This is a genomic window from Caballeronia sp. AZ7_KS35 (assembly GCF_023631045.1).
Taxonomy (GTDB): domain Bacteria; phylum Pseudomonadota; class Gammaproteobacteria; order Burkholderiales; family Burkholderiaceae; genus Caballeronia; species Caballeronia zhejiangensis.
Genome location: NZ_JALQDV010000010.1, coordinates 1 through 57671, shown reverse-complemented (window position 1 = coordinate 57671; position 57671 = coordinate 1). Strand labels below are relative to the sequence as shown.

The following is a 57671-nucleotide window of genomic DNA, read 5'->3' as shown; positions in this document are numbered from 1 at the left end:
GCGCCTTCTCGGCGAAGAGCGGCCAGTTCGAAGCGGGATCGACGACGACGGGCTGAATCTGCCGGCCCATGACGCCGCCGCTCTTGTTGATATCGGCGATGGTCATGAGTGCCGTGTCTTTCAGCGACGTCTCGGAGATCGCCATCGTGCCCGACAGCGAATGGAGGATGCCGACCTTGATCGGACCGGTATCGGCGGCGTGGGCTTTCGTGATCGGAAGTTGGCCCGCAAGGGCGAGCGCGCCCGACATGGAGCCGAACTTCAGCAGACTGCGTCGTTTCATTTCTGTGTTCCCCTTGCCGATGTGGATGTTTGAGCAATGACGATTGCTCGGAGCGTTCTGCAAGGGGTATGCCAATTGGGGTCTTTTGCCCTAATGGCGGGGGTTTGCGGGGAATCGCAGGGAAGTTTTACTTCGGGGGATGGGGGTTAGCGGGCGAGGTTTTGGTGCATGCACGGGGGATGTGCATCGTTGCGGTGCGGGTTTCGTTCTTTTTCGCCGGCTCGCGATTACGCGTCGGTCTATTGGGACTGCCCTGCACAAGGGCAGTGCCAACAGACCGACGCGATCACAGGCTTCCGCGAAAAAGAAAGCGGAACGCAACCTTACCGATTAACCAACCGCGCCGGCACACTAAGCACAAGCACAGCCCCAAGAACGAGAAAACCCGCGAGCATATACATCCCACTCGAATTAGAAGCAGTGACCTGCTTCAACCACCCCACGAGATAAGGACTCAAAAACCCGGCGAGATTCCCAAGCGAGTTGATCATCGCAATACCCGCAGCCGCCCCGGTGCCGGCAAGAAACGCCGTCGGCAGACTCCAGAACAGCGGCAGCGTCGTGAGAATGCCCATCGTGGCGAGCGTGAGGCCGAGCATCGCGAGCGTCGTGTTGTTGAACCACACCACCGACAGCACCAGCCCGATCGCACCGATCAACGCCGGAATCGCGATATGCCAGCGACGCTCGCCGGAACGATCCGCGCTGCGCGCCGCGTACAGCATGCCGATCACCGCCGCGCCATAAGGAATCGCGGAGAGCAGGCCGACATGCAGCGCATCCTTGATCCCCATCGACTTGATGATCGTCGGCAGCCAGAAGCTCACGCCATACAGTCCCATCACGAACGAGAAGTAGATGATGCTCATCAGCCACACTTTCGGGCTCGACAAGATCTTGCCCAGCGACAGATCTTCCTTCTGGACGTTATCCGCCGCGATGTTGCGTTCGAGCAGTTCGCGTTCTTCCTGCGTGAGCCAAGAAGCCTTCGAGATACGATCGTCGAGCTTCAGGAACACGACGATGCCGACGATGATCGACGGAATGCCTTCGAGCAGCAGCAGCCATTGCCAGCCGTGCCAGCCGTTCTTCATGTGGAACGCATCCATGATCCAGCCGCTGATCGGCCCGCCGATCAGACCCGAAAGCGCGATCGCCGTCATGAACAGCGTCGTGATGCGCCCGCGCCGCTGCGCCGGAAACCAGTACGTCAGATAAAGAATGATGCCGGGGAAGAAGCCCGCTTCCGCCGCGCCGAGCAGAAAGCGCATGACGTAGAACATCGTCGGCGTGGTGATGAACATCGTGAGCGCCGAAATGACGCCCCACGTAATCATGATCCGCGCGATCCACACGCGCGCGCCGACGCGATGCAAGATGATGTTCGACGGAATCTCGAAGATGAAGTAGCCGAAGAAGAAAATGCCCGCGCCGAAGCCGTACACGGCATCCGACAGTTGCAAATCGGCGGCCATCTGCAGCTTGGCGAAGCCGACGTTCACGCGGTCGAGATACGCCACCACATAACAGATCAGCAGAAGCGGCGCGAGACGCCAGACGACCTTTCGGTAAGTGGCCTCCTCGAACGCGGAAGGCGTGCCCGCGCCGGGGCGCGGCATGGGTTTGGCGGTGCTGGCCATGATGCTTGTCTCCAATATTTTTTGTGTGCGCCAGGCGAGCGGACGGGCCCGCTCGCGATTACAGGCGCGTAAGGATTCTAGCCCGTCGGCCGCACCGCAAAACGCCCGTTTCTGCTAGGGAAAGCACCGATGCCCGCACTCGCCGCACGGGGCGCGCGGCGTGCGCGGGCAAGCGTCAGACGCAGCGTCCGCCGTCCACTTCGAGCGCGACGCCGGTGATGAACTCCGCATCGTCGGATGCGAGATAAAGCGCCGCGTTGGCGATGTCCTGAGGCGTCGAAAGCCGGCCGAGCGGTATCGTCGCGAGAAACTTGCGGCGGTTCTCGGGCGTGTCCTCCATGCCCATGAACTCGGAGAGCAGGGCGGTCTCGCCCATCACCGGATTGATGCAGTTCACGCGGATGCGGTCCGCGCCCAGTTCGACCGCGAGCGCCTTGCTCGCGATGATCACCGCCGCCTTGCTGCCGTTGTACCAGACGAGTCCCGGACGCGGCCGCACGCCCGCCGTCGACGCGATATTGATGAACGCGCCGCCGCCCCGTTCGCGAAAGTACGGCACGAACTGCTCGACGCTCCAATAGATGCTCTTCACGTTCACCGCGTAGACGCGGTCGAATTCGGCCTCGGTGACGTCGAGAACGGGCTTGTTACGGTGCGTCGTGCCCGCGTTGTTGACGACGACCTGCACGCTGCCGAAGTCCCCGATCGCGGCATCGAAGAGCGTTTGCCAGTCGGCGCGCTGCGTCACATCGCCTTGAACGGCGATCGCGCGGCCGTGCTTCACCTCCGGCGACGATGCGAGCGCGATCTCGCTCGCGACGCGCTCGGCGGCCGGCCCGTTCAGATCGTTGACGACGACGTTCGCGCCCTCACGCGCGAACGTCTTCGCGATGCCTTCGCCGAATCCCGAGCCGCCGCCCGTCACGATGACGGTTTTGCCTTGCAGTCGCATGCGTGTCTCCTTATCCGTGTTTGATGGCGATGGTCTTGAGCGTCGTGAAGCCGTACAGCGCCTCGAAGCCTTTCTCGCGTCCGTGTCCCGAATGCTTGACGCCGCCGAACGGCAATTCGATGCCGCCGCCCGCGCCGTAGTTGTTGATGAACACCTGTCCGGAACGCACGCGGCGCGCGAGCCGCATCTGACGCGCGCCGTCGCGGGTCCAGATGCCGGCGACGAGCCCGTAGTCGGTGCCGTTGGCGAGTCGGAGCGCGTCGGCTTCGTCGTCGAAGGGCATCGCGGCGAGCACCGGGCCGAACACTTCCTCGCGCGCGAGACGATGCGTCGGCGGGACGTCGCGCAACAGCGTCGGCGCCTGATAGAAGCCCGCTTCGGGCGCATCGCCGACGACTTCGCCGTGCGCGGCCATCGGAATGCCGTCGTGCTGCGCATCGGACAGAAAATCCCACACGCGCTGCTGCTGCTTCGCGCTGATGAGCGGGCCGCAGTCGAGATCGAGCTTGCTCGGACCGACCTTCAGCGCCGCGAACGCCTCCGAGAGACGATCCAGCAAGGGTTCGTACGCCGCGCGCTCGATCAGCACGCGGCTGCCCGCCGAGCACGTCTGTCCGGCGTTCTGCACGATCGCGGCGACGAGCACGGGAAGGGCGGCGTCGAAATCGGCATCGGCGAATACGATTTGCGGCGACTTGCCGCCGAGTTCCAGCGTGACGGGGACGTGATTGTCGGCGGCCATCTTCGTGACTGCCGCGCCCGTCGCGGGCGAGCCGGTGAACGAGATGTGATCGATGCCCGGATGCCGCGCGAGCGCCGCGCCCGCTTCGTGACCGTATCCGGTGACGATATTGAGCGCGCCATCCGGCAGGCCGGCTTCCGCCGCCAGTTCCGCGATGCGCAACAGCGACAGGCACGCGTCCTCCGCCGGCTTCACGACGCACGCGTTGCCCGTGGCGAGCGCCGCGCCGACGCTGCGCCCGAAAATCTGCAGCGGATAGTTCCACGGCACGATATGCCCGGTCACGCCGTGCGGCTCGCGGATCGTGAGCACGGTGTAGCCGTGCTGATAGGGCAGGGTTTCGCCGTGGAGCTTGTCGGCGGCGCCCGCGTAAAACTCGAAATAGCGCGCGATGCCGGTGGCGTCGGCGCGTGCCTGCTTCAGTGGCTTGCCGGTGTCGCGCGCCTCGACCTGCGCGATCTCCTCGTGGCACGCGCCGATCAGCATCGACAGGCGCGCGAGGATGCGCCCGCGTTCCGCCGCGCTCGTCGCGCCCCAGCCGCCGTCGAAGGCCGCGCGGGCGGCGGCGACCGCGCGGTCGATGTCCGCCGCGCTGCCCCGCGCGATCTGCGCGAAGACCTGGCCATCGGACGGATCGACGACCGGAATCGTCTCGTTGCCCGATGCCGCGATCCAGCGGTTATCGATGAAATGCTTCGCGTCTTCCATGCATGTCTCCTGAAATCGGATGTTCTGGAGCCGGAAACCGATTATCGCGCCAACCGGGAACGTGCGTCGGGCGTGCGGGGTCGATTGGCTATAATGGCGAAATCACGCGCAGACAAGCGCGACGGGCCGCAAGACACCGTCCGCCCGTGCGATTCCATCTCCGATCTCAACTTCTCCAGAGAGCGCTCATGAGCTTCAACAACGTACCTCCCGGCAAAGATCTCCCGCACGATTTCAACGTCATCATCGAAATTCCCGCGCAGAGCGATCCGGTCAAATACGAAGCGGACAAGGACATGGGCCTGCTCGTCGTCGACCGTTTCGTCGGCACCGGCATGCGCTATCCGGCGAACTACGGCTTCATTCCGCAGACGCTTTCCGGCGACGGCGACCCGGTCGACGTGCTCGTCATCACGCCGTATCCGCTGCTGGCGGGCTCGGTCGTGCGCGCGCGCGCGGTCGGCATGCTGCAGATGACCGATGAATCGGGCGTGGACGCGAAGCTCGTCGCGGTGGCGCACGACAAGGTCTGCCCGATGACGGCGAACATCAAGTCGATCGACGACGTGCCCGAGTATCTGAAAGACCAGATCAAGCACTTCTTCGAGAACTACAAGGCGCTCGAAAAGGGCAAGTGGGTGAAGGTCGAAGGCTGGGCCGGCATCGACGCCGCGCACAAGGAAATCTCGGAAGGCGTCGCGAACTACAAGAAGTAAGCGCGTTCTCCGACAAAACGCCGCCGCGTGTCACCCACGCGGCGGCGTTTTTTATTCTTCTTCGCTTGCTTCGGTCTGAGGCAACAACGACTCCAGCGTCCTTTCCCCCGCAATCAACGCGCGCTTCTGCTGCGCGGTCAGTTGCTTGACGCGATATTCCGCGCGCAGCGCCTCCGATTTCCCCGCCAGTTCGAACGACGCCAGCACGCGCACCGGCTTTCGCGCCCGCGTGTAGCGCGCGCCCTTGCCGCTCGCGTGCGCGGTGAAGCGCGCCTCGACGTCCGTCGCGATGCCCGTGTAGAGGCTGCCGTCGGCGCATTCGATCAGGTACAGAAACCAGGGCATGGGAGAACGATGAAAGATTTGCCGCGCATTATCGCCGAAAGCACCGCGCCGGGGCGTTTTGTCCGCATCGGCGCGCCGCTGCGACTTGCGCGAGAATAGCCGCTTTCGGGCGCGCTCTGCGATGGTTCGAGCGCGCTCGTCGGTCAATCACAGCGAGGTAGCCTGTTGAATCGCGAGGTCGAAATTCATGTGGTCGATGCGCTCGCCGACATCGCCGCCGACGACTGGAACCGGCTCGCCGGCGAAAACCCGTTCGTGCGTCACGCGTTTCTCTCGGCGTTGCAGGATACGGAGTGCGCCGTCAAGCGCACCGGCTGGCGCGCGCATCATCTGATACTGAAGCGCGGCGGCGAATTTGCCGGCGCGATGCCGCTCTACATCAAGTCGCATTCGCGCGGCGAATACGTGTTCGATCACGCCTGGGCCGATGCCTTCGAGCGCCACGGTCTGCGCTACTACCCGAAGGCGCTGTCGGCGGTGCCGTTTTCGCCGGTCACGGGCCCGCGCCTCATCGCCGCGCATCACGAGGATCGCGTGCTGCTCGCGCGCGGCGCGATCGAATTGACGCGGCGACTCGAACTGTCGTCGCTGCACGTGCTGTTTCCGCACGCGCAGGATGTCGAGGCGCTCACCGACGCGGGCTACATGCTGCGCGAAGGCGTGCAGTTCCACTGGGAGAATCTGCCCGGCGATGGCTACGCGAGCTTCGACGCCTTCCTCGCGACGATGAGCCACGACAAGCGCAAGAAAGTGAAGCAGGATCGCCGGCGCGTGGCGGATGCGGGCGTCACGTACAAGTGGCTGCGCGGTGGCGAAATCGACGATGCCGCGCTCGACTTCTTCTACGACTGTTACGACAACACGTATCGCGAGCACTGGAACGCGCCGTATCTGACGCGCGAGTTCTTCGGCCGCATTCACGCCGATGCGCCCGACAGCATGCTGCTCGTCATCGCCGAAGCGGACGGCGAGCGCCTCGCGTGCGCGCTCAACATGATCGGCGGCGACACGATGTACGGCCGCTATTGGGGCACGCGGGAGTTCGTCTCCGGGCTGCACTTCGAGACGTGCTACATGCAGGGCATCGCGTATTGCATCGAACATAGGCTCGCGCGTTTCGAGGGCGGCGCGCAGGGTGTGCACAAGATGTCGCGCGGACTGTTGCCGACGCCGACATGGTCCGCGCACTGGATCGCGGATCAGCGTTTCGCGCACGCGATCGCCGAATTTCTCGATGCCGAAACGCAGGCGATGGATCAGCACATCGAGGAACTCGAAGCGCACACGCCGTTCAGGAAGAAAACCTGAGATGCGATAATCGATTCGACCCCCTTCGCTGCAACTCGCGCACATCCATGTCAGCCATGAGCAGAAATTTCTTCAACCTGTACAGCCACGATTTCGCGCGCGTCGCGGTCGGCGTTCCGTCCTGCAAGGTCGCCGATCCCGCGTTCAACGCGGCGCAGACGATCGAACTGGCGAAAGAAGCCGCCGCGCACGGCGCGGTGCTCGTCGCGTTTCCCGAGCTCGGGGTGTCGGCGTATACGTGCGACGATCTCTTCCATCAGCGCGCCTTGCTCGACGCGTGCGAAGACGCGCTGCAAAGCATTCTCGACGCATCGAAGCAACTCGATATCGCGATGATCGTCGGCGCGCCGGTGCGCGCCGAGCACAAGCTCTTCAACTGCGCGATCGTCATCGCTGGCGGCTTCATTCGCGGCGTCGTGCCGAAGAGCTATCTTCCGAACTACGGCGAGTTCTACGAGGCGCGCCAGTTCAGTCCCGCCGATGCCGCCGCCGAAAACACGGTCACGCTATGCGGTCAGGACGTGCCGTTCGGCGCGTCGCTGCTGTTTCAGATCGAGGATCTTCCGCTCTTCCGGTTTCACGTCGAGATTTGCGAGGACGTTTGGGTGCCGATTCCGCCGTCGTCGTTCGCGGCGCTTGCGGGCGCGACCGTGCTCGTGAATCTGTCGGCGTCGAATATCGTCGTGGGCAAGTCGGCTTATCGGCATCAGCTCGTCGGGCAGCAGTCTGCGCGTTGCGTCGCGGCGTATCTGTACACATCGGCGGGCAATGGCGAATCGTCCACCGATCTCGCCTGGGACGGGCAAGGCCTCATCTACGAAAACGGCGAGCTGCTGGCGGAGTCCGAGCGCTTCTCGGACAAGTCGCACCTCATTTACGCCGATATCGATCTGGAACGCCTCTCGCGCGAACGCATGCGGCAAACCACGTTCGGCCGCTCGACGCATCGCCACGCCGGCGAAGTCGCGCAATTCGACGTGATCGAATTTCCACTATCGATTCCCGACGATGAAAAGCTGCCGCTCGAACGCCGGGTCGCGCGCTTTCCGTACGTGCCCGCCGATGCCGCGCGCCGCGACGAACGATGCAACGAGGTCTACAACATTCAGGTGCAGGCGTTGCTGCAACGGCTGCAATCGTCGGGGATGTCGAAGGTGGTCATCGGCATATCGGGCGGGCTGGACTCGACGCATGCACTGCTCGTGTGCGCGAAAGCGATGGACCGCCTCGGTCTGCCGCGCTCGAACATCCTCGCCTATACGATGCCCGGCTTCGCCACCAGCGACCGCACGCTCAAGCAGGCGCGCGAGCTGATGGAAGTCGTCGGCTGCACGGCGAGCGAGATCGACATTCGTCCGAGCTGCGTGCAGATGCTCGCCGACATCGGCCATCCGCACAGCACGGGCGCCGAACAATACGACATCACGTACGAGAACGTGCAGGCGGGCGAACGCACGAGCCATCTGTTCCGGCTCGCGAACTTCAACCATGCGATCGTCATCGGCACGGGCGATCTGAGCGAGCTCGCACTTGGTTGGTGCACCTACGGAGTGGGCGATCACATGTCCCACTACAACGTGAACGCGAGCGTGCCGAAGACGCTGATCACGCATCTGGTGCGCTGGGTTGCCGAGTCGGGACAGATCGGCGGAAGCGGAACCGATGTGCTCGAAAACATCCTCTCCACCGATATCAGCCCGGAACTCATCCCCGGCAAGACGAGCGGCGTGGTGGAGCAGAAGACGGAGAGCGTCATCGGCCCGTACGAATTGCAGGACTTCAATCTGTACTACACGTTGCGCTTCGGCTTTGCACCAACGAAGGTCGCGTTTCTCGCGTTGCATGCATGGCGCGATCGCGATGCGGGCGCGTGGCCGGAAGGCCCGACCGTTACGCGGAATCAATACGACATCGGCGCGATCCGCAAAAATCTGCGCATCTTCCTGGATCGGTTCTTCCGCACGAGCCAGTTCAAGCGCTCATGCGTGCCGAACGCGCCGAAGGTCGGCTCGGGCGGCTCGCTTTCGCCGCGCGGCGACTGGCGCGCGCCGAGCGACGGCCAGGCGACGGTGTGGCTCGCGGACCTCGAACGCGTGCCGACGAAGGAGTGATATCCGACGTCCTCGCGAATATACGGACCGCCTGCTCGATGAAACGCGGCTAGAATCGAAAACATCTGTCCCGCGCGGGACACGACCTTTTTTCGAACCCCTTGAATCGATCTTTACGCGAGGCACGCCATGAAACGCATCACCGCCATCATCAAACCGTTCAAGCTCGACGAAGTTCGCGAAGCGCTGGCCGAAGTGGGCCTGACCGGTCTCACGGTCACGGAAGTGAAGGGCTTCGGCCGTCAGAAGGGGCATACCGAGCTTTATCGTGGTGCAGAGTATGTCGTCGACTTCCTGCCGAAGGTGAAGATCGAAGTCGTCGTCGCGAACGATCAAACCGATCAGGTCATCGACGCGATCATCGGCGCCGCGCGCACGGGCAAGATCGGCGACGGCAAGATCTTCGTCGCCGATGTCGAGCGCGTGATCCGCATTCGCACCGGCGAGGAAAACGAAGCGGCAGTCTGAGCGCCGTCGTTCTTTCGTTTTCATCGAGGCCCGCCATTTGCGCGGGCCTTTTCTTTGCGCTTGCACCAGCGCGATGCGCGTCCAAAAGATCGCTTGCCGGAGGGCAGGAATCCGCGTCCGTGCGGTAACATCGGCTATCCCATTATCATTTTGTAAGGAAATAGTTGATGCATCACGCGATCGGCTTCATTCAGGATCTCGCAGTGATCATGGCCATCGCGGGCGTGGTGACGGTGCTCTTTCACCGTCTGCGGCAGCCGGTCGTGCTGGGTTATATCGCGGCGGGCGTGATCATCGGGCCGTACACGCCGCCGTTCAATCTGATCCACGACGAAGCGACCATCCAGACGCTCGGCGAACTCGGCGTCGTCTTCCTGATGTTTTCGCTCGGGCTCGAATTCAGCTTGCGCAAGCTCTTCAAGGTCGGCGCGACCGCCTTCGTCGCCGCGCTTTCGGAAATCGTGCTGATGATCTGGGTCGGCTACGAGATCGGGCGATGGTTCGGCTGGAGCTCGATGGACTCGCTCTTTCTCGGCGCGATGCTCGCGATCTCGTCGACAACCATCATCGTGAAGGCGCTTTCCGAACTCGGTATGAAGGGCGAGCACTTCGCGCAGATCGTGTTCGGCATTCTGATCGTCGAAGACATACTCGCGATCGCGATGCTCGTGCTGCTCTCCGGCATCGCGCAGACGGGGTCCGTAAGCGCTGGCGTCGCGGTCGTCACGCTCGGCAAGCTGCTGCTTTTCATGACGGTGTCGCTGGTCGTCGGCATTCTCACGGTGCCGCGCGCGCTCAACTACGTCGCGAAGGCGAAGAGCGACGAGATGCTGCTCGTCACCGTGCTCGGCTTCTGCTTCGGCTTCTGCCTGCTCGTCGTGAAGCTCGATTATTCGATCGCGCTCGGCGCGTTTCTCATCGGCGCGATCATGGCGGAGTCGCGGCATCTCGCGCGCATCGAGCATCTGATCGCGCCGGTGCGCGACATGTTCTCGGCGATCTTCTTCGTCACCATCGGTTTGCTGCTGAACCCGACGGTGCTCGTCGACTACGCGTGGCCGATCGCCGTCATCACGATTGCCGTCGTGCTCGGCAAGATCGTGTCGTGCGGGCTCGGCGCGTTTCTCGCCGGCAAGGACGGCCGCACGTCGATGCGCGTCGGCATGAGCGTCTCGCAGATCGGCGAGTTCTCGTTCATCATCGCGTCGCTCGGCCTGTCGCTGAAGGTCACGAGCAGCTTTCTCTATCCGATCGCGGTGGCCGTGTCCGCGCTCACGACGCTCTTCACGCCGTATCTGATCCGCGCCGCCGATCCGCTCACGATGCGCCTTTCCCGCGCGATGCCCGCGCCGCTCGCGCATACCTTCGGCCTGTATTCGCAGTGGCTCGCGAGCCTGACGCCCGCGTCCGGCGGCCCGACGCTTTTCTCGATGACGCGGCGCATCGTCATGCAGATCGCGGTGAATCTCGCGCTCGTCGCGGCGATTTTTCTCGGCGCGTCGTATGCGGCGCCGTTCGCGTCGGGCTATCTCGCGCGCTGGCTCGACACCGATAACGCGCAGCGCGTCGTGCTGTGGGGCGCCGCGTTGGTGATCGCGCTGCCGTTTCTCGTCGCGGTGTATCGCAAGCTCGAATCGCTCGCGCTGCTGCTCGCCGAAGTGAGCGTGCAGCCCGCGAAAGCGGGGCGCTTCACGAGCGCGATCCGTTCGGCGATTTCCGGGCTCATTCCGATCGTCGCGATGTTCGGCGTCTTCCTGCTCGTCGCGGCACTGTCGGGCGGGATCCTGCCGCCGTTCGGGTTGATGGTCGGCGTGCTCGTGTGCGTCGCGCTGTTGCTGACGGTGTTGTGGCGCTGGTGCGTGAAAATCCACGCGACGATGCAGATCGCCTTGCGCGAGACCTTCGAGGAGCCGCGCGACCATTGAGGGTCTTCGTCACGGGATAGCCCCGACAGCGGCCCGCACCGGGTTCCCGCGATAATGTGAGCCAATGTGACCAAATGTGTGCTGGTTTGCCCCGTGCAGGTCTCAGGCGGATAATCGGGGTTTGTCCACTCTCCTTATGGCGTTCGAGCGCCTGAATCAGGAATGAGCGATAACAAAACGTCCAACGACGCAAGCAGCACCGACGCCCGCCGCAGCGGCGCCGATTCACAAGCCGCCCCGCGCAGCGCGAACCCGACGGCCTCGCCCGAAGCCGCCGCCGCGGCCTCGGCGCCCGGTCCGCAGGCGAGCGCGACCGAACGGGCATCGACGGATGCGCCTTCGAGCGCGTCGAACGTCGAGCCGGCCGACACGGCGCAAGCCCGCCGCGACGACGCGCTGCAGGACGCTCGCGAGGCGCGCGCATCGGCGGCTAGCGCGACCGCCGCGCAGGAAGCCGCGGTGCGCGAGAAGCAGCGCGCATCGGCGAAACCGCGTGCGAGCCTCGCCGAAAACTTCGAGGCCGCGACCGATGCGGAAGCCGCCAGCACCGCGAACGCGCAATCCGCGTCATCCGATTCCCCGACTGGCCGCGCCACCGTTCTGCCGCCCGAATTCACCGAGGCGCCGGACTTCGGCAAGCTCAATCCGCCGCCGCTGCCCGCCACCGAGCAGACGTCCGCGCAGCCTCAACCCGCGTATCTCAAGCAATCCGATTCGGCGTGGTCCGTCTTTGGCCGCGTGATCGCGGCGCGCGCGCGGCAGATTTTCGATCGCGCGGGACAGCGCATGACTCAGCGCACGTTGCGCATCGGCGTGTCGGCGCGGATCTTTCATCCGGAGCCGGGCGCGAAAGGGTTGCGCGGCAAGACGCTGCAATATCTCGAGGAATCCATCGCGCATTGGGTGATGTCGCGCGACGTGCTCGTGTTCATGATTCCGACGGTCGGCAATCAGGGCATGCTGCACACGAGCAATATCCGTCTGCGCGACTACGCGAAGCATCTCGACGGCCTGCTGCTGCAAGGCGGCGCGGACGTCTCGCCGCAGTCGTACGAAGAAGCGACGACGCGTCCCGAATGGCCGGGCGACCGCGTGCGCGATATGTACGAACTGGAGTTGCTGCATGAGTTCGTCGAGTCGGGCAAGCCGGTGCTCGGCGTGTGCCGCGGCTGTCAGCTCATCAACGTGGCGTTCGGCGGCACGCTTTACGGCGACATCGCCACCGATGTGCCCACGGCCGGCATCCACGTCAACGAGCAGTACGACCAGCATAGGCATTCGATCCGCTTCCCCGAAGGCTCCACGCTCGTCAACATGTTCCCCAACCAGCGCGAGGCGATCGTCAACTCGATCCACCATCAGGCGGTGAAGACGATCGGGCGCGATCTGAACATCGAGGCGGTGTCGGCCTCCGATGGGATCATCGAGGCGGTGCGCTACCGGAAGGCGCCGTTTGTCGTCGGCGTGCAGTGGCATCCGGAGTTTCATCGCGCGGGCGGCGCGGAACTGCTCGATTGCACGCCGCTGCTCGATACGTTTCTGCGCGTCGCGCGCGAAACACGCTTCTGACGCGAGACGCGTTTTCGACGTCGCCAAGCAGGAAGGCCCGCTCGGATCGAGCGGGCCTTCTTCGTTTTCAGATGCGTATCGCGCAGATCAACGCGACGGCGACGCGCTCACCGGCGCGAGTCCGGCTTCCGTCTGCTTTTGAAGCTGCTCGACCTGCAACTGCAGCGTGCGCAGCTTGCGTTCGGCTTCGAGCTTGTCCGTCTGCAGCACGGCCGATTCGGCCTGCAATTGCTGCTGACGTTGCGACACCTGCGAATCCTGCTGCTGCGCGAGTTCGAGATCGGCGGTGAGACGGTTGGCGCGATCCGCCGATTTCGCGATCACGCGATCGAGCAGCGCTTTCTGCGCCTGCAATTGCGCGCGGCGGATTTCGCCATCGGCAAGCTCGAAGCTCTTGCGTGAGAACTGCGCGTAGATCGTTTCCGCGCGGGCCGCGTCCTGTGTCTTTACGACGCGCCACAAGCGCGCGTCCTGCGACAGCGCGACGTAATACAGCATTTCCTGCGCGAGGAAGTAGAGCCGCGCCCCGTAACTGCCGTTGCGCGTGGCGCGCAACTCGGTGAGGCTTCCCGCCTGCACGAGACTCTGCAACTCGGCGATGTTCCCCTCGACGCGCGGCGCGTTCGAGTTGGCGGTCAAGTCGGAGAGGTCTACGGGCGCGGGTTGCGCGGGCTCGCTTGCGGCGGATTTCGCCGCCGTTGCGGGCGCCGCGAACGTGCTGCCGAAAGGCGCAAGGAAACCACACAGGGACAAGGCGAGGGCGAGCGTCGCGTAACGGAGATGATGACGTAGTTGCTTCATGTTGGCGTCGTGGCCGGGAATGGTTGATCGTTCTGATGCGTATTGCGCGCTTCAGCGCGCGCTGTTCGCGGATGCGCGACCGGACGAGGCCGCGTTGCTGTCGAGTGTCGGTGAGTGCTGAAGCATCGCGTAGAGCGTGGCCGGATTCGTCGATTCCGACGCCTTCGACTGGCTCGCGATTGCGGCCGGCGTCGAGCGCGTGCGCCGCGCGGGTCCGTGCTTGGCGGACCGGCTCGCGATTTTTTCGACCCGCGTCGCCCGCGCCGGTCGCGCCGATTCCTGCTTTACGACGCGCGCGTCCGACGCAGGGATGCGGTAAAAGGCCGGCTTCCCTCGCGGCGTCAGTACGGCTCGCACACGACCGCCGTTCTTTTCCGGTCCTGCCGTCGATGCCGCAGGTGACTTCGGATTGTCAGCAGTCACGATTCCTGGCGCGACGGAGTCATTGGCGGTTGCGGCCGGGAGCGAGGCGGGAGGCTCCGCGACCGAAGGCTGCGCGTCCGTCGCGGGTTGATCGGCCGTCGATACGGCGGTCGCCGCGACCGGCGCCGGAGCCGATGCGGGCTCGGCTTGCTGCGTGCGCGTCTCGCTCTGCGCGGCCGGTGCGGCGTCGCGCTTCGAGTCCGACGGATATCCGAGCACGAGCCATACGATGAACACGCCGCAAGCCGCCGCGATCGCAGTCGCGACCGGCGCGCTCAGGCGATAGGTCCGCGCGGTCTTCGGAGCGTTGACCGCCAGTTGGATGGGATCGGTGCGCGAGTCGCTGGCGTTGCTCGGGGCATTCGAGCCTTGCATGAGGCGCAGCATCGCGCGGGGAATGTCCTCTTTGCCGAACACGCCCCACAGGCTCGTGGCGCGATAGGGCGAGCTGGTGTCGGACAGGCTCAGCGCCGGCACATAAGCCGTGGCGAAGCGCGCGGCGAACAGCGCGACTTCGGATGCCGACTGGACAGGTCGCGCGCACGCGGGCGTCCACTCGCAACCGAATTTCAAGGACGGATCCTTCAGCACGCGCAGCGCCGGCAGACGCAGATTGCCTTCCACTACGATCAAGGGTTCGGACATGAAGATTCCACATGCATGCGCCCGGGCGTGGGCAACGCGACAACTCACCCGGACCATCGTGGTGTATGGAGACAGCACCGCGGGTTCGACGCGAGAATCGCCGAAATTCGACCCGCGATCATACGAAACGGTCACGTCCCCGACGACCAGAAGATTCCTATTGTCGATTTTTGACAGGAATGCTTATTGACCGAGCCGATCCTCGTGTGCTCAGTCGAGCGGATACACGTATCGAAGAGAGAAGAGCGCGACGCCCGCCATGTGATCCGCTTCGCGCGCCGCGAGTTGCCAGCCGCGCGATTCGTAAAAGCGGATCGCCGCGGCGTTCTGTTCGAGCACGGAAAGATACAGTTCCCGCGCCCCGCGCGCGCGTGCCCAGCGCGCCGCTTCCTCGAGCATCGCGGTGCCGGTGCCGAGGCCGCGATGTCCCGGCAGCGCGTGCAGATTGTCGACGAGCACGCTGCCCGCCGCATCCGGCTCGACGAGACAGATGAAGCCGACCGGCTCGCCCTCGTGCTCCGCGATGAACACGGTCGCCGCGCCGGCCGCGACATCCTTCATGCGTGCGATCCAGTGTTCGGCGCGCTCCGCGCTCAGATCGCGATCGAGATACTCGTCCGGCAGGATGCCCCGATACGCCGACGCCCAACTCGACGCGTGCATCGAGGCGATGAGGGCGGTGTCTTCGGCGGTCGCCGTGCGTAGCCTGATATTCGCGTTCATCTTTTGAGGTGCTGTCAGTTAAAAGTTAGGCATACGTAATCGTATTTTAAGCTTTATTTCGGCGATATTGCGCGAAGTTGTGTACAGTCGCGAGCGGCGCGGCGTTAAGATTGTCGACGTTGCACTTACAAAAGATGGCACAAGTCGTCCCGTCGTGGCGGCCGGCCGAGCACGGCGACCGTCTACGGTCTTGCGGCCACGCCGAAACCAAAACTGAGTGCGCCCACAGCTCTTTCGAGAAATTCATGTCCACAGCCCACGTAGCACCCGCCAACGAGTCGAAGTTCAAGACGGTGTTTCGCGTCGTCAGCGGAAACTTCCTTGAAATGTATGACTTCATGGTCTACGGCTATTACGCCTCGGCGATCGCCAAAACCTATTTTCCGAGCGGCAACGAATTCGCCTCGCTGATGCTCGCGCTGTCCGTCTTCGGCGCGGGCTTTCTGATGCGGCCGGTCGGCGCCATCGTGCTCGGCGCCTACATCGATCATCACGGCCGGCGCAAAGGCCTGATCCTCACGCTCGGGCTGATGGCCGTCGGGACCGCGTGTGTCGCGCTCGTGCCGGGCTACGCGACCATCGGTGCGCTCGCGCCGGTCATCGTACTAGGCGGGCGGCTGCTGCAAGGATTCTCGGCCGGCGTGGAGCTGGGCGGCGTCTCCGTGTATCTGTCCGAAATCGCGACCAAGGGCAACAAGGGCTTCTATTGTTCGTGGCAGTCGGGCAGCCAGCAGGTCGCCGTCGTGTTCGCCGCCCTGATCGGCGTCATCATGAACCGGCTCCTTCCGCCCGAGCAGATGACCGCGTGGGGCTGGCGCGTGCCGTTTTTGATCGGCTGCCTGATCGTGCCGTTTCTCTTCATCGTGCGGCGCTCGCTGCGTGAAACAGACGAGTTCCTCGCGCGGAAGCATCGTCCGAGCATGGGCGAGATCGCGCGCTCGATCGGGCAGAACTGGGGCGTCGTGCTGGCCGGCATGGGCATGGTCATCATGACGACGGTGTCGTTCTACATGATCACCGCGTACACGCCGACCTTCGGCAAGGAAGTGCTGAAGCTCTCCGCGATCGATGCGCTCGTCGTGACCGTATGCGTCGGCATCTCGAATCTCGTCTGGCTGCCGCTGATGGGCGCGGTCTCGGATCGCGTCGGCCGCCGCCCGGTGCTGCTCGTCTTTACGATTCTCACCATTCTGACGTCGTATCCGGTCGTGCAATGGCTCGTCGCGGAGCCGTCGTTCGTGCGTCTTCTGATGTGCGAACTGTGGCTCTCGTTCCTGTACGGCAGCTACAACGGCGCGATGGTGGTGGCGCTGACCGAAGTAATGCCCGTCGATGTACGCACGACCGGCTTCTCGATGGCCTATAGCCTCGCGACGACCATCGGCGGTTTCACGCCCGCGATCTCGACGTATCTGATCCACGCGACCGGCAACAAGGCCGCGCCCGGACTGTGGATGGGACTTGCCGCGGTGTGCGGCCTGATCGCGACGCTCGTGCTGTATCGGTCGCCCGAGGCGCGCAATCAGTACAAGACGGCGTGATCCGGCTGAACAGTCGAAAAAAATCCCCGCCGATGAAGCGGGGATTTTTTATGCGGGAAGCGCCGCCAGCGCCGCCGCGGTGTCGTCGATGACTTCGCGCCATTGCCCCGGCGCGCGCTGACGCACGAGCCGCGCGCCCGGATACCACGCGCATTCGGCGCTGCCGATGCCCCAGCGCCAGTCGGCGGCGAACGGCAGCATTACCCAGAGCGGCTTGCCGAGCGCGCCCGCGAGGTGCGCGACGGACGTATCGACGGAGACGACGGCGTCGAGCCGATCGACGATCGCGCCCGTATCGGCGAAGTTTTCGAGCCGGTTTTCCAGCAGATGAATCGATGCCGCGTTCGGATGCGCGCCCAGCAAGTCACGCTCGCGGCCCGTGACGAACGGCTGCAGCACGACCCAGTCGATGCCTTCGAGCGCGAACAGCGGCGCGAGCTCGGCGACAGGGATCGAGCGCGTTTCGCCCGGCTGCATCCGTCCGGACCAGGCGATGCCGATCTTGCGCTTGTGCTGGCCACCGATCGAGCCGCGCCACTTGCGCCGGTATTCGGCGGGCACGACGAGATAGGGCGCGCGCGCCGGGATCGCGTCGAGCGCGGTCATGCCGAGCGCGAGCGGCAGGCTTAACAGCGGACAGAACGCGTCGGCGTGCACCGGGACGCCATCGGACTTGCTCTTCAGTTCCGCGCGCGCGGCATGCGCTGCAGGCGCGAGCAGCGGCACGAGCGCGGGCTGCACTTCGAGCACCAGCTTGCCGGCGAGCTTCGCCGCGAACGGCACGAAACGCGCGAACTGCAAGGTGTCGCCAAAGCCCTGCTCGGCGCGCACGAGCAGCGTGCGGCCCGGCATCGGTTCGCCGTTCCAGCGTGGCAGGCGCGGCGGCGGCTCGCTGCCGGGCGTCTGCAGACGCCACTCGTAACCGGCGAGACCGCGCGCGTAATCGCCGATGGCGAGCAGGGCCAGCGCCCGGTTCAGATGCGCGGCGGGCATCGAAGGATCGATGCGCAACGCTTCGTCGAATGCGCGCAGCGCCGCCTGATGCGCGCCGAGCGCAAGCCGCGCGTTGCCGAGGCACAGCCAGGCGACGCCGTATTTCGGATCGAGCCCGACCGCGCGCTCGAAGTGCGCGATGGCGTCATCGTGACGGCCCAGCTTCGCGAGCGCGTGACCAAGCCCGAAATAGCCCGGCGCGAAATGCGGATGCAAGGCGACGGCTTTCTGCAGCGCTGGCAGCGCGTCTTCCGGATGGCCGTGCGTTTCGAGGAGATTGCCGAGATTGAAGTGCGCGGCGACGTAGTTGGGCTCGGCGTCGAGCGCGGCGCGAAAGTGCGCGATCGCGCCGAGGGTATCGCCGAGCGCGTTCAACGCCATGCCGAGATTGTTGTGCGCGCCGGCATGACGGGGACGCAGCGCGAGCGCGCGCCTGAACGCCTGCGCGGCGTCCTTGAAGCGCTGCAGCGCGGAAAGCGAGTTGCCGAAGTTGTTCCACGCGGCGGCGTCGTTCGGCTGCAGGCGCAGCGCCTTTTCGAACGCGTCGGCGGCGTCTTCGTGACGGCCGGCCGCCGTGTAGGCGTTGCCGAGGTTGTATTGCGCGAGCGGAAAGCCCGGCGCGAGCGTGAGCGCGTTGCGAAAGCGCTCGATCGCGTCGTCGAGACGGCCGAGCGCCTTCAGCGCGTTGCCGAGATTGAGCTGCAGGCCGGCATCGGTCGGGCGCAGGTCGACCGCGCGGCGCACGAGCTCGGCCGCTTCCGCGTGCTGGCCCTGTTGATGGCGCAGCACGCCGAGATAGTGCAAGGCGTCGACATGATGGGGTTCGGCGGCGAGCGCGGCCTGATAGTCGCGCTCCGCGTCGGTCAGGCGACCGTCGCGATGGGCCGCGAAACCGCGGGCGAATACGGTGTCCATGACGGGGAAACTGCTGTCCCGGAAAAGCAAACCTCGCATTTTCCCACACCGGGGACAGCGCCCCGCCAAAGCGACGTTGACTTGTTGCGGCGATGGCACTTAACATATGAACATCTATTCATATGTTGACGATGTCCGTGGCTTCCGATCCGGTTTCCGATTCTTCCGCCGCCGTCCCGATCACTTCCGATGACCGCGTCGTGCCGCTCGCCGATCTGTTCCGTCTGCTCGGCGACCCGACGCGCCTGCGCATCGTGCTCGCGTGCGTCGAACGCAAGCGCGCGGTGGGGGCGATCGCGGAGTTGCTCGGGTTGTCCGCGTCGCTGGTGAGCCATCATCTGCGGCTCTTGCGCGCGGCGCGAATCGTGCGGGCCGAACGCCAGGGCAAGCAGGTTTTCTACGTGGCGGCGGATCGCCATATCAGCACGATGCTCGCCGAGTTGCGAGAGCACATCGCGGAGCCGCAGGCCGATGCCGCGGACATCGAATGACACTCACCGAACAACGAGCACGCCGATGAGCACGCATCAGCACGACAAACACGAGCATCACGACGAGCACGAGCACGGGCACGCGCACGGGCACGGGCACGGGCACGCGCACGGGCACGGCGGACATGGACATCACCATCATCACGCGCCGCAGGAAGGGCAGGGCCGCACGTTCGCGCTCGCGGTCGGCCTGAATCTGCTGATCGTGATCGTGCAGGCCATCTACGGCTTTCTCGCGCATTCGACCGCGCTGCTCGCCGACGCCGGCCACAATCTCTCCGATGTGCTCGGCCTGCTGCTCGCGTGGGGCGCCGTGTGGCTCGGCAAGCGCCGGCCGAACGCGCGCTATACGTTCGGTCTCGGCAGCTCGTCGATTCTGGCGTCGCTCGCCAACGCCGCGCTCCTGCTGTTCGCGTGCGGCGCGATCGTCCTCGAAGCGATCGAGCGTCTCTTCGACCCGGCGCCCGTCGCGGGCCTCGACGTGTTCATCGTCGCGACGCTCGGCATGGTCGTGAACGGCTTTTCCGCGTGGCTCTTCACGCACGGCAGCAAGGAAGACCTCAACGTGCGCGGTGCGTTCCTGCACATGGCCGCCGATGCCGCGATCTCCGCCGCCGTCGCGGTGAGCGGCCTCATCATCCTGTTCACGGGCGCGAGCTGGCTCGATCCGCTGATGAGCCTGATCGTCGTGTCGGTGATCGTCTACGGCACCTGGGGACTCGGGCGCGACGCGATGCGCCTCGCGATGGCCGCCGTTCCGCCTTCGGTCGACATGTCGCGCATCGAGCGATATCTGACCGGGCTTCCCGGCGTGCGCGACGTCCACGACCTGCACGTCTGGGCGCTCTCGACGACCGAAAACGCGCTCACCGTGCATCTCGTGATGCCGCAAGGCCATCCCGGCGATGCGTTCGTGCAGGACGTCGTCACGACCTTGCGCAGCGAATATTCGATGCATCACGCGACCGTGCAGGTCGAGTTCGGCGAGGCATGCCAGGCGTGCGTGCTCAGCGAGCGCGGCCACGCCCACTGAGCGAGCGGTTCGCGGGCGTACACTAGAGCGCGTGACGTTTCAGGGAGGACCGACTGCATGTTCGCGCCAAAGCTGAATCCGAACGACAAGCTGGACGTGGCGCCCGTTCTCATCGTCGGCGCCGGTCCGACGGGCCTCGCCGCCGCGATGAGTCTCGCGCGCGCGCACATTCCGGTGAGGCTCGTCGACCGCGCGCGCGAGCCGTCGCCGCATTCACGCGCGATCGGCATTCAGGCGCGCACGCTCGAACTCTTCGAACAGCATCGCGTCGTCAAGCCGTTTCTCGAGCTCGGCCATCGCGCGCGCGTCGCGAATCTCTATTCCAACGGCCAGCGCCTCGCGCGCCTCGATTTCGATCCGCTGCAGACGCGTTATCCGTATCTGCTCTTTCTCGAACAGTCGCAGACCGAACGTCTGCTCGCCGAGCATCTGGCGGGCTGTCGCGTCGATATCGAGCGCGGTGTCGAAGTGGTCGATGTGTCGCAAGGCTCGGCCGGTCTGCACGCGACGCTGCGCCATCCGAACGGGCGCGACGAGCTGCTGCGGCCTTCGTATCTGATCGCCGCGGACGGCGCGCACAGTTTCGTGCGGCATCGGCTCGGCATCGGTTTCGACGGCAAGACGTTCGATCAAACGTACCTGCTCGCCGATCTCGATGCGGACTCCGACTGGCCCGACGACGAATTCCACATCTTCGCTTCGGGCGAAGGCTTGGCCGCGCTCTTTCCGATGGGCGGCGACCGCGCGCGCCTGATCGCCGATCTGCCCGCGCCTGCCGCAAGCGCGGTCAACGCGGCCGGCGCGAAAGCCGGCCCGACGCTCGACGAATGCCGCGCGCTCGTCGAGCGGCGCGTGCATCACAAGATCGCGCTGTCGAACATGACGTGGTCGTCGTACTTTCATCTGAATAGCCGCATGGTCGACAAGCTTCGCGTGGAGCGCGTGTTCCTGGCCGGCGATTCGGCGCACGTGCATAGTCCCGCCGGCGCGCAGGGCATGAACACCGGCATTCAGGAAGCGTTCAATCTCGGCTGGAAGATCGCTCGCATGCTCGCGGGCAACGCGCCCGAGCGGCTGCTCGACACTTATCACATGGAGCGGCATCCGATCGAGCGCGACGTGCTGCGGCAATCGAGCATGCTCACGCAGATGGCCGGCGCCGAGCATGGCCCGATGAAGCTGATGCGCGATCACGTGATGCCCGCGCTCGCCGCGATCGGTCCGTTGCGCGACGCGATGCGGCGCACGGTCAGCGAGCTGTCGATCAACTATCGCAAGAGTCCGCTCACGCTGGAGCGTCTGCTCGACGGCGGTCCGCGCGCGGGCGAGCGCGCGCCCGATGCGCGTGTGCATGTCGTCGACGGGCCGCTCGGGCGTTTGCCGGGCGTCGGCTGTCTTTACGATCTGCACGATCCCGGCTGCTTCTCGCTGTTTCTGCTGGTGAATCCGTCGGGCGAGGACGATATCGCCCTCGCGCCCGCGACGATCACCGTCGCCCACGCGATGCGCGATCCCGATCTCGACGGCCTCGCGCAGTCCGTCGAAGCGATCCTGCCGAACGCGGTGCGCGTGTGGCGCATCACCGATACGCAAGGCGACGGCGCGAACTCGCTCACCGACAACTATGGCCGCACGCGCCCCGCGTTCTATCTCGTGCGTCCCGATGGCTATATCGCGGCGCGCGGGCGGGCGCCGTCGGATGTGCACGCGCTCTTGCGTCACTGCGAAACGTGGTTCGGCGCGCAGGAGACGAACATCGAGCGGCAGCCGCAACGCGAGTATCGGGAGGATTGAAAAAGCCCTGCGGTGCAGGGCTTCGAGGAGTTTCAGGCGGTCGCAGCTTTCGGCGTCAGATCTATTCGATGCAGACTGAGCGCCTCGCGCACGATCGGCTCCATCGTCGCGCTCGCTTCCGGATTGTCGAGCGCGGCGAGAATCGCGAGCCGCATGCGCGGCTCCCAGAACCGGCGGATGTGATCCGCGACGCTATCGACGGCTTCGGGGCGGTCCGGCATCGAATCGAAGAATTCGCCGATGCGGTTCGCCATCTCGATCAGGTTATCGACATCCATTGCTTATTTTCCTGAAGAAGTCGTGGCGAGGTTGAGCAGTTCGAGCTGCTGCGTGTTGAAGCGCGAATACTCCTTCTGCCATTGCGACGGCTGCTCGACCGGCATCACCTGCACCGCCGTCACCTTGTACTCCGGACAGTTCGTCGCCCAGTCGGAAGAATCCGTCGTGATGACGTTCGCGCCCGACTCGGGGAAGTGGAACGTCGTATAGACGACGCCCGGCTGCATGCGCTCCGAGATCTTCGCGCGCAACACGGTCTGCCCCGCGCGCGACTCGATGCCGACCCAGTCGTCCATCTTGATGCCGCGATCTTCCGCGTCGACCGGATGGATCTCCAGGCGATCCTCGTCGTGCCATTGCGAGTTTTCGGTACGACGCGTCTGCGCGCCCACGTTGTATTGCGACAGGATGCGCCCCGTCGTGAGCAGCAGCGGATATTTGCGCGTGACCTTTTCCGGCGTCGCGACGAACTTCGTAATGACGAAGCGTCCCTTGCCGCGCACGAATTCGTCGATGTGCATGGTCGGCGTGCCGTCCGGCGCGCGCTCGTTGCACGGCCACTGGATGCTGCCGAGCTCGTCGAGACGTTCGTACGAGACACCGTGGAACGTCGGCGTGAGACGCGCGATCTCGTCCATGATCTCGGACGGGTTCGCGTAGTTCATCTCGTAGCCGAGCGCGCGCGAAAGCTTGATGGTCACTTCCCAGTCGGAGAAGCCCGCGAGCGGCGGCATCACCTTGCGCACGCGCGAGATGCGGCGCTCGGCGTTGGTGAAGGTGCCGTCCTTTTCGAGGAAGGTCGAACCGGGCAAGAGCACGTGCGCGTACTTCGCCGTCTCGTTCAGGAAGATGTCCTGCACGACGATGCATTCCATCGACGACAGCGCATCGGCGACGTGCTGCGTGTTCGGATCCGACTGAACGATGTCCTCGCCCTGGCAATAAAGGCCCATGAAGGTGCCGTGCATCGCGGCATCGAACATGTTCGGAATGCGCAGGCCGGGTTCCGGCTGCAGCTTCACATCCCACGCTTCTTCGAAGAGCGAGCGCGTCGCAGCATCGCCGATATGCCGATATCCCGGCAGCTCGTGCGGGAACGAGCCCATGTCGCACGAGCCCTGCACGTTGTTCTGGCCGCGCAGCGGATTCACGCCGACGCCTTCACGGCCGACATTGCCGGTCGCCATCGCGAGGTTCGCGATGCCCATGACCGTCGTCGAGCCTTGCGCGTGCTCCGTGACGCCGAGGCCGTAATAGATCGCGCCGTTGCCGCCCGTCGCGTACACGCGCGCGGCTTCGCGCACCAGTTTCGCGGGCACGCCGGTGACGCTTTCCATCGCTTCGGGCGAGTTCTCTTCCGTCGCGACGAAATCGCGCCATTGGCCGAACGCGCGCTCCTCGCAGCGCTCGGCGATGAAATCGTCCTTCAGCAAGCCTTCCGTGACGATCACGTGCGCGAGCGAATTGACCATCGCGACGTTCGTGCCGGGGCGCAATTGCAGGTGATACTGCGCCTTGACGTGCGGCGTATCGACGATATCGATGCGGCGCGGATCGATCACAATGAGCTTCGCGCCTTCACGCACGCGGCGCTTCAGCCGCGAGCCGAAGACGGGATGGCCGTCGGTCGGATTCGCGCCGATCACGATGATCACATCCGACTGTTCCACCGATGCGAACGTCTGCGTGCCCGCCGATTCGCCGAGCGTCGTCTTGAGGCCGTAACCGGTCGGCGAATGGCAGACGCGCGCGCAGGTATCGACGTTGTTGTTGCCGAACGCCGCCCGCACGAGCTTCTGCACGAGATACGTCTCTTCGTTCGTGCAGCGCGACGACGTGATGCCGCCGATCGAATCGCGTCCGTACTTGTCCTGAATGCGGCGGAACTCGCTCGCCGCATAGTTGAGCGCTTCGTCCCACGACACTTCGCGCCACGGATCGGTGATCTTCGCGCGGATCATCGGCTTCTTGATGCGGTCCTTGTGCGTCGCGTAACCCCATGCGAAGCGGCCCTTCACGCACGCGTGGCCTTCGTTCGCCTGGCCGTTCTTGTTCGGCGTCATGCGCACGACGGTGTTGCCCTTCATCTCCGCCTTGAGCGAGCAGCCGACGCCGCAATACGCGCACGTCGTGATGGCGGAATGCTCCGCCTGGCCGAGCATGATGACGCTCTTTTCCTGCAGCGTCGCGGTCGGACACGCGGCGACGCACGCGCCGCACGACACGCATTCGCTTTCCATGAACGGCACGTTTTCGCTCGCGGCGACGCGCGATTCGAAGCCGCGTCCGGCGATGGTCAACGCGAACGTGCCTTGCGTTTCCTCGCACGCGCGCACGCATCGATTGCAGACGATGCACTTCGACGGATCGTAGGTGAAGTACGGGTTCGACTCGTCCTTCTTGTCCTTCAGATGGTTTGCGCCTTCGTAGCCATAGCGCACTTCGCGCAAGCCGACGACGCCCGCCATGTCCTGCAACTCGCAATCGCCGTTGGCGGGACAGGTGAGGCAGTCGAGCGGGTGATCGGAGATATAGAGCTCCATCACGTTCTTGCGCAGCGATTGCAGCTTGTCGCTTTGCGTGCGTACTTTCATGCCCGCTTCGACGGGCGTCGTGCACGATGCCGGATAGCCGCGCTTGCCTTCGATCTCGACGAGGCACAGGCGGCACGAACCCCACGGTTCGAGCGAATCGGTGGCGCAGAGCTTCGGCACGTTGACGCCGGCTTCGATCGCGGCGCGCATCACGGACGTGCCGGCCGGAACCGTGACGCTTTCGCCGTCGATTTCCAGCGTCACGTCGACATCCGCATGACGCAGCGGCGTGCCGTAGTCGGTTTCGTCGAACGGATCGCGGCGCTGCACCGATGCCGCGCTCTTGCACGCGCAGTTGCCGGAGCCGCAGCCGTTGATGGTGTTGGACATGTTTGTCTCCTTTTCTTTACGCCGCCTTCTGCGCGGGCGTGCGGGGCAAGCCGAAATCTTCGGGGAAGTGATCGAGCGCGGACATCACCGGAAACGGCGTCATGCCGCCCATCGCGCAGAGCGAGCCGGACACCATCGTGTCGCACAGTTCGCGCAAGAGCGTGATCTGCTTCACCGACGTATCGCCCTCGCGAATCTTCGCGATGACTTCCTCGCCGCGCGTCGAGCCGATGCGGCACGGCGTGCACTTGCCGCACGATTCGAGCGCGCAGAAGTGCATCGCGTATTGCGCGAGCTCGGCAAGGTTCGACGTGTCGTCGTGAACGACGAGCCCGCCGTGGCCGACCACCGCGCCGACCTTCGCGTACTCCTCGTAATCGAGCGGAATATCCCACTGGCTTTCCGGCAGATACGTGCCGAGCGGACCGCCGACTTGCACCGCGCGCGCGGGACGTCCGCTCGCGGTGCCGTCGCCGTAGGTATAGATCAGCTCGCGCAGCGTCACGCCGAACGCGAGTTCGACGAGTCCGCCTTGCTTCACGTTGCCGGCGATCTGGAAGGGCAGCGTGCCGCGCGAACGGCCCATGCCGAAGTCGCGATAGAAGGCCGCGCCCTTCGCGAAGATGATCGGCACCGTCGCGAGCGTGATGACGTTGTTGATGACCGTCGGCTTGCCGTACAGACCCGTGAGCGCGGGAACCGGCGGCTTCGCGCGCACGATGCCGCGCTTGCCTTCGAGCGATTCGAGCAGCGCCGTTTCCTCGCCGCACACGTACGCGCCCGCGCCCTTTGCGACATACAGTTCGAACTCGTGCGACGTGCCGAGCACGCTCGCGCCGAGCCAGCCCGCGTCGCGCGCCTTGTCGATCGCACGGTTCAGCGTCGCGATCGAATGCGGATACTCGCTGCGCACATAGATGTAGCCCTTGGTCGCGCCGACCGCCACGCCCGCGATGATCATGCCTTCGATCAGCATGTACGGATCGCTTTCCATGACGAGGCGGTCGGAGAACGTGCCGGAGTCGCCTTCGTCGGCATTGCAGACGATGTATTTCTGGTCCGCCAGCGCGCCGCGCACGGTCTTCCATTTGATGCCCGCCGGAAACGCCGCGCCGCCGCGTCCGCGCAGGCCGGAATCGAGCAGCGCTGCGCAGACGGCGTCGCCGTTCATGTCGAGCACGTTGCGCAGGCCATGGAGTCCGCCGAGCGCGACGTAATCGTCGATCGACAACGGATCGGTAATGCCGATGCGCGCGAACGTCAGACGCTGCTGGTTCTTCAGATACGGAATCTCATCGACGATGCCGACGTTCTTTTCATGCGCGCTGCCTTCGTGGAAGCCCGCATCGAAGAGCGAGGCGACGTCTTCCACGTCGACGTTCGAATAGCCGATGCGCCCGTCCGGCGTCTCGACCTCGACGAGCGGTTCGAGATAGAAGAGGCCGCGCGAGCCGTTGCGCACGAGTTGGACGTCGAGGCCGCGCTTCAGCGCTTCGCTCGCGATGGCTTGCGCGACGGCGTCCGCGCCCAGCGCGAGCGCGGCGGAATCGATCGGTACATAGATGCGGGTCATGCCGTCACCTCCGCGACTTTCGTCTGCGCCGCTGCATACAGGCGGTCGAACTTCGCCGGCGTCACGCGCGCGTGCAGTTCGCCGTTGATCGTCATCGCCGGGGAGAGCGCGCATTGACCGAGGCAGAACACGGATTCGAGCTCGGTCTCTTCGGCATGGCCGCTGTCGAAGCGGCAACCCGTGTGTCCTTCGATGTGATCCTTCAGCGCTTCCGTGCCCATGCTGCGGCACGCTTCCGCGCGGCAAAGCTGCACGGTCACGCGCGCGGGCGGGGCGGACCGGAAGTGATGGTAATACGTGACGACGCCATGAACTTCTGCGCGCGACAGCGACAGCGTTTGTGCGAGCGGCGCGATCGCCGTCTCCGGCACATAGCCGACTTCGTCCTGGATGGCGTGAAGAATGGTCATCAACGTCGCGCCTTGTACTGCGTGGCGACGCACGATTTCAGCGGATGCAGCGGCGGAAAGCTGCGGATGTGTCATGGGGCTCCTCCAACACTCGGCATATGTTTTGTTGGTACATATTTGGACGGATATAATTACGGGTGCCGAGCCTGTAAAAGAACAATAGGCGTCGTGATATATCTTGGCAATAGGAAGGGGGAGTGCATATGGTGGACGTCGAATGCCGCGCGGAGCTGATCCTGCGCGATGCGGATGGCCGGGAAACCAGTCTCAGCGCGGTTGTGCCGCTTTTGAAGCTCGTCGCGCAGACGGGCAGCATCGCGAACGCCGCGAGCGCTAAGGGTTTGTCCTATCGTCACGCGTGGGGTTTGTTGCGCGAAATCGAAGCGCGGCTGGGCGGTGCGCTCATCACCAAATCGCGCGGTCGCGGCTCGGTGCTGTCCGAACTGGGCGAATCGGTATTGCGCGCGCAGCGCGTGTGCGGCGAGCGGCTCGAAACGCCGTTGCAGGCGGTGGCGAACGATGTGGCCATCGAGCTGAACCGGCGTCTCGCGGGCGGCGTCAGCCAGGTGCGGATTCACGCGTCGCACGGTTACGCGGTCGCGGCGCTCGTGCGCGCGCTGGGCGATCAACGCGTGCCGGTCGACATCAAATATCGCGAGAGCGCCGAAGCGGTGAGCGCCCTCGCGCGCGGCGAGTGCGAACTGGCGGGCTTTCACTTGCCGATCGGCGAATTCCGTTCCACTTGCGCGGACATTTATCGGCCGTTTCTGGACCGGAACAGGCATCAGCTCATCCGGCTCACACGCCGTACTCAAGGGCTGTTTCTGCCGAAGGGCAATCCGAAGCAGATTTCCGGCTTGCGCGATCTCGCGCGCGGCGACGTGCGCTTCGTCAATCGTCAGCCGGGTTCGGGCACGCGCATGCTGCTCGATCTGTCGTTGCGTAGCGTGGGCGTCGATCCCGATCAAATCAACGGCTACGCGACCACCGAGCTCACGCATTCGGCGATCGCCGCGTTCGTCGCGAGCGGCATGGCCGATCTCGGCTTCGGCGTGCAGCCCGCCGCTCATCATTTCGCGCTCGATTTCATCCCGATCATCGACGAGGATTACTTCTTCGCGTGCGAGCGCGCCCGGCTCGACGAGGCGCAGCTTGCGTCGGTGCTGCGTATTTTGCGCAGCGACGGCTTCACGGGGAGCGTCGCTCATCTGGAGGGCTACGATCCGGCGCACTGCGGCTTGCTCGTCGATGTCGACGAAGGCCTGCACGGCTGAAACGGAAACATGCTGTAAAAGAGCGGGGCGGACGCAAAACTGCCATCGACGGCGAATTGAGCTAACCTAACGCTTTGCTGTCGACTTCACTGCCATGAAACTCTCGTTGCTTGCTTGTTCTTCCGCCGCGCTCGTCGCTGGCGCGATCTATATGGTTCCCGTCGCCTTTGCCCAGAACTCGCCGGGCGTGCCGGGCGGCGTGCTGCAGGACCAATTCCGTTTGAACGAGCATCCGCAGATGCAGTTCGCGGCGTCGGCGCCGTCGGCGAAATATCAGCAGGGCAAATCGGCCATGCGCCGCCGTGGCGATAACGGCGATCCGAACGGCTGCAATCTGAAGTGTCCGCAGGACGGTTCGAACTAAGGCAAAAAAAAGACCTCGCACGGAGCGAGGCCAAGGTACTTGGAATGACACCTGGCCCGCCGCAAACCGCCGACGTTCCGAAGTGCAGCTTCAGAATAGGCTGAGGCTCGGACGGCGAGAATCGGAGTTTTCTGAGTAAACCGACTTCCGATCTGTTGGTCATTGACACAAAGCAACAGCATTCGGACCGCTCCGATACGAACGCAGCGCGTGGCCGCCTATTCTCTCGGACGTAGCGATGGTTGTCTCTGTCCTCGCTATGTCTCTCAAGGATGTTTGCCCCGCCCCCGTGCGGGGCTTTTTTTCGTCTGTCGTTGTGCCTGCCGTGCGGCCAAAGAAAAACCCGCGATGCTTGCGCGATCGCGGGTTTCACGGGGGTGTTTTGGTGGAGGCGGCGGGAATCGAACCCGCGTCCAGAAGCGCTCTACGACCAGTTCTACATACTTAGTTCTGTCATTTGATTTAACCGTAACGACGCGGACGAACACGCTGCGTTACGGCGATTCACTAGATTTTCGACTCGGGCGTCGTGACGCCACCAAAGCTTATCTGACGTATATGACCTCTCGTGGTATTGCTACCCTAACCCGTCAGCGAATTAGTGAGAGGACGGCTAGCCCTTAGGCTGCCAGTGCGAACGTATCGTCGTTTGCAGTTACGTTTTTCCCATTGATTAACGAGGTGACGGGTCCTCGGTATGCCCTGACCGCTTCACAACCCCTGTCGAAACCAGGTCGCCCCCAAGCGGAAGAGAAATTATCCCACGAAAAGCCATATGAGGCGAATCGCGGGACTTTCAAGTCAGGCGATGTCACGCAGCAGATGCTGCAACTCCTCAGGCGAATCGACGACGTGATTGGCGTGCCAGCGGCGCGGCGGAATATCGTCGCCGCAATAGCCGTAGGCTGCCGCCACGGTGATCATGCCAGCCGCGAAACCGGCCTGCACGTCGCGCAAATCGTCGCCGACATAGACGATGCGCTCCGGCGCGACATCCAGCAGCTCGGCCGCGTGCAGGAGCGGTGCCGGATGCGGCTTCGAATGCGGCGTCGTGTCGCCACAGACGAGGCAGCCCGCGCGCGTGTCGAGTCCCAGCAAGGCCACGAGCGGCGCGGCGAACCGCGTCACCTTGTTCGTGACGATGCCCCAGCGCACGCCGCGCGCATCGAGTTGATCGAGTATCTCGGCGATGCCCGGAAAGAGCGTTGTCTCGATGCACAAATCGGCTTCGTAATTGGCGAGGAATTCCTCGCGCATCGACGCGAAGTCGTGATGCTCCGGCCCGATCTCGAACGCGCCGCCGAGCAGACCGCGCGCGCCCCCCGACGCGAACGGCCGCAACGTTTCGAGCGGGCGCATTTCGAGGCCGCGATCGTGCCGCATCTTGTTCACCGCGGCGACGAGGTCGGGCGCGGTGTCGGCGATCGTGCCGTCGAGGTCGAACAGCACGGCCTGGCACAGCCCGAGGCCATCGCCTTCTGCGAGGCGCTGGGGCAGGGGATTCGTGTCTTCCGGAAGGGGCGTGGTATCGATGGTGCCCGTAGACAAGGGATCGTCGTTGGTCATGGCGTCAGGCTTCGCGGCGGCAAGCCATCATGTAGTTGATGCTCGTGTCGTTCGACAGGCCGAAGTGCCTGGAGATCGGCCGATACGTGATGCCCTTGATATCGACGGGCAAGAGCGAGGCGGCGCGCGCGAACGTGGCGAGCTCCGACGGTTTGATGAAGCGCGCGTAATCGTGCGTGCCGCGCGGCAGCATGCGCGCGATGTATTCCGCGCCGATGACGGCGAACAAATACGCCTTCGCGTTCCGGTTCAACGTGGAGAAGAATACCCAGCCGCCCGGCTTCACGAGCGCGGCGCAAGCGGCAACGGTGCCCGCGGGATTCGGAACGTGCTCGAGCATCTCCATGCAGGTGACGACGTCGTATGAGCCCGGTTCGCGCGCGGCGAGCGCTTCCGCCGAGATTTCTTCGTACGCGACCTCGACGCCGCTTTCGAGACTGTGCAGATCCGCGACGCCGAGCGCGCTCGACGACAAGTCGATGCCTTTGACGTTCGCGCCGCGCGTGGCCATCGACTCGGACAAAATGCCGCCGCCGCAGCCGATGTCGAGAACGCGTTTGCTCATTAGATGCGCGTGCGTGTCGATCCAGTCGAGCCGAACCGGGTTCAGTTCATGCAGCGGCTTGAACTCGGCGTTCGGGTCCCACCAGCGATGCGCGAGCTCGCTGAATTTCTGCAGTTCGTGGGGATCGACGTTGGTCATGTTCGGGAGTGCCTTGTTTGAGTCGTGGATCGATTAGGACCGAGTATATAGGCGACGCAATGGGCGGGCAAAACGCGCCATAGCCGAAGCCTACCTGAATCGGCGGCCCATTAAACGAATGCGCGAAATGCTTCGGGCATAAAAAAACCCCCGCCGAGGCGGGGGTTTGATCTGCGGCAATCCTGCTCGCTATTACTGCTGCGGCTGACGCGTCGTGCCGACAACTTCGACTTCCACGCGACGATCCGGTGCGAGGCAAGCGATGAGTTGCTTGCGATTCTTCTGTTGGCAGGTACCCTTCGTGACCGGGTCGCGCTTGCCCTTGCCTTCCGTGTAGATACGGTTGGCTTCGATGCCCTTGCTGACCAGGTAAGCCTTCACAGCTTGCGCACGGCGCAGCGACAGACGATCGTTGTACTTGTCCGAACCGATGCGGTCGGTGTAACCCGTTGCAACCACGACTTCGAGGTTCAGCGCGCCGATCTTCGATGCCAGGTCGTCAAGCGCCGTCTTGCCAGCCGGCTTCAGAACAGCCTTGTCGAAGTCGAACAGGGCGTCAGCTTGATACGTGATCTTCTGCGTCGTGATAGCAGGCGGCGGCGGAGCGACCGGCGTCGGCGGCGGTGCAACTTGCGCGACCAGCGCGCCGTCGCACTTCGCGTTTGCCGTAGCCGGCGTCCAGAATGCGTCGCGCCAGCACAGTTCGTTCGTGCCGTTCATCCACACATACTCGCCCGTACCGTTCACCCAGTTGTCATTCACGGCTTGTCGCGAGGCCGGCACCGACTGTGCCGAGGCCGATGCAGCCATAACTGCGGTAGCTGCAATGAACGCGAGCTTTGAAAGTTTATTCATATTTCTCCTCTCGAAATTGAGATTACCGCAGGTTTACTGCGAGCCTGTAGACGAAGACAAGTCATACATTGCTCGAAGTATAACATTCCCTACGGAACAAAACGCGCTGTATAGACTTCGAGCAGTGTCTAAGTTTGTGCGTTGGCATTTTGCCATATCGTTCCCTTGCAACGATAAAAATATCCCCGCACGCTGCACGCCCGCAACCTTATGTGGTGCATGCGCAACAAGAAGGGGACAGGAGACGGTCAGGCCCGAAGAAGGCGCGAAATGCGCGCATATTGCGTGCCTGAATGCCATTTCCTGCGTGTTTTTATCGCGGGTACTTTATCGATCAGCAAAAAGACGAGGCGGCATGATAGCCCGCCGAAGTGACGAAAGGACGGAAATCGTTCCCCGGTTTTTGTAAGTAATTGGTACGACGTTGCGCAATGCGAACTCGGCGTGCACATTCTGGCTGGACGCGCGCAACACACTGTATGTATACAGCAGTCGTCAGGGCGCCAATGTCGCGCATGGTAGAATCTCCTGATGCGCTGCGTTCGCACGCATAAATATGACATGCGCAGCATATGCACCGTACGCAGCGCTCAGAGGCGTGCGCCGCATATGGGGGCGCGCAGCGTACGCCGGCTACGCCCCGCGGCAGCCTCATGTCGTGCGGCTGACGGGCGAGTTTCGCGAAATCGTCGCGCGCTGCCGTGTCGCCGCTGCATAGTTCAAGACACGGATAATGGATCAATTCGCCAAAGAGACTCTGCCAATCTCCCTCGAGGAGGAAATGCGCCGCTCGTATCTCGATTACGCGATGAGCGTGATCGTCGGGCGGGCGCTTCCCGATGTACGCGATGGCTTGAAGCCGGTGCATCGTCGGGCGCTCTACTCGATGCACGAGCTGAACAACGACTGGAATCGCGCGTACAAGAAGTCGGCGCGTATCGTCGGTGACGTCATCGGTAAGTACCATCCTCACGGCGACGCGTCCGTCTATGAGACGATCGTTCGGATGGCGCAGCCGTTCTCGCTGCGCTACATGCTGGTCGATGGCCAGGGCAACTTCGGTTCGGTCGACGGCGACAACGCCGCGGCGATGCGTTACACCGAAATCCGCATGGCGAAGATCGGCCACGAGCTTCTGGCCGACATCGACAAGGAAACGGTCGACTTCGGGCCGAACTACGACGGCAGCGAAAACGAGCCGCTCGTTCTGCCGGCGCGCATTCCCAATCTGCTGATCAATGGCTCGGCCGGCATCGCGGTCGGCATGGCGACCAACATTCCGCCGCACAACCTGCGCGAAATCGTCGACGCCTGCCTGCATCTGCTGAATACGCCCGAGGCCACCGTAGACGAACTCATCGAGATCGTGCCGGCGCCGGACTTCCCGACCGCCGGCATCATCTACGGCGTGGCGGGCGTGCGCGACGGTTATCGCACGGGGCGCGGGCGCGTCGTGATGCGCGCGGCCACGCACTTCGAAGAGATCGACCGCGGCCAGCGCATGGCCATCATCGTCGACGAAATTCCGTATCAGGTGAACAAGCGCACGCTGCTCGAGCGCATCGCCGAACTCGTCAACGAGAAGAAGCTGGAAGGCATTTCCGATATTCGCGACGAATCCGACAAGTCGGGCATGCGCGTCGTGATCGAGCTGAAGCGCGGGGAAGTGCCGGAAGTCATTCTGAACAACCTGTACAAGCAGACTCAGCTGCAGGACACGTTCGGCATGAACCTGGTCGCGCTCGTCGACGGCCAGCCGAAGCTCCTCAACCTGAAGGAGATGCTCGAGTGCTTCCTGTCGCATCGACGGGAAGTGCTGACGCGGCGCACTGTATACGAACTGCGCAAGGCCCGCGATCGCGGGCACGTGCTCGAAGGTCTCGCTGTCGCGCTCGCTAACATCGACGAATTCATCGCGATCATCAAGGCCGCGCCGACGCCGCCTATCGCGAAGCAGGAACTGATGGCGCGTCCGTGGGATTCGTCGCTCGTGCGCGAAATGCTCACGCGCACCGAGACCGAGGCTTCGGGCGGCCGCGCGGCGTATCGTCCGGAAGGGCTGAATCCGGCATACGGCCTGCAGGAAGACGGTCTGTATAAATTGTCGGACGTTCAGGCGCAGGAAATTCTGCAGATGCGTCTGCAGCGCCTGACGGGTCTGGAGCAGGACAAGATCGTCGGCGAGTATCGCGAAGTGATGGCGCAGATCGCCGACCTGCTCGACATCCTCGCGCGGCCGGAGCGGATTCGCCAGATCATCGTCGAGGAGCTGGGCCAGATTCGCGCCGAGTTCGGCGACGACCGCCGTTCTCGTATCGAGATGAACGCGACCGAGCTCAACACCGAAGACCTCATCACGCCGACGGACATGGTCGTCACCATGTCGCATTCCGGTTATGTGAAGTCGCAGCCGCTTTCCGAATATCGCGCGCAGAAGCGCGGCGGTCGCGGCAAGCAGGCGACGCAGATGAAGGAAGACGACTGGATCGACACGCTCTTCATCGCGAACACGCACGATCACATGTTGTGCTTCTCGAATCGCGGCCGCGTGTACTGGATCAAGGTCTATGAAGTGCCGCAGGGCTCGCGCAACTCGCGCGGCCGTCCGATCGTCAACATGTTCCCGCTGCAGGATGGCGAGAAGATCAACGTCGTCCTGCCGGTCAAGGAATTCTCGGTCGACAAGTACGTGTTCATGACGACCGCGCTCGGCACGGTCAAGAAGACGCCGCTCGAAGCGTTCAGCCGTCCGATGAAGAAGGGCATCATCGCGGTCGGTCTCGACGAGGGCGATTACCTCATCGGCGCCGCCATCACCGACGGCCAGCACGACGTCATGCTGTTCTCCGACGCGGGCAAGGCCGTGCGCTTCGACGAGAACGACGTGCGCGCGATGGGCCGCGAGGCGCGCGGCGTGCGCGGCATGCAGCTCGAAGACGGGCAGCAGGTCATCGCGATGCTCGTTGCGGGCGGCGAGAATCAGTCGGTGCTGACGGCGACCGAGAACGGCTACGGCAAGCGCACCCCGATCAACGAGTACACGCGTCATGGCCGCGGCACGAAGGGTATGATCGCGATCCAGACGTCGGAGCGTAACGGCCGCGTCGTCGCGGCGACGCTCGTCGAGCCGGAGAGCGAGATCATGCTGATCACGACCGCGGGCGTGCTTATTCGCACGCGAGTTTCGGAAATCCGCGAAATGGGCCGTGCAACTCAAGGTGTTACACTCATCAGCCTTGACGAGGGAACGAAGTTGTCGGGACTGCAGCATATCGCCGAAGCGGAAGCCGAGGCCGAACTCGAGGCAGACGCCGGTTCGGAAGATTCTGCAGCGAAACCGGGTGACGCGGAAAATGGTGAAGGCGAAGAAAACGCCTGATATTTTTTGTGTCTCAACGCTCTCGTTATCGCTTTTGAAAGCTCGGATTGGTTAAGCTGCGCGACGTGACATGAGCGGGTTGCCGGCGTCGAAACGACAGGCAACGCTCGTCGCCAGTGCTGAACTGGATATTTTTTACAGGGAGTAATAATGCAAGGACGTTTCAAGCAGTGGATGTTGCTGGCCGCTTTCGTGCCGACCTTCGCGATGGCTCAGTCGCTTCAGAATCAGGCGCCCGCGCAAACGGCCGCACCGGCAGCCGCAGCAGCACCGGTTGATCCGGCCAAGCAAGCCGCGATCAAGGACCTGCTCGACGCGATCGACGCGCAGAAGCTGGTCGGTGCGATCGGTAACAGCGCGCAGATGCAATCGAAGCAACTCGTGCCGGCGATCCTCTCGGACGCGCTGTCCGAGAACAAGACGATGAACGACAAGCAGAAGCAAGCCGCCGTTCCGACGCTGCAGAAGAACGCAGTGCCGAAGCTGGTCGACTCCGCCGGCCAGGTTTTCGCCACCGACGCCTTCCGCAAGGACGCGATGCAAGCTCAGTACGACGCATACGCCAAGTACTACTCGACGGACGAGATCAAGGATCTGACCAACTTCTACAAGAGCACGACTGGCCGCAAGTTCATCCAGGTTCAGGACCAGGTTGGCCGCGACGTCGTGAATGGCCTGATGCAGAAGTACATGCCGCAAGCCATCAAGGCAACGCGCACGCAAGCCGATCAGGAAGTGGCGAGCGTCAAGCCGAGCGCCAAGTAAGCTCGATGACGTCGGCCTGACGGGAATCCGCCGGCGGGGCTCACCGCCCCGTGCATTGGCGGGTTTTCAGGACAGTGCGATAATGGCTGTTTGCGCGCGAGCGCAAGCAGCCATTTCTTTTTCGGGCGCGAAAACGGTGATTGCGCGGTCTTCGCTGCATTCGCCGCGCAATTCGCGCCTGCCGAATCGGATTTCCGGGACCTCCAGATGCGCGTGTTCAATTTCTCCGCCGGCCCAGCCGCCATGCCAGAAGAAGTCCTGAAGCAGGCAGCCGATGAAATGCTCGACTGGCAAGGCAGCGGCATGAGCGTGATGGAAATGAGTCACCGCGGCGCGGAGTTCATGTCGATCCACGAGGCCGCGCTCACCGATCTGCGTGAACTGTTGGACGTGCCGGCGTCGCATCGCATTCTGTTTCTGCAGGGCGGCGGCATCGGCGAAAACGCCATCGTGCCGATGAATCTGCTCGGCAAGCGGCAAACCGCCGACTTCGTCGTCACCGGTTCATGGTCGACGAAATCGTTCAAGGAAGCGCAGAAGTACGGCACGCCGCATCTCGCGGCGAGCGGCAAGACCGAAGAAGGCTTCACGCGCGTGCCGGCTTTCAGCGAATGGAAGCTGTCGGACGATCCGGCCTACGTGCATCTGTGCAGCAACGAAACCATCGACGGCGTCGAAGCCTTCGAGATTCCCGATCTGGGCGACATCCCGCTCGTCGCCGACGCGTCCTCGCACATCCTCTCGCGCCCGATGGACATCGCGAAGTTCGGCGTGCTCTTCGGCGGCGCGCAGAAGAACATCGGCATGGCGGGCGTGACCGTCGTGATCGTGCGCGAAGACCTGCTCGACCGCGCGCTATCCATCTGTCCTTCGGCGTTCGAGTGGAAGACCGTCGCCGAGAACAACTCGATGTACAACACGCCGCCCACGTATGCGATCTACATCGCCGGTCTCGTGTTCAAGTGGCTGAAGAAGCAGGGCGGCCTCACGGCGATCGAAGCGCGCAACGTCGAAAAGGCGAAGCTGCTGTACGACACCATCGATTCGAGCGATTTCTACGTCAACAAGGTCGAGCGCCCGAACCGGTCGCGCATGAACGTGCCGTTCTTCCTCGCCGACGAATCGCGCAACACCGATTTCCTGGCCGGCGCGAAGGTGCGCGGGCTGTTGCAACTGAAGGGCCACAAGTCCGTCGGCGGCATGCGGGCATCGATCTACAACGCGGTGCCGATCGAGGGCGTGAAAGCGCTCGTCGATTACATGAAGGAATTCGAGCGCGAAAGCGCTTAAACCTGGCTTCAAACATCAAGCACCGCATGGACGACGATCTCAACACAAGACTCAAACCGCTGCGTGAGCGCATCGATGCGCTCGACGCGCAACTCATCGCGCTGCTGAATCAGCGCGCTTCCGTCGCGCTCGAAGTCGGCGAAGTGAAGAAGCATTTCAATGCGCCCGTGTTTCGTCCGGAGCGCGAGATGCAGGTCATCGCGCGCCTGCAGGAAATGAGCAACGGGCCGCTCGCCGACGAGCACATCGCGTCGATCTGGCGCGAGATCATGGCCGCGAGCCGCGCGCTCGAACAGACGATCAGCGCTGCGTTCCTCGGCCCGGTCGGCACCTATAGCGAACAGGCGATGTTCGAATACTTCGGGCATTCGATTCAGGGCGTGCCGTGCCCGTCGATCGATGAAGTGTTCCGCGCCGTCGAGGCGGGCGCGGCGCAGTACGGCGTCGTGCCGGTCGAGAATTCGGCGGAAGGCGCGGTGTCGCGCACGCTGGATCTGCTGCTGCAGACGTCGCTCCTGATCGGCGGCGAACTCGCGTTGCCGATCCATCACAATCTGCTGACCGCGTCCGGCATGCTCGACGGCGTGAAGCGCGTATGCGCGCATCCGCAGGCGCTCGCGCAGTGCCAGCGCTGGCTGTCCGCGAACGCGCCGCATCTGGAACGGCAAGCGGTGTCGAGCAACGCGGAAGCCGCGCGCATGGCGGTCGAAGATCCGACGGTCGCGGCCATCGCGGGCGATCGCGCCGCGACGCATTACGGCCTCGGCGTCGTGTTCTCGATGATTCAGGACGATCCGCACAATCGCACGCGATTCGTGATCGTCGGCAAGCAGCCGACGGATTCGAGCGGCCACGATCAGACGTCGCTCATCGTCACGGTGAAGAACGAATCCGGCGCGGTCTTCAAGCTGCTCGAGCCGCTCGCGAAACACGGCGTTTCGATGACGCGCTTCGAGTCGCGTCCCGCGCGTTCGGGCGCGTGGGAGTACTACTTTTATATCGACATCGAAGGCCATCGCGACGATGCCGCGGTTGCGGCCGCGCTCGACGAACTCGGGCGCAAGTCCGCGTTCCTGAAGATTCTCGGTTCGTATCCGCGGGCGCGTTGAGCGGCCGCTTCGTTTTCAGCTTCAGGCTGCATCGATGTTCTCTTTCAATAAACTGGTTATCTTCGGCGTCGGCCTGATCGGCGGATCGCTCGCGCGCGCGTTGCGTGAGCGCGCGGGACTCGAAGGTCGCGTCGTCGGCGTGGGTCGGTCGCGTGCGTCGGTCGAGCGCGCCATCGAACGCGGCGTGATCGACGAAGCCGCCGCGCTCGACGACGACGCCGCGCTCGTCAAGGTGCTCGAAGGCGCCGACGTGGTGCTGCTCGCCGCGCCCGTCGCGCAGACCGAGCCGCTGCTCGCGCGCATCGCGCCGTTTCTCGACGCGCGAACCATCGTCACCGACGCCGGCAGCACGAAAGCCGATGTCGTCGCTGCGGCGAAGCGCGCGCTCGGTGCGCGCGTCGCGCAGTTCGTGCCGGGCCATCCGATCGCCGGGCGCGAGTCGAGCGGCGTCGATGCGGCATTGCCCGATCTGTACGTCGATCGCAATGTCGTGCTGTGTCCGCTGCCGGAAAATGCGGCGGATGGCGTCGAACGCATCGCGTCGATGTGGCGCGCGAGCGGCGCGTGCGTGCGTCAGATGAGCGAGGCGCAGCACGATCGCGTGTTCGCGTCGGTGAGTCATTTGCCGCACGTGCTCTCGTTCGCGCTCGTCGATCAGATTCTCGACACGCCCGATGCCGATCTGAAATTCTCGTTCGCCGCGGGCGGCTTTCGCGATTTCACGCGCATCGCGGCGTCGAGTCCCGAAATGTGGCGCGATATCTGTCTCGCGAACCGCGCCGCGCTGCTCGCCGAGCTCGACGATTACACCGCGGTGCTCGCGCGTTTTCGCGCGGCGATCGACGCATCGGACGGCGCGGCGCTCGAAGCGGCGTTCGCGCGTTCGCGCGTCGCCCGGAAAGAATGGCAGGAACGCGGCGGCATCAAGCCTTCGAACGACATCGCCGCCAAGTAAGCCGCGAAACAAGGAAACAACATGGAACATCTCGATCTCGGACCTTTTTCCCGCGCGTCCGGCACCGTGCGCCTGCCCGGCTCGAAGAGCATTTCGAATCGCGTGCTGCTGCTCGCGGCGCTTGCGCACGGCGAAACGTCGATCACGAATCTGCTCGATTCCGACGACACGCGCGTGATGCTCGCCGCGCTCCGGAACCTGGGCGTCGCCGTGCGCGAGGACGGCGAGCGCGTGATCGTCGGCGGGACGGGCGGCGCGTTTCCGTCGAAATCGGCGGAGCTGTTTCTCGGCAACGCGGGTACGGCGGTGCGTCCGCTGACCGCGGCGCTGGCCGTGAACGGCGGCGAATATCGCGTCCACGGCGTGCCGCGCATGCACGAGCGGCCGATCGGCGATCTCGTCGACGGGCTGCGTCAGATCGGCGCTGCGATCGATTACGAGCTCAACGACGGCTTCCCGCCGCTCAGGATCCACGCCGCGAAGATCGCCATCGACAAGCCGATCCGCGTGCGCGGCGACGTGTCGAGCCAGTTTCTCACCGCGCTCCTGATGAGCCTGCCGGTCGTGGAAGGCCGTAACGGTCCCGTTACGATCGAGATCGAAGGCGAACTCATTTCGAAGCCGTACATCGAAATCACGATTCGTTTGATGGAGCGCTTCGGCGTGACGGTCGAGCGCGACGGCTGGGCGCGCTTCACCGTTCCCGCCGGCGTGAGCTACAAGTCGCCGGGCGCGATCATGGTGGAAGGCGATGCGTCGTCGGCCTCGTATTTCCTGGCGGCGGGCGCGATCGGGCATGGACCGGTGCGCGTGGAGGGCGTCGGTCGTTCGAGCATTCAGGGCGATGTCGGCTTCGCGGACGCGCTGAACCGCATGGGCGCGAACGTGATGATGGGCGAGGACTGGATCGAAGTGCGCGGCGTCGAATCGGACGATGGCAGGCTCGCGCCCATCGACATGGATTTCAACCTGATTCCCGACGCCGCGATGACGATCGCCGTGGCCGCGCTCTTCGCCAGCGGCACGACGACGCTGCGCAATATCGCGAGCTGGCGCGTGAAGGAAACGGATCGCATCGCCGCGATGGCGAACGAGTTGCGCAAGGTCGGCGCGACCGTGGAAGAGGGTGCGGATTATCTCGTCGTCACGCCGCCGGCGAAACTGACGCCGAACGCCGCGATCGACACCTACGACGATCACCGCATGGCGATGTGCTTTTCGCTCGTGAGCCTCGGCGGCGTGCCGGTCCGCATCAACGATCCGAAATGTGTGGCTAAAACCTTTCCGGACTACTTCGACCGCTTCTCGACGCTCGTGAAAGCGTAACGGGAGCGCTGTACCGTGAAACGCGATGACTTCGACTTCCATGACCGTAATAACGGGCCAGAACGGCCAGACTCAATGAAACCGACCCGTCCTTTCGACCCAACACCAGTGATTACCATCGACGGGCCGACGGCGTCGGGCAAGGGCACGGTCGCGGCGATCGTCGCGGCGACGCTCGGCTTCCACCTGCTCGACAGCGGCGCGCTCTACCGGCTCGCGGCGCTCGCGAGCATCCGCTACGAAGTGGACAAGGACGACGCCCCCGGCCTTGCAAAACTGGTCGAGGCGCTCCATATCACGTTCCGCGAAGGTTGCGCGCAGCTCGATGGCGCCGATGTCTCGGGCGAAATCCGGCAGGAAGAAGTCGGCAACCGCGCCTCCGCGATCGCCGTGCATCCCGAAGTGCGCCAGGCGCTCGTCGCGCGCCAGCGGGCTTTTCGCAAGCGCCCCGGCCTCGTCGCCGACGGCCGCGACATGGGCACGGTCATCTTCCCCGACGCCACGCTGAAGGTGTTCCTGACTGCAAGCGTCGAGGCGCGCGCGGCGCGGCGGTATAAGCAATTGATGCAAAAAGGTTTTTCTGCTAATATGGATGACTTGCTGCGAGATTTGCGCGCACGCGATGCCCGGGACATGAACCGGAGCGCCGCGCCGCTCAAGCCCGCGGCGGATGCGAAGACGCTGGACACCTCCGGTTTGTCGATCGATCAAGCGGTCGAGCAGATCATCGGCTGGTTCAGCGAGATTCGTGTAGTGCAGTAGAAGTAAGGTGCTCTGCCGGGAGGCAGGGCGTGTGTTAAACCATTTAACCCCGTATGGCGTTGCGCATCTGGGTAAAACCCGCCGGTTCATTCCGAATCACCGCGCAAAGGCCGTGCAAATATCGATTTTTATGTCCGACCTGCAAACCTCCACCCCGAATACCGAATCCTTTGCGGCTCTGTTCGAAGAGTCGCTGACCAAGCAGGACATGCGCGCCGGCGAAGTGATCTCCGCCGAAGTCGTGCGTGTCGACCACAACTTCGTGGTCGTCAACGCTGGTCTCAAGTCCGAAGCCTATATTCCGCTCGAAGAATTCCTGAACGACGCGGGTGAAGTGGAAGTGCAGGCGGGCGACTTCGTTTCCGTCGCGATCGACGCGCTGGAAAACGGCTATGGCGACACCATCCTGTCGCGCGACAAGGCGAAGCGCCTCGCTTCGTGGCTGTCGCTGGAAAAGGCGCTGGACAACAACGAACTCGTGACCGGCACGATCACCGGCAAGGTCAAGGGCGGCATGACCGTGATGGTCAACGGCATCCGCGCGTTCCTGCCGGGTTCGCTCGTCGACACGCGTCCGGTCAAGGACACGACGCCGTACGAAGGCAAGACGCTCGAATTCCGCGTCATCAAGCTCGATCGCAAGCGTAACAACGTGGTGCTGTCGCGCCGCGCGGTCATCGAAGCGACGCAGGGCGAAGAGCGCGCGAAGCTGCTCGAGACGCTGAAGGAAGGCGCGATCGTCGAAGGCGTGGTCAAGAACATCACCGACTACGGCGCGTTCGTGGACCTCGGCGGCATCGACGGCCTGCTGCACATCACCGACATCGCATGGCGCCGCGTGCGTCACCCGTCGGAAGTCCTGTCGGTTGGCCAGGAAGTCACCGCCAAGATCCTCAAGTTCGACCAAGAGAAGAACCGCGTTTCGCTCGGCATCAAGCAACTTGGCGACGATCCGTGGGAAGGCATCTCGCGCCGTTACCCGTCGGGCACGCGCCTGTTCGGCAAGGTCACGAACATCACCGACTACGGCGCATTCGTCGAAGTGGAATCGGGCATCGAAGGCCTCGTCCACGTGTCGGAAATGGACTGGACCAACAAGAACGTTGCGCCGTCGAAGGTTGTTCAACTGGGCGACGAAGTCGAAGTCATGGTTCTCGAAATCGACGAAGACCGCCGCCGTATCTCCCTCGGCATGAAGCAGTGCAAGCCGAATCCGTGGGATGACTTCAGCCGCAACTTCAAGAAGGGCGACAAGATCAGCGGCGCCATCAAGTCGATCACCGACTTCGGCGTGTTCATCGGTCTGCCTGGCGGCATCGACGGTCTGGTTCACCTGTCGGATCTGTCGTGGTCGGAAACCGGCGAAGAAGCCGTTCGCAAGTACAAGAAGGGCGACGAAGTCGAAGCCGTGGTTCTGGGCATCGACGTCGACAAGGAACGCATCTCGCTCGGCATCAAGCAGCTCGAAGGCGATCCGTTCAGCAACTTCGTGGCGATCAACGACAAGGGCGCTATCGTCGACGGCGTTGTGAAGTCGGTCGATCCGAAGGGTGCGGTCATCACGCTGTCCGGCGAAGTCGAAGGCTACCTGCGTGCTTCGGAAATCGCGCAAGACCGCGTGGAAGATGCGCGCAACGTGCTGAAGGAAGGCGAGAAGGTCAACGCGATGATCATCAACATCGATCGCAAGTCGCGTGGCATCAACCTGTCGATCAAGGCGAAGGATTCGGCCGAACAGCAGGAAGCCATGCGCAGCCTGCAGGGCGACTCGAACGCCGCCGCGACCGGCACGACCAACCTCGGCGCGCTGCTCAAGGCCAAGCTCGACGGCCAGAACAGCTAAGCCCTTAACGGCACAGCTGCAGAATGACCAAATCGGAATTGGTCGCCCAGTTGGCGTCGCGATTTCCGCAACTTGTCCTCAAGGATGCGGATTTCGCGGTGAAGACGATGCTGGATGCGATGTCGGAGGCTCTGGCCAACGGTCATCGCATCGAGATTCGCGGCTTCGGCAGCTTCGGGCTCAATCGTCGTCCGTCGCGCGTCGGGCGCAATCCCAAGTCGGGTGAAAAGGTGCTGGTGCCGGAGAAATTCGTGCCGCACTTCAAACCGGGCAAGGAATTGCGCGAACGCGTCGACGGCCGCGCGGGCGAGCCGCTGAAAGCTTCGAATGACGACGATGCCGACGATCTCTGATCGGCACGCATCCTGACTGATGATCCTTCAGGATTTTCGGTTCGCGGCGTCGGCCTGCGAGGCAATCGACCAGAAAAGCACCCTTCGGGGTGCTTTTTTTATGCGCGGCGTTTCGATAGCAGCGATCCAGCGCGACGGGTGCGTTGTTTGCTAAAAATTCATGCGTCGAGCGGGCGACTGCCGGCGCCCGGGAGCATCAATTACAATACCGGTCACTTTGACCTGGGTGTTCAACCGCGCAGGCCCGGCCGAAACGGAAGGGCCCTCTGGTGCAACCGCTCTTGCGAGACCCTACATGAAATTCATCGTCTGGCTGATCCGCGTTCTGGTATTCGTGCTGTTGCTGGTGCTGGCGCTCGCCAATACCCAGCCCGCGACGCTGAACTTTCTCGCGGGCTACGCGTGGCAGGCGCCGCTTATTCTGATCGGCCTCGCGTTTTTCGTGGTGGGATTGCTCGCGGGGCTCGTGTCGGCTGTGCCGGCCAGGGTGCGTCTGCGCATGGAGAACGGGCGTCTGAAGCGCGAGCTGCGCGTCGCTCGCGAGACGCCGGTGGTGAAGGAAGAACCGCCGATGCCGCCGCTCATCTGACCTTTCGCGCAGACATCTGACACTCAACGACTAATCGCATGGATCTAGACTTCTGGTGGCTGCTTGTCATCCCCGTCGCTTTCGCGCTGGGGTGGATGGCGTCCCGCTATGACTTGAAAGCGCTGTTATCCGAAAATGCGAATCTGCCGCGCTCGTATTTTCGCGGCCTCAACTTTCTGCTCAACGAGCAACACGACAAGGCGATCGATGCGTTCATCGAAGTCGCCAAGCTCGATCCCGAAACGATCGAACTGCATTTCGCGCTCGGCAATCTGTTTCGCCGTCGCGGAGAGACCGATCGCGCGATTCGCGTGCATCAGAATCTGTTGAGTCGCGCCGATTTGCCGGTCGCGGAACGCGATCACGCGCTCTACGAACTCGGACAAGATTTTCTGAAGGCGGGCCTGCTCGATCGCGCCGAGGAAACGTTCAAGTCGCTCAACGCCGGCGAATATTCGCTCGGCGCGCAGCGCGCGCTGCTGACCATCTACGAGATCGAAAAGGACTGGCCGAAATCGATCGCGACGGCCGAGCAGATCGAAAAGATGGGCGCGCCCTCGCTGCATATGGAAATCGCGCATTTCCACTGCGAGCTGGCGCAGGAAGCGCTTCAGCGCAAGAATCCAGATGGTGCGCGCGCCGAACTGAAGCTCGCGCTCGCATCGAACCCGGACAACGTGCGCGCGACCATCCTGGCAGGCGATGTCGAAGCGGCCGCCGGCAACGTCGATGTCGCGATCGCGCACTGGAAGCGCGTCGAGGAGCAGAACGAGGCGTATCTGCCGCTCGTCGCCGAGAAGCTGATGAAGGCGTACGCCGCGCTCGGGCGCAAGGAAGAGGGCGTCGATCTGCTGATCGATTACGCGACGCGCTATCCGTCGAACGATCTGCTCGATGTTGCCTACAAGCACGTTCAAGAGTTGCGCGGTCTCGAAGCCGCGCACGAGCTGGCACGCAAGCAGATGCAAAGCGCGCCGAATCTCGCGGGCATGACGCGTCTGCTCGAGGCGCAGGAGGCGACGGCCGACGAGCCGCGCCGCGGCGAGCTCGAACTGATGCGTAATCTGGTGAAACAGCGCACTAAGAATCTGCCGCGTTATACGTGTCAAACTTGCGGGTTCCGTGCGCGTCTATTCTATTGGCAATGCCCCGGCTGCAGCGGCTGGGAGACGTACGCGCCGCGTCGCGTCGAGCCGATCACGAGCTCGGCCTGAGCCAGCGCGGCGAGCATGACATCGGGCGGCGCGCGAATGCGCCGCTTCTGCCACCGGCATTTCAGGAACAACCGGAAAGCGTATGAAAGTGACCATCGTCGGCACGGGTTACGTCGGTCTCGTAACCGGCGCGTGCCTTGCCGAAATCGGCAATGACGTGTTTTGCGTGGACGTCGATCCGCGCAAGATCGAAATTCTCAACAATGGCGGCGTGCCGATCCACGAGCCGGGCCTTCAGGAAATGCTGAGGCGCACGCGCGCGGCAGGCCGCATCCAGTTTTCCACCGACGTGAAAGCGAGCGTCGAGCACGGCGACATTCAATTCATCGCGGTCGGCACGCCGCCCGACGAAGACGGCTCAGCCGATCTGCAATACGTGCTCGCCGCCGCGCGCAATATCGGCAAGTATTCGAACGGCTTCAAGGTGATCGTCGATAAATCGACGGTGCCGGTCGGCACGGCGCTGCAAGTGAAGCGCGTCGTCGAGGAAGAGTTGCGGGCGCGCGGGCTCGGCGAGTCGGAGAAGCACGGCTTCTCGGTCGTGTCGAATCCGGAGTTCCTGAAGGAAGGCGCGGCTGTGGACGACTTCATGCGCCCGGATCGCATCGTGATCGGCATCGACGACGACCGCGCGGGCAACCTCGCGCGCGAGAAGATGAAGCGCCTCTACACGCCGTTCAACCGCAATCACGAGCGCACGCTGTACATGGACGTGCGTTCGGCCGAGTTCACGAAGTACGCCGCCAACGCGATGCTCGCGACGCGCATCTCGTTCATGAACGATCTGTCGAATCTCGCGGATACCGTCGGCGCCGACATCGAATCGGTGCGGCGGGGCATGGGCTCGGATCCGCGCATCGGCTATCACTTCCTGTATGCGGGCTGCGGCTATGGCGGCTCGTGCTTCCCGAAGGACGTGCAGGCGCTCGCGCAAACCGCGCGCGAAAACGGCCACACGCTGCGCGTGCTCGAGGCGGTCGAAGCGGTCAATAACGATCAGAAGGAAGTGCTCGTCAACAAGATCGTGAAGCGCATGGGCGAGGATCTGCGCGGGCGCACGTTTGCCGTGTGGGGCCTCGCATTCAAGCCCAATACCGACGACATGCGCGAGGCGTCGAGCCGGCGCATCATCGAGGCGCTGCTGCAGCGCGGCGCCACGGTGCGCGGCTACGATCCCGTCGCGCGCGACGAGGCAGAGCGCGTGTTCGCGCTCGATCTCGCGGATCGCCCCGACGACTTCCAGCGCCTGCATCTCGTGAACACGCAACAGGATGCGCTGACGGACGCCGACGCGCTCGTCATCGTGACCGAATGGAAGGAATTCAAGAGCCCGGATTTCTGGCACTTGAAGAGCGCGTTGAAGACGCCGGTGATCTTCGACGGCCGCAATCTGTATGAACCGGAAGCGATGGCCGAAATGGGCATCGACTACTTTGCAATAGGACGTCCCCATGTCGAACTCGACCGCAACGGCAGCCACAACTAACGCCGATATTCCCGTCGTCCCGCTTGCGCGCGTTTCGGCGGCGCGCGTGCTCGTGGTCGGCGACGTGATGCTCGACCGCTACTGGTTCGGGGACGTCAACCGCATCTCGCCCGAAGCGCCCGTGCCGGTCGTGCACGTGCAGAAGAAGGAAGACCGCCTCGGCGGCGCGGCGAACGTCGCGCGCAACGCGGCGGCGCTCGGCGCGCAGGCCGGCCTGCTTTGCGTAGTGGGACATGACGAGCCGGGCGAGCGCATCGTCGAGCTGCTCGGCGAAAGCAAGGTCGCGGCGCATCTCGAGCGCGATCCCGAACTGCTCACGACCATCAAGCTGCGCGTGCTGTCGCGTCAGCAGCAGTTGCTGCGCGTCGATTTCGAGAACACGCCGAATCATGAAGTGCTGCGCGCGTGTCTCGAACGGTTCACCGAGATCCTGCCGCAGCACGACGTGATCCTCATGTCCGATTACGCGAAGGGCGGCCTCACGCACGTCACGCAGATGATCGCCGACGCGAAACGCGCCGGAAAGCCCGTGCTCGTCGATCCGAAGGGCGACGACTGGGACCGTTATCGCGGCGCGACGCTCATCACGCCGAATCGCGCGGAGCTGCGCGAAGTCATCGGCCAGTGGAAATCGGAAGAAGATCTGCACGAGCGCGTGAGGAAACTGCGTGCGGAGCTCGATCTTTCAGCGCTGCTCCTCACGCGCTCGGAAGAGGGCATGACGCTCTTCACCGAGGACCAGGTGCTGCACACATCGGCCGAAGCGCGCGAAGTGTATGATGTCTCGGGCGCCGGCGACACCGTCATCGCAACGGTCGCGACCATGCTGGGCGCGGGTGTGCCGCTCGTCGACTCGATCGTCTATGCGAACCGCGCGGCGGGCATCGTCGTGGGCAAGCTCGGTACGGCGACCGTCGACTACAACGAACTCTTCGCCTGACCTTATCTGAAATAACGCCATGACCATCATCGTTACCGGTGCAGCCGGCTTCATCGGCAGCAATATCGTCAAGGCGCTCAACGAGCGTGGCGAGAATCGCGTGATCGCGGTCGACAACCTCACGCGCGCCGACAAGTTCAAGAATCTCGTCGATTGCGAAATCGACGATTACCTCGACAAGACCGAGTTCGTCGAGCGCTTCAAGCGCGGCGATTTCGGCCGCGTGCGCGCGGTGTTCCACGAAGGCGCCTGTTCGGACACGATGGAAACCGACGGCCGCTACATGATGGACAACAACTTCCGCTACAGCCGCGACGTGATGGACGCGTGCCTCGCGCAGGGCGCGCAGTTCCTGTATGCATCGTCGGCGGCGACATACGGCGGATCGAGCCGTTTCGTCGAAGAGCGCGAAGTCGAGAAGCCGCTCAACGTGTACGGTTATTCGAAGTTCCTCTTCGATCAGATCGTGCGGCAGGTGCTGCCGAAGGCGGAAAGCCAGATCGCCGGCTTTCGCTATTTCAACGTGTACGGCCCGCGCGAAACGCACAAGGGACGCATGGCGTCGGTCGCGTTCCACAACTTCAATCAGTTCCGCTCGGAAGGCAAGGTCAAGCTCTTCGGCGAGTACAACGGCTATGCGGCCGGCGAGCAGACGCGCGACTTCATCTCGGTCGAAGACGTCGTGAAGGTGAATCTGTTCTTCTTCGATCATCCGGAGAAGTCGGGCATTTTCAATCTCGGCACCGGGCGCGCGCAGCCGTTCAACGACATCGCGTCGACGGTCGTGAACTCGCTGCGCGCGTTGAACGGCGAAGCGGCGCTCTCGCTCGCCGAACTCGTGCAGCGCGGTCTGATCGAGTACGTGCCGTTCCCCGACGCGCTGCGCGGCAAGTACCAATGCTTCACGCAGGCGGACCAGTCGAAGCTGCGCGCAGCCGGTTACGACGCCTCGTTTCTTACGGTTCAGGAAGGTGTCGATCGCTACGTGCGTTGGCTATTCGGCCAGCTATAAACGCGCTTCGAGCCTCTCTAAACTGGGTCTCACGGTTGGCGCTGGTGCCGGCCGGTTCTTCACGGAGACTCAGTCATGTTCAAGCAAGCACTCTCGTCGATCGCTGCGTTCGCGCTCATCTTTTCCATCGGTAGCGCGTTCGCGGCCGTCGACGTCAATACCGCCAACTCCGACGCGCTGCGCGGCATCAAGGGCATCGGTCCGGCGAAGGCGAAAGCCATTCTCGATGAACGTCAGGCGCACGGTCCGTTCAAGGACGCGAGCGATCTCGGCACGCGCGTCAAAGGCATGGGCGGCAAGACCGTCCAGCGTCTGGAAGCGGAAGGACTGACAATCGGCGCAACGACGAAGACCGCGGCCGTCGCCGCACCGCCTGGCGGCGCGAACTCGGCTGTCGCGACGCCGGTTTCGGCGTCCGCATCAGCTAAACCGGTCATTGTGAAGAAATAAGCACGGCCCGGAGGCGCGCCCTGGTGCGCGGCGCGCCATCGGTCTCCTTCAGCCTTCGGATGTCTTGGGCTCCCCGCGGACGGCCTCCCCGCGGGGCTTTTTGCATGCGCGGACGGCGCGCGCGAGCGGCATTCCATCCGTGCATCAGGGATGCGCCGGCATCGGCGGAACCGGTGGGCTACAATCGACGAATCCCTATATCAAAATCCGCGCGGAAAGGCAGTGTCGTCCGCGGGGAATCCGAATCGGCTCCGCATATGGCTTACATGACTATCGAAGACACGATCGGCAACACGCCGCTCGTGCAACTCGTCCGCATCGTGGACGATGAAATTCGCAGCCGCAACAACGTCGTGCTGGGCAAGCTCGAAGGCAACAATCCGGCGGGATCGGTGAAGGACCGGCCGGCGCTGTCGATGATCAGGAAAGCTGAAGAGCGCGGCCGCATCAAGCCGGGCGACACGCTCATCGAAGCAACGAGCGGCAACACCGGCATCGCGCTCGCGATGGCCGCCGCGATGCGCGGCTACAAGATGGTGCTGCTGATGCCGGAAGATCTGTCGATCGAGCGCCGCCAGAGCATGGCCGCGTATGGCGCCGAAATCGTGCTGACGCCGGTGACGGGCGGCATGGAATACGCACGCGATCTCGCCGATCAGATGCAGCGTGACGGCAAAGGCATCATTCTCGATCAGTTCGCGAACCCGGACAATCCGCTCGCGCATTACGAAGGCACGGGCCCGGAGCTGTGGCGTCAGACCGAAGGCCGCCTTACCCACTTCGTCTCGTCGATGGGCACGACCGGCACGATCATGGGCGTGTCGAAGTATCTGAAAGAGCAGAACGAAAAGATCGAGATCATCGGCGCTCAGCCGGAAGAAGGCTCGCGCATTCCGGGCATCCGCAAGTGGCCGGAAGCGTATCTGCCGAAGATTTTCGATCGCAGCCGCGTGGATCGCGTGGAGAACGTAAGTCAGGCGGCCTCCGAAGCGATGGCGCGACGCCTCGCATCGGTCGAAGGCATTTTCGCGGGCATTTCGTCGGGCGGCGCGTGCGAAGTGGCGCTGCGCATCGCGCGCCAGGTGGAGAACGCGACGATCGTGTTCATCGTCTGCGATCGCGGCGATCGTTATCTTTCGACGGGCGTGTTCCCGGCGTGATGCCGCGCATCCTGATCGCGCAATGAGAGAACCCCGGCGAGCCGGGGTTTTTTACGTCTGTAGCGGACAAACGTCACTGCGAATTCGCGCCCGTGTCGCCCGCGACCATGCGCGCCTTGACCGCTTCGCCAAGCTGATACACCGCGAGCGCGTAGAAGAAGCTGCGGTTGTAACGCGTCAGCACGTAGAAGTTCTTCAGCCCGAGCGTGTATTCGGTCGCGCGGCCGGGCGTGGGCAAATCGACGACGGTGAGCGGCGTCGGCGCTTCTGCGTCGATATTCAAGCCCGGCTCGTTGAGCAGCATGCCGGCCTTCGTCAGTTGCGCGAGCGACCATTTCGGTTCCGGCGCGCCATCGGCGGCGGCCTGCGCGATGCCCTGACTGCCGACATCGCCGGCGATGCGCCACACGACCGGCCGGCCCGGTTCCCAGCCGTTCTGCTTCAGATAGTTCGCCACACTGCCGATGGCGTCTGCCGGGCTCGTGCGCAGATCGATGCGGCTGTTGCCGTCGTAATCGACCGCGTATTGCACGATGCTGCTCGGCAGGAACTGCGGAATCCCGATCGCGCCCGTGTATGAACCGAGGACGGTCGTCGGATCGATCTGCGAATCGCGCGTCCACACGAGCAGGTCTTCGAGATTCTTGCGGAACGTCGCCATGCGCTCGACGCGGTTCGGCGTGTTCGGGTAATCGAAGGTGAGCGTGGTCAGCGCGTCGAGCGCGCGGAAGTTGCCCATGTACTTCCCGTAGATCGTCTCCACGCCGATGATTCCGACGATCACCTCCGGCGGCACGCCGAATTGCTCGGACGCGCGCTGCAGCGTCGCCTGATTCGCGCGCCAGAACTTCACGCCGGCGTTGATGCGAACCGGCTCGATGAAACGCCCCTGGTACGCGCGCCAGTTCTTGGCCTGCGGCGTGGGCGAAGGCAACACCAGTTTCGCCGCGGTCGCCGAATAGCTCACGCGCGCAAACAGATCGTGCAGCGCGGACGAATCGAAGTCGTAGCGCGCGACCATGTCATTGATGAACGCATCGACATTCGGATTGTTCGCGTAGCGCTGCGGCACGATCTCTTCTTCGAACACCTGCCCTTGCGGCGTCGCGGCCTGCGGCTGCTGCGACTGCGCAAAGGCACTGTTCCCGGAGAGAAAGCCGAGCGCGCAGACGAGGGAAGCAACGAGTGCGCGCTTTGCCGGCCTGGATGAAGCCGTGAAGACGAACGGAGCAAACTGGAAAGTCATAGTGTGCGTGGTTGGGGGCGGTTGGGGCGATGCCGGATGCGCGAGTGGCCAAAAACGCCTGTGAAGTCGAATCGATGCAACGATTCTCAACGGAACGCAACAGCCTGCAACATGCCGCGCGCAATCGCTCGGCCGGCAAGGCGTCGGGGCAGTATAACCGACGCTTCGCGCCCATATCGGCCATGTGCCCGGGCGAGGGCGGCCGTGCCGGACGGTGTGGTAACTTAACGTCAATTGCGCGACAAGTGGTCGCGTATGACGAAAAAATACGAGACGAGAGCCGACGACAAGCGGCATTGCGAGACATCATGGCCACCGGCTTCTACTCCCACCCCGACTGCCTCCAGCACGACAACGGCCAATGGCATCCCGAGTGTCCGGCGCGCCTGCAGGCGATCGAAGACCAGCTGATCGCGAGCCGGATCGATTCGCTCATCGAGCGCGAGGAAGCGCCGCTCGCCGACGAAGCCGACCTCGCGCGCGTGCATACGCAGGCGCACATCGACTACATCAAGAGCCGCACGCCGGAATCGGGCCGAAGCGAACTCGACCCCGATACGTCGATGTGCCCCCAGTCCTATCGCGCGGCGTTGCGCGCGGCGGGCGCGGCGGTCGCGGCCACCGATGCCGTCATCGAAGGCCGTTACGACAACGCGTTTTGCAGCATCCGGCCGCCGGGCCATCACGCCGAGCCCGCGCGCGCGATGGGCTTCTGCCTCTTCAACAACGTCGCGATCGCCGCGCGGCATGCGCTGGAAGTGCACGGCCTGCAGCGGGTCGCGATCGTCGATTTCGACGTGCATCACGGCAACGGCACCGAAGCCGCGTTCAGCGGCGATTCGCGCGTGCTGATGTGCAGTTTCTTCCAGCATCCGTTCTATCCGTTTTCCGGCGCCGACAATCACGCGGCGAACATGGTCAACGTGCCGCTCGCCGCGCGCACTAAGGGCATGCAGGTGCGCGAGGTCGTCGACATGATGTGGCTGCCGCGGCTCGAAGCGTTCAAGCCGCAGATGATCTTCGTCTCGGCCGGCTTCGATGCGCATCGCGAAGACGACATGGCGAACATGGGTCTCGTCGAGGACGATTACGCGTGGATCACCGAGCAGATTCGCGGCGTCGCGAAGCGCCACGCGCAAGGGCGCATCGTGAGTTGTCTCGAAGGCGGCTATAACCTTTCGGCGCTGGGCCGCAGCGTCGTTGCGCATCTGCGGGTGCTGGCGGAAATCTAGCGGGCGCGAGCGCGCGCGTAGTCCGCGCGCACGAGCGTCCAGTCGATCAGCTCGCGGATCACGCGCTCGCGGTCGAGATCGTTGAGCGTTTCGTGGGCGCTGCCTTCGTGGATGATGAGCGTGGTGTCGGTCGATCCCGCGTTGGCTTCGAACTCGCGGCTGCCGGCGGGATCGCAGATCGCGTCCGCGCTGCCGTGAAAGACGAGAAGCGGCAGCTTGATGTCGCCGCGCTTTTCCGCCACGCGCTCCATGCCGGCGAGAATCTGCGCGGCAGTGCGTGCGCAGACGGCTGCGTGATGCACGAGCGGATCGCGCTTGTACGCTTCGACGACGCCCGGCGCGCGCGACAGCAGCGCCGGATCGATGCTGAACGCGGCGACGCGCGGCGCGACCACGCCCACGATGCGGCTCAGTTTGGCCTTCCAGCGCGGCGTGCCCGGTCCGATCTTCAATGCCGGGCTCGACAGGATCAGACCGGCCAGCTTGTTCGCCTGCGCACGCTCGGCGGCGTAGAGCGCCGCGATCGTTCCGCCCATGCTGTGGCCCATCAAAAAGAGCGGCGTGCCGGCGGGCGGCGTGGCCGCGCACGCTTCGAGCAGGACATCGGTGTCGCGCAGATAGTCCGTGAAGACGCGAACCCACGCCCGTTCGCCCGACGACTTCCCGTGTCCGCGCAGATCGATCGCGATCAGCTCGATGCCCGCCGCGTTCAGCGCGGTCGCGAGCGCGTCGTAACGGCCCGCGTGTTCGCCGAGACCGTGGACGAGCGCGATCCGCGCGTTGAGTTCGATGCCCGGCGCGGGGTACCAGCGATGCAGAAACAGTTCGACGCCGTGTCGCGTCGTGACGGCGCTCGTCGAATAGATAGTGCGTGACATGGCGCGGTAAATATCTCCACGTTATTAGCCGATCTGAAATCATTATTAAACAGAATGTAACGCGTCCTGTAAAATCCCCGCCACGATACGAACAGCTAAGAACGAGCGGCGGCCGGCGGCGCGGGTGGGTTTCACCCGACAAGCCTTCCGCCGTTTGCATTTTCATGATCGAAATACGCAATCTTTCGCAGCGTTTCGCGGGGCCCCGAGGCTGGGTCGAAGCGCTGCACAACGTCAATCTGACGATTCCCGCCGGCGAAGTGTTCGGCATCATCGGGCGCAGCGGCGCGGGCAAGAGCACGCTGGTTCGCACGATCAATCTGCTGACGCGGCCGAGCGAAGGCAATGTGATCGTCGACGGACGCGATCTCACGACGCTCGGCAAGGACGATCTGCGCGCCGCGCGCCGCGACATCGGCATGATCTTTCAGCATTTCAATCTGCTGAGTTCGCGCACGGTGTACGACAACGTCGCGCTGCCGCTCGAACTCGCCGGCAAGAAGCGCGCGGAAATCGAAGCGGCCGTGTTGCCGCTGCTCGATCTCGTCGGCCTCACGACGCACAAGGACAAGTATCCCGCGCAGATCAGCGGCGGACAGAAGCAGCGCGTCGGGATTGCGCGGGCGCTCGCGAGCAAGCCGACAGTGCTGCTCTCCGACGAAGCCACGTCCGCGCTCGATCCCGAAACCACGCGCGCGATTCTCGATCTGCTGCGCAAGATCAATCGCGAGCTCGGGCTCACCATCGTGCTCATCACGCATCAGATGGAAGTGATCAAACAGGTCTGCGATCGCGTCGCGGTGCTCGACGCCGGGCGCGTGGTCGAAGAGGGCAAGGTCGTCGATGTCTTCATGCAGCCGCATCACGAAGTCACGCGCGCACTGATCGGCGACGTGATCGCGCACGAGTTGCCGCCCGCATTGAAGGCACGCGTGATCGAGCGGCTCAAGACCGGCAGCGGTCATTTGCTGCGGCTCGCGTTCACGGGCTCGGGCGTCGATCAGCCGATTCTCTCGGAGACGATCCGCCGCTACGAACTCGATTTCAACATCCTGCACGGCCAGATCGACGAGATTCAGGGGCAGGCATTCGGATCGCTCGCGGTGCTCGCGGGCGGTCAGCCGGTGAAGATCGCCGAAGCGATCGAATATTTGCGCTCGCAGGGCGTCGTCGTGGAGGAGTTGTCCCATGTTGAGTGAAATGTTCGACATGTTCGTCCAGTCGTTCTGGGAAACGCTGATCATGGTCGGCATCTCGGGACTCGTCGGCGCGGCGGCCGGTTTGCCGCTCGGCGTGCTGCTCTATCTCACCGATCGCGACGGCGTGCTGCAGAACATCGGCGTGAATCGCGTGCTCGGCGGCATCGTGAATGCGGTGCGCTCGACGCCGTTCATCATCCTTCTCGTCGCGGTGATTCCGTTCACGCGGCTCGTCGTCGGCTCGTCGATCGGCACCGCGGCCGCCGTCGTGCCGCTGACGATCGCCGCTGCGCCGTTCATCGCGCGGCTCGTCGAGACGGCACTGCGCGAAGTGGATCGCGGACTCATCGAGGCCGCGCAGGCAATGGGCGCGACGACATCGCAGATCGTCTTCAAAGTGCTGTTGCCGGAATCGCTGCCGGGCGTCGTCGCTGGATTGACGATCACGTTCGTGTCGCTCGTCGGCTATTCGGCGATGGCGGGCGCGATCGGCGGCGGCGGTCTCGGCGATCTCGGCATCCGCTATGGTTATCAGCGTTTTCTTCCTGAAGTGATGATCACGGTCGTCGTGATTCTCATCGTGTTCGTGCAGCTCGTTCAGTCGTTCGGCGACTGGCTCGTTCGTCGTCTCAGTCACAAATAACCACTCAAGAAACCATGCAACGTCGATTCATTCTGAAGTTCGCCGCCGCGCTGCTGAGCGCAACGCTGTTCAACGGTGCCGCGCACGCCGATGAAGCCATCAAGTTGGGCGTGACCGGCGGCCCGCACGCGCAGATCATGGACGTGGTGAAGCAGGTCGCCGCGAAAAACGGGCTGAAGATCACGGTCGTCGAGTTCTCGGATTACGTGCAGCCGAACGCCGCGCTCGCCGCCGGCGATCTCGATGCGAACAGCTATCAGCATCTGCCGTATCTCGACGCGCAAGTGAAGGATCGCGGCTACAAGCTCGTCAAGGTCGCCGATACGGTGACGTTCCCGATGGGCATCTACTCGAAGAAGCTGAAGTCGCTGTCGGCGCTTGCCAACGGCGCGCGCATCGCGGTGCCGAACGATCCGACCAACGGCGGCCGCGCATTGCTGCTGCTGCAGAAGCAAGGTCTCATCAAGCTGCGCGCGGATGCGGGTCTGAAGGCGACGCCGCTCGATATCGTCGAGAATCCGAAGAAGCTGAAGATCGTCGAACTCGACGCCGCGCAGATTCCGCGCTCGCTCGACGACGTCGATGCCGCCGCCATCAATACGAACTTCGCGATGGAAGCGGGCCTGAAGCCGAAGTCGGACGCGATCGCAATCGAAGATTCGCGCGGTCCGTATGTGAACATCATCGCGGTTCGCGCGGCCGACAAGGACAAGCCGTGGGTTGCGAAGCTGATCGCGGCGTATCACTCGCCGGAAGTGAAGCAGTTCATCGAAGGCAAGTACGCCGGCGCGGTGATTACGGCCTGGTAATCGTTTTCATGGTCGGATTCGGGTTTTCGTGGATATAAATAGAACGATCGTTCGATAAAATTCGGCTCATACCTATTGCACGATCGCCGACCCCACCCGCTTTTGGAGGGGTGATCTTACGCGTCACTCGTATAATGGCGCTGGGTTGACGTAATCGTAACTTTGGAGCGTGTGCATGAAAATTCTGGTGCCAGTCAAGCGCGTGGTCGACTACAACGTGAAGGTCCGCGTGAAATCGGATAACACGGGTGTCGATATCGCCAACGTGAAGATGTCGATGAATCCGTTCGATGAAATCGCTGTTGAGGAAGCGGTGCGATTGAAGGAAGCGGGCGTCGCTACGGAAGTGATCGCTGTGTCGTGTGGTGTTACGCAATGTCAGGAGACGTTGCGGACGGCGTTGGCTATCGGTGCGGATCGCGCTGTGCTGGTCGAAAGCGCAGAGGAATTGCAGCCGCTGGCGGTCGCGAAGATCCTGAAGGCGCTAGTCGATCAAGAGAAGCCTGAGCTCGTCATCCTGGGCAAGCAGGCCATCGACGACGACTCGAATCAAACCGGCCAGATGCTCGCTGCACTGGCGGGTCTGCCGCAAGCGACGTTCGCATCGAAGGTCGTCGTTGCCGATGGCAAAGCCACGGTATCGCGCGAAGTCGATGGCGGCGCCGAAACGCTGTCGCTGAAATTGCCCGCAGTCGTCACGACCGATCTGCGCCTGAACGAGCCGCGCTACGTGACGCTGCCGAACATCATGAAGGCGAAGAAGAAGCCGCTGACGACGGTGAAGCCCGCCGATCTCGGCGTCGATGTTACGCCGCGTCTGAAGACGCTGAAAGTCGTCGAGCCGCCGAAGCGCAGCGCGGGCATCACGGTGCCCGACGTAAAGACGCTGGTCGAAAAACTGAAGAACGAAGCGAAGGTGATCTGATGACGACTCTTGTTATTGCAGAACACGACAAT

Annotated in this window: 51 protein-coding genes and 1 other RNA gene (1 of these 52 running past the window's edge); 33 read left to right on the top strand and 19 right to left on the bottom strand. The window is 63.7% G+C overall.

Going from position 1 to position 57671, the window contains the following annotated elements; all coding sequences use genetic code 11:
* The 4 genes from urtA to NCT05_RS12275 form a co-directional block, all read right to left on the bottom strand.
* Positions 1-283 carry the 5' portion of an urea ABC transporter substrate-binding protein gene (gene urtA, locus NCT05_RS12290; protein WP_008342462.1) on the bottom strand. Its footprint begins 1025 nt before the window's first position, so the window shows 283 of its 1308 coding nt (coding positions 1-283); it begins with the start codon at positions 281-283; its stop codon lies off the left edge, out of view.
* Between the two features lie 323 nt (positions 284-606).
* The gene (locus NCT05_RS12285; protein WP_008342460.1) at positions 607-1923 is read right to left on the bottom strand and encodes an MFS transporter; all 1317 of its coding nucleotides are present in this window, start codon (positions 1921-1923) and stop codon (positions 607-609) included.
* Between the two features lie 175 nt (positions 1924-2098).
* On the bottom strand, positions 2099-2875 hold the full coding sequence (locus NCT05_RS12280) for an SDR family oxidoreductase (RefSeq protein ID WP_034472743.1): 777 nt from the start codon (positions 2873-2875) through the stop codon (positions 2099-2101).
* Between the two features lie 10 nt (positions 2876-2885).
* Complete coding sequence (locus NCT05_RS12275; RefSeq protein WP_250502338.1) at positions 2886-4325, bottom strand: aldehyde dehydrogenase family protein; 1440 nt, start codon at positions 4323-4325, stop codon at positions 2886-2888.
* Between the two features lie 188 nt (positions 4326-4513).
* On the opposite strand from NCT05_RS12275, the gene ppa reads away from it, so the two are divergent.
* Positions 4514-5041, top strand: a complete 528-nt coding sequence (gene ppa, locus NCT05_RS12270) for an inorganic diphosphatase (protein ID WP_008342456.1) — start codon at positions 4514-4516, stop codon at positions 5039-5041.
* Positions 5042-5092: 51 nt separating this feature from the next.
* On the opposite strand, the gene NCT05_RS12265 is transcribed toward ppa, so the two are convergent.
* Positions 5093-5386, bottom strand: a complete 294-nt coding sequence (locus tag NCT05_RS12265) for a GIY-YIG nuclease family protein (protein WP_008342455.1) — start codon at positions 5384-5386, stop codon at positions 5093-5095.
* A 165-nt stretch (positions 5387-5551) separates the two neighbouring features.
* Here NCT05_RS12265 and NCT05_RS12260 point away from each other — a divergent pair, with 165 nt between their 5' ends.
* The 5 genes from NCT05_RS12260 (at position 5552) to NCT05_RS12240 (ending at position 12767) form a co-directional block, all read left to right on the top strand.
* Positions 5552-6694 carry a GNAT family N-acetyltransferase gene (locus NCT05_RS12260; RefSeq protein WP_250435010.1) on the top strand — a complete coding sequence of 381 codons (1143 nt, stop codon included), beginning with the start codon at positions 5552-5554 and terminating at the stop codon, positions 6692-6694.
* Positions 6695-6750: 56 nt separating this feature from the next.
* Entirely contained in the window at positions 6751-8805 is a 2055-nt protein-coding gene (locus tag NCT05_RS12255) for an NAD(+) synthase (RefSeq protein WP_034472737.1), read from the top strand.
* A 129-nt stretch (positions 8806-8934) separates the two neighbouring features.
* Positions 8935-9273 (top strand): P-II family nitrogen regulator, encoded by a 339-nt coding sequence (gene glnK / locus NCT05_RS12250; RefSeq protein ID WP_008342452.1) that lies wholly within the window; start codon positions 8935-8937, stop codon positions 9271-9273.
* A gap of 167 nt (positions 9274-9440) precedes the next feature.
* The gene (locus tag NCT05_RS12245) at positions 9441-11198 is read left to right on the top strand and encodes a cation:proton antiporter (RefSeq protein WP_034472734.1); all 1758 of its coding nucleotides are present in this window, start codon (positions 9441-9443) and stop codon (positions 11196-11198) included.
* Between the two features lie 162 nt (positions 11199-11360).
* The gene (locus NCT05_RS12240; protein WP_008342450.1) at positions 11361-12767 is read left to right on the top strand and encodes a gamma-glutamyl-gamma-aminobutyrate hydrolase family protein; all 1407 of its coding nucleotides are present in this window, start codon (positions 11361-11363) and stop codon (positions 12765-12767) included.
* A gap of 87 nt (positions 12768-12854) precedes the next feature.
* On the opposite strand, the gene NCT05_RS12235 is transcribed toward NCT05_RS12240, so the two are convergent.
* The 3 genes from NCT05_RS12235 to NCT05_RS12225 all read right to left on the bottom strand — a co-directional run bounded on the left by NCT05_RS12235 (position 12855) and on the right by NCT05_RS12225 (position 15359).
* Positions 12855-13568: a DUF2968 domain-containing protein gene (locus NCT05_RS12235; protein WP_034472732.1), complete on the bottom strand. Its 714-nt coding sequence runs from the start codon at positions 13566-13568 to the stop codon at positions 12855-12857.
* A 51-nt stretch (positions 13569-13619) separates the two neighbouring features.
* Positions 13620-14636: a hypothetical protein gene (locus NCT05_RS12230; RefSeq protein ID WP_250502337.1), complete on the bottom strand. Its 1017-nt coding sequence runs from the start codon at positions 14634-14636 to the stop codon at positions 13620-13622.
* Positions 14637-14846: 210 nt separating this feature from the next.
* A complete protein-coding gene (locus NCT05_RS12225) occupies positions 14847-15359 on the bottom strand; it encodes a GNAT family N-acetyltransferase (RefSeq protein WP_250502336.1) in 513 nt (170 codons plus the stop codon).
* A 245-nt stretch (positions 15360-15604) separates the two neighbouring features.
* Between NCT05_RS12225 and NCT05_RS12220 the strand changes: the two genes are divergently transcribed.
* Positions 15605-16900: an MFS transporter gene (locus tag NCT05_RS12220; protein ID WP_250440051.1), complete on the top strand. Its 1296-nt coding sequence runs from the start codon at positions 15605-15607 to the stop codon at positions 16898-16900.
* 48 nt (positions 16901-16948) lie between these two features.
* On the opposite strand, the gene NCT05_RS12215 is transcribed toward NCT05_RS12220, so the two are convergent.
* Positions 16949-18808 carry a tetratricopeptide repeat protein gene (locus NCT05_RS12215; RefSeq protein WP_250502335.1) on the bottom strand — a complete coding sequence of 620 codons (1860 nt, stop codon included), beginning with the start codon at positions 18806-18808 and terminating at the stop codon, positions 16949-16951.
* A 131-nt stretch (positions 18809-18939) separates the two neighbouring features.
* On the opposite strand from NCT05_RS12215, the gene NCT05_RS12210 reads away from it, so the two are divergent.
* From NCT05_RS12210 to NCT05_RS12200, 3 genes are read left to right on the top strand one after another with little or no spacing between them, the layout of a single operon-like run.
* Entirely contained in the window at positions 18940-19299 is a 360-nt protein-coding gene (locus tag NCT05_RS12210) for an ArsR/SmtB family transcription factor (RefSeq protein WP_085955275.1), read from the top strand.
* 25 nt (positions 19300-19324) lie between these two features.
* On the top strand, positions 19325-20332 hold the full coding sequence (locus NCT05_RS12205; RefSeq protein WP_250502334.1) for a cation diffusion facilitator family transporter: 1008 nt from the start codon (positions 19325-19327) through the stop codon (positions 20330-20332).
* Positions 20333-20389: 57 nt separating this feature from the next.
* The gene (locus tag NCT05_RS12200; RefSeq protein ID WP_051996560.1) at positions 20390-22126 is read left to right on the top strand and encodes an FAD-dependent monooxygenase; all 1737 of its coding nucleotides are present in this window, start codon (positions 20390-20392) and stop codon (positions 22124-22126) included.
* A gap of 32 nt (positions 22127-22158) precedes the next feature.
* Here NCT05_RS12200 and NCT05_RS12195 read toward each other — a convergent pair whose 3' ends face one another.
* The 4 genes from NCT05_RS12195 to NCT05_RS12180 are packed head-to-tail and all read right to left on the bottom strand — an operon-like array spanning position 22159 to position 27387.
* A complete protein-coding gene (locus NCT05_RS12195) occupies positions 22159-22404 on the bottom strand; it encodes a formate dehydrogenase subunit delta (protein WP_008342440.1) in 246 nt (81 codons plus the stop codon).
* Between the two features lie 3 nt (positions 22405-22407).
* Positions 22408-25329 carry a formate dehydrogenase subunit alpha gene (fdhF, locus tag NCT05_RS12190; protein ID WP_034472719.1) on the bottom strand — a complete coding sequence of 974 codons (2922 nt, stop codon included), beginning with the start codon at positions 25327-25329 and terminating at the stop codon, positions 22408-22410.
* Positions 25330-25345: 16 nt separating this feature from the next.
* Positions 25346-26902 (bottom strand): formate dehydrogenase beta subunit, encoded by a 1557-nt coding sequence (locus tag NCT05_RS12185; protein WP_008342438.1) that lies wholly within the window; start codon positions 26900-26902, stop codon positions 25346-25348.
* Entirely contained in the window at positions 26899-27387 is a 489-nt protein-coding gene (locus NCT05_RS12180; RefSeq protein WP_008342437.1) for an NAD(P)H-dependent oxidoreductase subunit E, read from the bottom strand. The genes NCT05_RS12185 and NCT05_RS12180 overlap by 4 nt, the downstream gene beginning before the upstream one ends.
* A gap of 128 nt (positions 27388-27515) precedes the next feature.
* Here NCT05_RS12180 and NCT05_RS12175 point away from each other — a divergent pair, with 128 nt between their 5' ends.
* Complete coding sequence (locus NCT05_RS12175; RefSeq protein WP_250502394.1) at positions 27516-28586, top strand: substrate-binding domain-containing protein; 1071 nt, start codon at positions 27516-27518, stop codon at positions 28584-28586.
* A 94-nt stretch (positions 28587-28680) separates the two neighbouring features.
* Positions 28681-28950, top strand: a complete 270-nt coding sequence (locus NCT05_RS12170) for a hypothetical protein (protein WP_008342435.1) — start codon at positions 28681-28683, stop codon at positions 28948-28950.
* Between the two features lie 383 nt (positions 28951-29333).
* Here the strand turns inward: NCT05_RS12170 and ssrA are convergent.
* The 4 genes from ssrA to ompA form a co-directional block, all read right to left on the bottom strand.
* Positions 29334-29692: a transfer-messenger RNA gene (gene ssrA / locus NCT05_RS12165) on the bottom strand.
* A gap of 59 nt (positions 29693-29751) precedes the next feature.
* Positions 29752-30516 (bottom strand): phosphoglycolate phosphatase, encoded by a 765-nt coding sequence (gene gph, locus NCT05_RS12160; RefSeq protein ID WP_008342397.1) that lies wholly within the window; start codon positions 30514-30516, stop codon positions 29752-29754.
* A 4-nt stretch (positions 30517-30520) separates the two neighbouring features.
* Positions 30521-31219: a bifunctional 2-polyprenyl-6-hydroxyphenol methylase/3-demethylubiquinol 3-O-methyltransferase UbiG gene (ubiG, locus tag NCT05_RS12155; RefSeq protein ID WP_250502333.1), complete on the bottom strand. Its 699-nt coding sequence runs from the start codon at positions 31217-31219 to the stop codon at positions 30521-30523.
* Between the two features lie 192 nt (positions 31220-31411).
* Positions 31412-32074: an outer membrane protein OmpA gene (ompA, locus tag NCT05_RS12150; RefSeq protein ID WP_250502332.1), complete on the bottom strand. Its 663-nt coding sequence runs from the start codon at positions 32072-32074 to the stop codon at positions 31412-31414.
* A gap of 733 nt (positions 32075-32807) precedes the next feature.
* Between ompA and gyrA the strand changes: the two genes are divergently transcribed.
* From gyrA to cysM, 16 genes are all read left to right on the top strand, one after another.
* Positions 32808-35453 carry a DNA gyrase subunit A gene (gyrA, locus tag NCT05_RS12145; protein WP_075583528.1) on the top strand — a complete coding sequence of 882 codons (2646 nt, stop codon included), beginning with the start codon at positions 32808-32810 and terminating at the stop codon, positions 35451-35453.
* A 150-nt stretch (positions 35454-35603) separates the two neighbouring features.
* A complete protein-coding gene (locus tag NCT05_RS12140; RefSeq protein WP_008342389.1) occupies positions 35604-36218 on the top strand; it encodes a DUF2059 domain-containing protein in 615 nt (204 codons plus the stop codon).
* Positions 36219-36425: 207 nt separating this feature from the next.
* Positions 36426-37508, top strand: coding sequence for a 3-phosphoserine/phosphohydroxythreonine transaminase (serC, locus tag NCT05_RS12135; RefSeq protein WP_250502331.1), 1083 nt, complete (start codon positions 36426-36428; stop codon positions 37506-37508).
* A gap of 26 nt (positions 37509-37534) precedes the next feature.
* Complete coding sequence (gene pheA, locus NCT05_RS12130; RefSeq protein WP_250502330.1) at positions 37535-38617, top strand: prephenate dehydratase; 1083 nt, start codon at positions 37535-37537, stop codon at positions 38615-38617.
* A gap of 34 nt (positions 38618-38651) precedes the next feature.
* Positions 38652-39572: a prephenate dehydrogenase gene (locus NCT05_RS12125; RefSeq protein ID WP_250502329.1), complete on the top strand. Its 921-nt coding sequence runs from the start codon at positions 38652-38654 to the stop codon at positions 39570-39572.
* 21 nt (positions 39573-39593) lie between these two features.
* Positions 39594-40898: a 3-phosphoshikimate 1-carboxyvinyltransferase gene (gene aroA, locus NCT05_RS12120; protein WP_008342383.1), complete on the top strand. Its 1305-nt coding sequence runs from the start codon at positions 39594-39596 to the stop codon at positions 40896-40898.
* A gap of 75 nt (positions 40899-40973) precedes the next feature.
* Positions 40974-41660: a (d)CMP kinase gene (gene cmk / locus NCT05_RS12115; RefSeq protein WP_008342380.1), complete on the top strand. Its 687-nt coding sequence runs from the start codon at positions 40974-40976 to the stop codon at positions 41658-41660.
* A gap of 112 nt (positions 41661-41772) precedes the next feature.
* On the top strand, positions 41773-43503 hold the full coding sequence (rpsA, locus tag NCT05_RS12110; protein WP_174447740.1) for a 30S ribosomal protein S1: 1731 nt from the start codon (positions 41773-41775) through the stop codon (positions 43501-43503).
* Between the two features lie 23 nt (positions 43504-43526).
* Positions 43527-43856, top strand: a complete 330-nt coding sequence (locus NCT05_RS12105) for an integration host factor subunit beta (RefSeq protein ID WP_008342376.1) — start codon at positions 43527-43529, stop codon at positions 43854-43856.
* 295 nt (positions 43857-44151) lie between these two features.
* Complete coding sequence (locus NCT05_RS12100; protein WP_008342374.1) at positions 44152-44445, top strand: LapA family protein; 294 nt, start codon at positions 44152-44154, stop codon at positions 44443-44445.
* Positions 44446-44483: 38 nt separating this feature from the next.
* The gene (lapB, locus tag NCT05_RS12095; RefSeq protein WP_008342373.1) at positions 44484-45659 is read left to right on the top strand and encodes a lipopolysaccharide assembly protein LapB; all 1176 of its coding nucleotides are present in this window, start codon (positions 44484-44486) and stop codon (positions 45657-45659) included.
* An 82-nt stretch (positions 45660-45741) separates the two neighbouring features.
* Entirely contained in the window at positions 45742-47145 is a 1404-nt protein-coding gene (locus NCT05_RS12090) for a UDP-glucose dehydrogenase family protein (RefSeq protein ID WP_034472707.1), read from the top strand.
* Entirely contained in the window at positions 47111-48085 is a 975-nt protein-coding gene (rfaE1, locus tag NCT05_RS12085; RefSeq protein ID WP_008342371.1) for a D-glycero-beta-D-manno-heptose-7-phosphate kinase, read from the top strand. Before NCT05_RS12090 ends, rfaE1 begins: the two co-directional genes overlap by 35 nt.
* Positions 48086-48104: 19 nt before the next feature.
* Positions 48105-49097 carry an ADP-glyceromanno-heptose 6-epimerase gene (gene rfaD, locus NCT05_RS12080; protein ID WP_008342370.1) on the top strand — a complete coding sequence of 331 codons (993 nt, stop codon included), beginning with the start codon at positions 48105-48107 and terminating at the stop codon, positions 49095-49097.
* A 75-nt stretch (positions 49098-49172) separates the two neighbouring features.
* Positions 49173-49547 carry a ComEA family DNA-binding protein gene (locus NCT05_RS12075; RefSeq protein WP_008342369.1) on the top strand — a complete coding sequence of 125 codons (375 nt, stop codon included), beginning with the start codon at positions 49173-49175 and terminating at the stop codon, positions 49545-49547.
* Between the two features lie 257 nt (positions 49548-49804).
* Complete coding sequence (cysM, locus tag NCT05_RS12070) at positions 49805-50707, top strand: cysteine synthase CysM (protein WP_034472705.1); 903 nt, start codon at positions 49805-49807, stop codon at positions 50705-50707.
* A gap of 73 nt (positions 50708-50780) precedes the next feature.
* Here the strand turns inward: cysM and mltB are convergent, their stop codons facing one another.
* The gene (mltB, locus tag NCT05_RS12065) at positions 50781-51953 is read right to left on the bottom strand and encodes a lytic murein transglycosylase B (protein ID WP_008342366.1); all 1173 of its coding nucleotides are present in this window, start codon (positions 51951-51953) and stop codon (positions 50781-50783) included.
* Between the two features lie 308 nt (positions 51954-52261).
* Between mltB and NCT05_RS12060 the strand changes: the two genes are divergently transcribed.
* A complete protein-coding gene (locus NCT05_RS12060; protein WP_008342364.1) occupies positions 52262-53185 on the top strand; it encodes a histone deacetylase family protein in 924 nt (307 codons plus the stop codon).
* Here NCT05_RS12060 and NCT05_RS12055 read toward each other — a convergent pair.
* Positions 53182-54063 carry an alpha/beta hydrolase gene (locus NCT05_RS12055; protein WP_250502328.1) on the bottom strand — a complete coding sequence of 294 codons (882 nt, stop codon included), beginning with the start codon at positions 54061-54063 and terminating at the stop codon, positions 53182-53184. The genes NCT05_RS12060 and NCT05_RS12055 overlap by 4 nt on opposite strands.
* Positions 54064-54227: 164 nt before the next feature.
* Here NCT05_RS12055 and NCT05_RS12050 point away from each other — a divergent pair, with 164 nt between their 5' ends.
* The 4 genes from NCT05_RS12050 to NCT05_RS12035 all read left to right on the top strand — a co-directional run bounded on the left by NCT05_RS12050 (position 54228) and on the right by NCT05_RS12035 (position 57639).
* Positions 54228-55262 (top strand): methionine ABC transporter ATP-binding protein, encoded by a 1035-nt coding sequence (locus NCT05_RS12050; protein ID WP_008342360.1) that lies wholly within the window; start codon positions 54228-54230, stop codon positions 55260-55262.
* Positions 55252-55905, top strand: coding sequence for a methionine ABC transporter permease (locus NCT05_RS12045; protein WP_250502327.1), 654 nt, complete (start codon positions 55252-55254; stop codon positions 55903-55905). The genes NCT05_RS12050 and NCT05_RS12045 overlap by 11 nt, the downstream gene beginning before the upstream one ends.
* A gap of 14 nt (positions 55906-55919) precedes the next feature.
* A complete protein-coding gene (locus tag NCT05_RS12040; RefSeq protein WP_250502326.1) occupies positions 55920-56714 on the top strand; it encodes a MetQ/NlpA family ABC transporter substrate-binding protein in 795 nt (264 codons plus the stop codon).
* A 175-nt stretch (positions 56715-56889) separates the two neighbouring features.
* Positions 56890-57639, top strand: coding sequence for an electron transfer flavoprotein subunit beta/FixA family protein (locus NCT05_RS12035; RefSeq protein ID WP_250502325.1), 750 nt, complete (start codon positions 56890-56892; stop codon positions 57637-57639).
* Positions 57640-57671: the final 32 nt, after the last annotated feature.

Coding starts and splice junctions, on each gene's coding strand:
- NCT05_RS12285 (WP_008342460.1), bottom strand. CDS start 1,923: ATGGCCAGCACCGCCAAACCCATGCCGCGCCCCGGCGCGGGCACGCCT.
- NCT05_RS12280 (WP_034472743.1), bottom strand. CDS start 2,875: ATGCGACTGCAAGGCAAAACCGTCATCGTGACGGGCGGCGGCTCGGGA.
- NCT05_RS12275 (WP_250502338.1), bottom strand. CDS start 4,325: ATGGAAGACGCGAAGCATTTCATCGATAACCGCTGGATCGCGGCATCG.
- ppa (WP_008342456.1), top strand. CDS start 4,514: ATGAGCTTCAACAACGTACCTCCCGGCAAAGATCTCCCGCACGATTTC.
- NCT05_RS12265 (WP_008342455.1), bottom strand. CDS start 5,386: ATGCCCTGGTTTCTGTACCTGATCGAATGCGCCGACGGCAGCCTCTAC.
- NCT05_RS12255 (WP_034472737.1), top strand. CDS start 6,751: ATGAGCAGAAATTTCTTCAACCTGTACAGCCACGATTTCGCGCGCGTC.
- glnK (WP_008342452.1), top strand. CDS start 8,935: ATGAAACGCATCACCGCCATCATCAAACCGTTCAAGCTCGACGAAGTT.
- NCT05_RS12245 (WP_034472734.1), top strand. CDS start 9,441: ATGCATCACGCGATCGGCTTCATTCAGGATCTCGCAGTGATCATGGCC.
- NCT05_RS12240 (WP_008342450.1), top strand. CDS start 11,361: ATGAGCGATAACAAAACGTCCAACGACGCAAGCAGCACCGACGCCCGC.
- NCT05_RS12235 (WP_034472732.1), bottom strand. CDS start 13,568: ATGAAGCAACTACGTCATCATCTCCGTTACGCGACGCTCGCCCTCGCC.
- NCT05_RS12230 (WP_250502337.1), bottom strand. CDS start 14,636: ATGTCCGAACCCTTGATCGTAGTGGAAGGCAATCTGCGTCTGCCGGCG.
- NCT05_RS12225 (WP_250502336.1), bottom strand. CDS start 15,359: ATGAACGCGAATATCAGGCTACGCACGGCGACCGCCGAAGACACCGCC.
- NCT05_RS12220 (WP_250440051.1), top strand. CDS start 15,605: ATGTCCACAGCCCACGTAGCACCCGCCAACGAGTCGAAGTTCAAGACG.
- NCT05_RS12215 (WP_250502335.1), bottom strand. CDS start 18,808: ATGGACACCGTATTCGCCCGCGGTTTCGCGGCCCATCGCGACGGTCGC.
- NCT05_RS12210 (WP_085955275.1), top strand. CDS start 18,940: ATGTCCGTGGCTTCCGATCCGGTTTCCGATTCTTCCGCCGCCGTCCCG.
- NCT05_RS12205 (WP_250502334.1), top strand. CDS start 19,325: ATGAGCACGCATCAGCACGACAAACACGAGCATCACGACGAGCACGAG.
- NCT05_RS12200 (WP_051996560.1), top strand. CDS start 20,390: ATGTTCGCGCCAAAGCTGAATCCGAACGACAAGCTGGACGTGGCGCCC.
- NCT05_RS12195 (WP_008342440.1), bottom strand. CDS start 22,404: ATGGATGTCGATAACCTGATCGAGATGGCGAACCGCATCGGCGAATTC.
- fdhF (WP_034472719.1), bottom strand. CDS start 25,329: ATGTCCAACACCATCAACGGCTGCGGCTCCGGCAACTGCGCGTGCAAG.
- NCT05_RS12185 (WP_008342438.1), bottom strand. CDS start 26,902: ATGACCCGCATCTATGTACCGATCGATTCCGCCGCGCTCGCGCTGGGC.
- NCT05_RS12180 (WP_008342437.1), bottom strand. CDS start 27,387: ATGACACATCCGCAGCTTTCCGCCGCTGCATCCGCTGAAATCGTGCGT.
- NCT05_RS12175 (WP_250502394.1), top strand. CDS start 27,516: ATGGTGGACGTCGAATGCCGCGCGGAGCTGATCCTGCGCGATGCGGAT.
- NCT05_RS12170 (WP_008342435.1), top strand. CDS start 28,681: ATGAAACTCTCGTTGCTTGCTTGTTCTTCCGCCGCGCTCGTCGCTGGC.
- gph (WP_008342397.1), bottom strand. CDS start 30,516: ATGACCAACGACGATCCCTTGTCTACGGGCACCATCGATACCACGCCC.
- ubiG (WP_250502333.1), bottom strand. CDS start 31,219: ATGACCAACGTCGATCCCCACGAACTGCAGAAATTCAGCGAGCTCGCG.
- ompA (WP_250502332.1), bottom strand. CDS start 32,074: ATGAATAAACTTTCAAAGCTCGCGTTCATTGCAGCTACCGCAGTTATG.
- gyrA (WP_075583528.1), top strand. CDS start 32,808: ATGGATCAATTCGCCAAAGAGACTCTGCCAATCTCCCTCGAGGAGGAA.
- NCT05_RS12140 (WP_008342389.1), top strand. CDS start 35,604: ATGCAAGGACGTTTCAAGCAGTGGATGTTGCTGGCCGCTTTCGTGCCG.
- serC (WP_250502331.1), top strand. CDS start 36,426: ATGCGCGTGTTCAATTTCTCCGCCGGCCCAGCCGCCATGCCAGAAGAA.
- pheA (WP_250502330.1), top strand. CDS start 37,535: ATGGACGACGATCTCAACACAAGACTCAAACCGCTGCGTGAGCGCATC.
- NCT05_RS12125 (WP_250502329.1), top strand. CDS start 38,652: ATGTTCTCTTTCAATAAACTGGTTATCTTCGGCGTCGGCCTGATCGGC.
- aroA (WP_008342383.1), top strand. CDS start 39,594: ATGGAACATCTCGATCTCGGACCTTTTTCCCGCGCGTCCGGCACCGTG.
- cmk (WP_008342380.1), top strand. CDS start 40,974: ATGAAACCGACCCGTCCTTTCGACCCAACACCAGTGATTACCATCGAC.
- NCT05_RS12105 (WP_008342376.1), top strand. CDS start 43,527: ATGACCAAATCGGAATTGGTCGCCCAGTTGGCGTCGCGATTTCCGCAA.
- NCT05_RS12100 (WP_008342374.1), top strand. CDS start 44,152: ATGAAATTCATCGTCTGGCTGATCCGCGTTCTGGTATTCGTGCTGTTG.
- lapB (WP_008342373.1), top strand. CDS start 44,484: ATGGATCTAGACTTCTGGTGGCTGCTTGTCATCCCCGTCGCTTTCGCG.
- NCT05_RS12090 (WP_034472707.1), top strand. CDS start 45,742: ATGAAAGTGACCATCGTCGGCACGGGTTACGTCGGTCTCGTAACCGGC.
- rfaE1 (WP_008342371.1), top strand. CDS start 47,111: ATGTCGAACTCGACCGCAACGGCAGCCACAACTAACGCCGATATTCCC.
- rfaD (WP_008342370.1), top strand. CDS start 48,105: ATGACCATCATCGTTACCGGTGCAGCCGGCTTCATCGGCAGCAATATC.
- NCT05_RS12075 (WP_008342369.1), top strand. CDS start 49,173: ATGTTCAAGCAAGCACTCTCGTCGATCGCTGCGTTCGCGCTCATCTTT.
- cysM (WP_034472705.1), top strand. CDS start 49,805: ATGGCTTACATGACTATCGAAGACACGATCGGCAACACGCCGCTCGTG.
- mltB (WP_008342366.1), bottom strand. CDS start 51,953: ATGACTTTCCAGTTTGCTCCGTTCGTCTTCACGGCTTCATCCAGGCCG.
- NCT05_RS12060 (WP_008342364.1), top strand. CDS start 52,262: ATGGCCACCGGCTTCTACTCCCACCCCGACTGCCTCCAGCACGACAAC.
- NCT05_RS12055 (WP_250502328.1), bottom strand. CDS start 54,063: ATGTCACGCACTATCTATTCGACGAGCGCCGTCACGACGCGACACGGC.
- NCT05_RS12050 (WP_008342360.1), top strand. CDS start 54,228: ATGATCGAAATACGCAATCTTTCGCAGCGTTTCGCGGGGCCCCGAGGC.
- NCT05_RS12045 (WP_250502327.1), top strand. CDS start 55,252: ATGTTGAGTGAAATGTTCGACATGTTCGTCCAGTCGTTCTGGGAAACG.
- NCT05_RS12040 (WP_250502326.1), top strand. CDS start 55,920: ATGCAACGTCGATTCATTCTGAAGTTCGCCGCCGCGCTGCTGAGCGCA.
- NCT05_RS12035 (WP_250502325.1), top strand. CDS start 56,890: ATGAAAATTCTGGTGCCAGTCAAGCGCGTGGTCGACTACAACGTGAAG.